Source organism: Thalassolituus sp. UBA675 (assembly GCF_002297765.1).
Lineage (GTDB): Bacteria > Pseudomonadota > Gammaproteobacteria > Pseudomonadales > Oceanobacteraceae > Thalassolituus.
On sequence record NZ_DBNJ01000017.1, the window covers coordinates 1 to 57,317 of the forward strand.

Annotated in this window: 60 protein-coding genes (1 of these 60 running past the window's edge); 15 read left to right on the plus strand and 45 right to left on the minus strand. The window is 51.5% G+C overall.

The annotated features are described in order from the left end of the window. The first annotated feature begins 400 nt into the window (after nucleotides 1-400). Together queC and queE are read left to right on the plus strand one after the other, a co-directional pair. Complete coding sequence (queC, locus tag B3007_RS07330; protein ID WP_301378928.1) at nucleotides 401-1,063, plus strand: 7-cyano-7-deazaguanine synthase QueC; 663 nt, start codon at nucleotides 401-403, stop codon at nucleotides 1,061-1,063. After that, the gene (queE, locus tag B3007_RS07335; RefSeq protein WP_297532906.1) at nucleotides 1,063-1,767 is read left to right on the plus strand and encodes a 7-carboxy-7-deazaguanine synthase; all 705 of its coding nucleotides are present in this window, start codon (nucleotides 1,063-1,065) and stop codon (nucleotides 1,765-1,767) included. Before queC ends, queE begins: the two co-directional genes overlap by 1 nt. Nucleotides 1,768-1,779: 12 nt before the next feature. Here the strand turns inward: queE and B3007_RS07340 are convergent, their stop codons facing one another. Further along, a complete protein-coding gene (locus B3007_RS07340) occupies nucleotides 1,780-2,754 on the minus strand; it encodes an alcohol dehydrogenase catalytic domain-containing protein (protein WP_301378925.1) in 975 nt (324 codons plus the stop codon). Next, on the minus strand, nucleotides 2,747-3,598 hold the full coding sequence (gene hdfR, locus B3007_RS07345; RefSeq protein WP_301378924.1) for an HTH-type transcriptional regulator HdfR: 852 nt from the start codon (nucleotides 3,596-3,598) through the stop codon (nucleotides 2,747-2,749). The genes B3007_RS07340 and hdfR overlap by 8 nt, the downstream gene beginning before the upstream one ends. A gap of 132 nt (nucleotides 3,599-3,730) precedes the next feature. Here hdfR and maoP point away from each other — a divergent pair, with 132 nt between their 5' ends. The 5 genes from maoP to argF all read left to right on the plus strand — a co-directional run bounded on the left by maoP (nucleotide 3,731) and on the right by argF (nucleotide 7,653). Next, the gene (maoP, locus tag B3007_RS07350; RefSeq protein WP_076514898.1) at nucleotides 3,731-4,075 is read left to right on the plus strand and encodes a DUF413 domain-containing protein; all 345 of its coding nucleotides are present in this window, start codon (nucleotides 3,731-3,733) and stop codon (nucleotides 4,073-4,075) included. Continuing rightward, entirely contained in the window at nucleotides 4,050-4,475 is a 426-nt protein-coding gene (locus B3007_RS07355; RefSeq protein ID WP_068440268.1) for an ATP-dependent zinc protease, read from the plus strand. The genes maoP and B3007_RS07355 overlap by 26 nt, the downstream gene beginning before the upstream one ends. Before the next feature lie 59 nt (nucleotides 4,476-4,534). Next, entirely contained in the window at nucleotides 4,535-5,440 is a 906-nt protein-coding gene (rimK, locus tag B3007_RS07360; protein ID WP_068440265.1) for a 30S ribosomal protein S6--L-glutamate ligase, read from the plus strand. Nucleotides 5,441-5,555: 115 nt separating this feature from the next. Next, nucleotides 5,556-6,725 (plus strand): aspartate aminotransferase family protein, encoded by a 1,170-nt coding sequence (locus B3007_RS07365; protein ID WP_301378921.1) that lies wholly within the window; start codon nucleotides 5,556-5,558, stop codon nucleotides 6,723-6,725. Continuing rightward, nucleotides 6,709-7,653, plus strand: a complete 945-nt coding sequence (gene argF / locus B3007_RS07370; RefSeq protein ID WP_297532904.1) for an ornithine carbamoyltransferase — start codon at nucleotides 6,709-6,711, stop codon at nucleotides 7,651-7,653. The genes B3007_RS07365 and argF overlap by 17 nt, the downstream gene beginning before the upstream one ends. 18 nt (nucleotides 7,654-7,671) lie before the next feature. Here argF and B3007_RS07375 read toward each other — a convergent pair whose 3' ends face one another. Together B3007_RS07375 and glpK are read right to left on the minus strand one after the other, a co-directional pair. Continuing rightward, a complete protein-coding gene (locus B3007_RS07375) occupies nucleotides 7,672-8,760 on the minus strand; it encodes a GGDEF domain-containing protein (protein ID WP_297532903.1) in 1,089 nt (362 codons plus the stop codon). A 120-nt stretch (nucleotides 8,761-8,880) separates the two neighbouring features. Beyond that, nucleotides 8,881-10,359: a glycerol kinase GlpK gene (gene glpK, locus B3007_RS07380; RefSeq protein WP_297532902.1), complete on the minus strand. Its 1,479-nt coding sequence runs from the start codon at nucleotides 10,357-10,359 to the stop codon at nucleotides 8,881-8,883. A 142-nt stretch (nucleotides 10,360-10,501) separates the two neighbouring features. On the opposite strand from glpK, the gene B3007_RS07385 reads away from it, so the two are divergent. Continuing rightward, nucleotides 10,502-11,422 carry a LysR family transcriptional regulator gene (locus B3007_RS07385; RefSeq protein WP_301378918.1) on the plus strand — a complete coding sequence of 307 codons (921 nt, stop codon included), beginning with the start codon at nucleotides 10,502-10,504 and terminating at the stop codon, nucleotides 11,420-11,422. A gap of 240 nt (nucleotides 11,423-11,662) precedes the next feature. Here the strand turns inward: B3007_RS07385 and B3007_RS07390 are convergent, their stop codons facing one another. Then, entirely contained in the window at nucleotides 11,663-13,180 is a 1,518-nt protein-coding gene (locus B3007_RS07390; RefSeq protein ID WP_297532898.1) for an ATP-binding protein, read from the minus strand. A gap of 67 nt (nucleotides 13,181-13,247) precedes the next feature. Next, nucleotides 13,248-13,988, minus strand: coding sequence for a response regulator (locus B3007_RS07395; protein WP_068440255.1), 741 nt, complete (start codon nucleotides 13,986-13,988; stop codon nucleotides 13,248-13,250). Nucleotides 13,989-14,449: 461 nt separating this feature from the next. Between B3007_RS07395 and nrdA the strand changes: the two genes are divergently transcribed. From nrdA to bcp, 4 genes are all read left to right on the plus strand, one after another. Next, nucleotides 14,450-16,729, plus strand: coding sequence for a class 1a ribonucleoside-diphosphate reductase subunit alpha (gene nrdA / locus B3007_RS07400; RefSeq protein WP_301378916.1), 2,280 nt, complete (start codon nucleotides 14,450-14,452; stop codon nucleotides 16,727-16,729). 56 nt (nucleotides 16,730-16,785) lie between these two features. Then, nucleotides 16,786-17,916 (plus strand): class Ia ribonucleoside-diphosphate reductase subunit beta, encoded by a 1,131-nt coding sequence (nrdB, locus tag B3007_RS07405; protein ID WP_068440251.1) that lies wholly within the window; start codon nucleotides 16,786-16,788, stop codon nucleotides 17,914-17,916. Between the two features lie 11 nt (nucleotides 17,917-17,927). Further along, the gene (gene yfaE, locus B3007_RS07410; protein WP_297532895.1) at nucleotides 17,928-18,440 is read left to right on the plus strand and encodes a class I ribonucleotide reductase maintenance protein YfaE; all 513 of its coding nucleotides are present in this window, start codon (nucleotides 17,928-17,930) and stop codon (nucleotides 18,438-18,440) included. 76 nt (nucleotides 18,441-18,516) lie between these two features. After that, complete coding sequence (gene bcp, locus B3007_RS07415) at nucleotides 18,517-18,990, plus strand: thioredoxin-dependent thiol peroxidase (RefSeq protein ID WP_068440249.1); 474 nt, start codon at nucleotides 18,517-18,519, stop codon at nucleotides 18,988-18,990. A 14-nt stretch (nucleotides 18,991-19,004) separates the two neighbouring features. Here the strand turns inward: bcp and B3007_RS07420 are convergent, their stop codons facing one another. Continuing rightward, nucleotides 19,005-20,015: an AraC family transcriptional regulator gene (locus B3007_RS07420; protein WP_068440247.1), complete on the minus strand. Its 1,011-nt coding sequence runs from the start codon at nucleotides 20,013-20,015 to the stop codon at nucleotides 19,005-19,007. A 95-nt stretch (nucleotides 20,016-20,110) separates the two neighbouring features. Here B3007_RS07420 and B3007_RS07425 point away from each other — a divergent pair, with 95 nt between their 5' ends. From B3007_RS07425 to B3007_RS07435, 3 genes are all read left to right on the plus strand, one after another. Then, complete coding sequence (locus B3007_RS07425) at nucleotides 20,111-20,587, plus strand: DUF962 domain-containing protein (RefSeq protein ID WP_068438338.1); 477 nt, start codon at nucleotides 20,111-20,113, stop codon at nucleotides 20,585-20,587. Between the two features lie 116 nt (nucleotides 20,588-20,703). Continuing rightward, entirely contained in the window at nucleotides 20,704-21,054 is a 351-nt protein-coding gene (locus B3007_RS07430; protein ID WP_068438334.1) for a hypothetical protein, read from the plus strand. Nucleotides 21,055-21,118: 64 nt separating this feature from the next. Beyond that, nucleotides 21,119-21,493 (plus strand): MAPEG family protein, encoded by a 375-nt coding sequence (locus B3007_RS07435; protein WP_068438495.1) that lies wholly within the window; start codon nucleotides 21,119-21,121, stop codon nucleotides 21,491-21,493. 54 nt (nucleotides 21,494-21,547) lie between these two features. Here the strand turns inward: B3007_RS07435 and B3007_RS07440 are convergent, their stop codons facing one another. The 38 genes from B3007_RS07440 to fliG form a co-directional block, all read right to left on the minus strand. Further along, nucleotides 21,548-21,796: a hypothetical protein gene (locus B3007_RS07440; RefSeq protein ID WP_068438491.1), complete on the minus strand. Its 249-nt coding sequence runs from the start codon at nucleotides 21,794-21,796 to the stop codon at nucleotides 21,548-21,550. A gap of 166 nt (nucleotides 21,797-21,962) precedes the next feature. Beyond that, entirely contained in the window at nucleotides 21,963-22,340 is a 378-nt protein-coding gene (locus B3007_RS07445; protein ID WP_068440245.1) for a DUF2802 domain-containing protein, read from the minus strand. A 9-nt stretch (nucleotides 22,341-22,349) separates the two neighbouring features. Then, the gene (locus tag B3007_RS07450; protein ID WP_068440243.1) at nucleotides 22,350-22,829 is read right to left on the minus strand and encodes a chemotaxis protein CheW; all 480 of its coding nucleotides are present in this window, start codon (nucleotides 22,827-22,829) and stop codon (nucleotides 22,350-22,352) included. A gap of 175 nt (nucleotides 22,830-23,004) precedes the next feature. Beyond that, nucleotides 23,005-23,868, minus strand: a complete 864-nt coding sequence (locus B3007_RS07455; protein ID WP_301378913.1) for a chemotaxis protein CheW — start codon at nucleotides 23,866-23,868, stop codon at nucleotides 23,005-23,007. Further along, nucleotides 23,861-24,157 (minus strand): hypothetical protein, encoded by a 297-nt coding sequence (locus tag B3007_RS07460; protein ID WP_301392218.1) that lies wholly within the window; start codon nucleotides 24,155-24,157, stop codon nucleotides 23,861-23,863. Before B3007_RS07460 ends, B3007_RS07455 begins: the two co-directional genes overlap by 8 nt. 25 nt (nucleotides 24,158-24,182) lie before the next feature. Then, entirely contained in the window at nucleotides 24,183-24,956 is a 774-nt protein-coding gene (locus B3007_RS07465; protein ID WP_301378909.1) for a ParA family protein, read from the minus strand. A 232-nt stretch (nucleotides 24,957-25,188) separates the two neighbouring features. Next, nucleotides 25,189-26,241, minus strand: a complete 1,053-nt coding sequence (locus tag B3007_RS07470) for a protein-glutamate methylesterase/protein-glutamine glutaminase (RefSeq protein ID WP_301378908.1) — start codon at nucleotides 26,239-26,241, stop codon at nucleotides 25,189-25,191. A gap of 13 nt (nucleotides 26,242-26,254) precedes the next feature. Then, entirely contained in the window at nucleotides 26,255-28,582 is a 2,328-nt protein-coding gene (locus tag B3007_RS07475) for a chemotaxis protein CheA (RefSeq protein ID WP_301378906.1), read from the minus strand. Nucleotides 28,583-28,594: 12 nt separating this feature from the next. Further along, nucleotides 28,595-29,371, minus strand: a complete 777-nt coding sequence (locus tag B3007_RS07480; RefSeq protein WP_068440228.1) for a protein phosphatase CheZ — start codon at nucleotides 29,369-29,371, stop codon at nucleotides 28,595-28,597. A gap of 14 nt (nucleotides 29,372-29,385) precedes the next feature. Next, a complete protein-coding gene (gene cheY, locus B3007_RS07485; RefSeq protein ID WP_068440287.1) occupies nucleotides 29,386-29,772 on the minus strand; it encodes a chemotaxis response regulator CheY in 387 nt (128 codons plus the stop codon). Between the two features lie 157 nt (nucleotides 29,773-29,929). Beyond that, nucleotides 29,930-30,637: an RNA polymerase sigma factor FliA gene (locus B3007_RS07490; RefSeq protein WP_302473559.1), complete on the minus strand. Its 708-nt coding sequence runs from the start codon at nucleotides 30,635-30,637 to the stop codon at nucleotides 29,930-29,932. A gap of 21 nt (nucleotides 30,638-30,658) precedes the next feature. Next, nucleotides 30,659-31,477, minus strand: coding sequence for a MinD/ParA family protein (locus B3007_RS07495; RefSeq protein ID WP_076514917.1), 819 nt, complete (start codon nucleotides 31,475-31,477; stop codon nucleotides 30,659-30,661). A 6-nt stretch (nucleotides 31,478-31,483) separates the two neighbouring features. Beyond that, complete coding sequence (flhF, locus tag B3007_RS07500; RefSeq protein ID WP_301378903.1) at nucleotides 31,484-32,827, minus strand: flagellar biosynthesis protein FlhF; 1,344 nt, start codon at nucleotides 32,825-32,827, stop codon at nucleotides 31,484-31,486. 12 nt (nucleotides 32,828-32,839) lie between these two features. Continuing rightward, the gene (gene flhA / locus B3007_RS07505; RefSeq protein WP_414716218.1) at nucleotides 32,840-35,050 is read right to left on the minus strand and encodes a flagellar biosynthesis protein FlhA; all 2,211 of its coding nucleotides are present in this window, start codon (nucleotides 35,048-35,050) and stop codon (nucleotides 32,840-32,842) included. A gap of 94 nt (nucleotides 35,051-35,144) precedes the next feature. Continuing rightward, a complete protein-coding gene (gene flhB, locus B3007_RS07510; protein WP_297532876.1) occupies nucleotides 35,145-36,290 on the minus strand; it encodes a flagellar biosynthesis protein FlhB in 1,146 nt (381 codons plus the stop codon). 8 nt (nucleotides 36,291-36,298) lie between these two features. Next, entirely contained in the window at nucleotides 36,299-37,075 is a 777-nt protein-coding gene (gene fliR, locus B3007_RS07515; RefSeq protein ID WP_301378901.1) for a flagellar biosynthetic protein FliR, read from the minus strand. A gap of 3 nt (nucleotides 37,076-37,078) precedes the next feature. Continuing rightward, entirely contained in the window at nucleotides 37,079-37,348 is a 270-nt protein-coding gene (locus B3007_RS07520) for a flagellar biosynthetic protein FliQ (RefSeq protein ID WP_297532873.1), read from the minus strand. Between the two features lie 41 nt (nucleotides 37,349-37,389). Beyond that, nucleotides 37,390-38,157: a flagellar type III secretion system pore protein FliP gene (gene fliP / locus B3007_RS07525; protein ID WP_348655064.1), complete on the minus strand. Its 768-nt coding sequence runs from the start codon at nucleotides 38,155-38,157 to the stop codon at nucleotides 37,390-37,392. After that, nucleotides 38,154-38,561 carry a flagellar biosynthetic protein FliO gene (gene fliO, locus B3007_RS07530; protein WP_084188740.1) on the minus strand — a complete coding sequence of 136 codons (408 nt, stop codon included), beginning with the start codon at nucleotides 38,559-38,561 and terminating at the stop codon, nucleotides 38,154-38,156. The genes fliP and fliO overlap by 4 nt, the downstream gene beginning before the upstream one ends. Further along, the gene (gene fliN, locus B3007_RS07535) at nucleotides 38,536-39,072 is read right to left on the minus strand and encodes a flagellar motor switch protein FliN (RefSeq protein WP_068442312.1); all 537 of its coding nucleotides are present in this window, start codon (nucleotides 39,070-39,072) and stop codon (nucleotides 38,536-38,538) included. The genes fliO and fliN overlap by 26 nt, the downstream gene beginning before the upstream one ends. Before the next feature lie 12 nt (nucleotides 39,073-39,084). After that, complete coding sequence (gene fliM / locus B3007_RS07540) at nucleotides 39,085-40,053, minus strand: flagellar motor switch protein FliM (protein WP_301378899.1); 969 nt, start codon at nucleotides 40,051-40,053, stop codon at nucleotides 39,085-39,087. Nucleotides 40,054-40,062: 9 nt separating this feature from the next. Beyond that, nucleotides 40,063-40,593 carry a flagellar basal body-associated FliL family protein gene (locus B3007_RS07545; RefSeq protein WP_301378897.1) on the minus strand — a complete coding sequence of 177 codons (531 nt, stop codon included), beginning with the start codon at nucleotides 40,591-40,593 and terminating at the stop codon, nucleotides 40,063-40,065. 242 nt (nucleotides 40,594-40,835) lie between these two features. Next, entirely contained in the window at nucleotides 40,836-42,212 is a 1,377-nt protein-coding gene (locus tag B3007_RS07550; protein WP_301378895.1) for a flagellar hook-length control protein FliK, read from the minus strand. A 78-nt stretch (nucleotides 42,213-42,290) separates the two neighbouring features. Further along, nucleotides 42,291-42,617 (minus strand): Hpt domain-containing protein, encoded by a 327-nt coding sequence (locus B3007_RS07555; RefSeq protein WP_301378893.1) that lies wholly within the window; start codon nucleotides 42,615-42,617, stop codon nucleotides 42,291-42,293. Continuing rightward, complete coding sequence (locus B3007_RS07560) at nucleotides 42,614-44,320, minus strand: ATP-binding SpoIIE family protein phosphatase (RefSeq protein ID WP_301378891.1); 1,707 nt, start codon at nucleotides 44,318-44,320, stop codon at nucleotides 42,614-42,616. The genes B3007_RS07555 and B3007_RS07560 overlap by 4 nt, the downstream gene beginning before the upstream one ends. Nucleotides 44,321-44,329: 9 nt before the next feature. After that, nucleotides 44,330-44,632, minus strand: a complete 303-nt coding sequence (locus B3007_RS07565; protein WP_068438777.1) for an STAS domain-containing protein — start codon at nucleotides 44,630-44,632, stop codon at nucleotides 44,330-44,332. A gap of 59 nt (nucleotides 44,633-44,691) precedes the next feature. Next, complete coding sequence (locus B3007_RS07570; protein ID WP_297532859.1) at nucleotides 44,692-45,738, minus strand: protein-glutamate methylesterase/protein-glutamine glutaminase; 1,047 nt, start codon at nucleotides 45,736-45,738, stop codon at nucleotides 44,692-44,694. Nucleotides 45,739-45,749: 11 nt separating this feature from the next. Continuing rightward, nucleotides 45,750-46,394, minus strand: coding sequence for a chemoreceptor glutamine deamidase CheD (gene cheD, locus B3007_RS07575; protein ID WP_301378889.1), 645 nt, complete (start codon nucleotides 46,392-46,394; stop codon nucleotides 45,750-45,752). A gap of 11 nt (nucleotides 46,395-46,405) precedes the next feature. Further along, entirely contained in the window at nucleotides 46,406-47,242 is an 837-nt protein-coding gene (locus tag B3007_RS07580) for a CheR family methyltransferase (RefSeq protein WP_301390996.1), read from the minus strand. 18 nt (nucleotides 47,243-47,260) lie between these two features. Further along, complete coding sequence (locus tag B3007_RS07585; RefSeq protein WP_301378887.1) at nucleotides 47,261-50,008, minus strand: methyl-accepting chemotaxis protein; 2,748 nt, start codon at nucleotides 50,006-50,008, stop codon at nucleotides 47,261-47,263. A gap of 43 nt (nucleotides 50,009-50,051) precedes the next feature. After that, nucleotides 50,052-50,573: a chemotaxis protein CheW gene (locus B3007_RS07590; protein WP_273091282.1), complete on the minus strand. Its 522-nt coding sequence runs from the start codon at nucleotides 50,571-50,573 to the stop codon at nucleotides 50,052-50,054. A gap of 8 nt (nucleotides 50,574-50,581) precedes the next feature. Next, nucleotides 50,582-52,663 carry a chemotaxis protein CheA gene (locus tag B3007_RS07595; RefSeq protein WP_301378885.1) on the minus strand — a complete coding sequence of 694 codons (2,082 nt, stop codon included), beginning with the start codon at nucleotides 52,661-52,663 and terminating at the stop codon, nucleotides 50,582-50,584. A gap of 4 nt (nucleotides 52,664-52,667) precedes the next feature. Further along, nucleotides 52,668-53,030 carry a response regulator gene (locus tag B3007_RS07600; RefSeq protein WP_068436128.1) on the minus strand — a complete coding sequence of 121 codons (363 nt, stop codon included), beginning with the start codon at nucleotides 53,028-53,030 and terminating at the stop codon, nucleotides 52,668-52,670. A gap of 29 nt (nucleotides 53,031-53,059) precedes the next feature. Next, nucleotides 53,060-53,341: an STAS domain-containing protein gene (locus B3007_RS07605; RefSeq protein ID WP_301378883.1), complete on the minus strand. Its 282-nt coding sequence runs from the start codon at nucleotides 53,339-53,341 to the stop codon at nucleotides 53,060-53,062. A gap of 129 nt (nucleotides 53,342-53,470) precedes the next feature. Next, entirely contained in the window at nucleotides 53,471-53,911 is a 441-nt protein-coding gene (gene fliJ / locus B3007_RS07610; RefSeq protein ID WP_076514934.1) for a flagellar export protein FliJ, read from the minus strand. After that, on the minus strand, nucleotides 53,908-55,233 hold the full coding sequence (fliI, locus tag B3007_RS07615) for a flagellar protein export ATPase FliI (protein WP_076514935.1): 1,326 nt from the start codon (nucleotides 55,231-55,233) through the stop codon (nucleotides 53,908-53,910). Before fliI ends, fliJ begins: the two co-directional genes overlap by 4 nt. After that, nucleotides 55,208-56,359, minus strand: a complete 1,152-nt coding sequence (locus B3007_RS07620) for a FliH/SctL family protein (protein WP_297532841.1) — start codon at nucleotides 56,357-56,359, stop codon at nucleotides 55,208-55,210. The genes fliI and B3007_RS07620 overlap by 26 nt, the downstream gene beginning before the upstream one ends. Nucleotides 56,360-56,362: 3 nt before the next feature. After that, nucleotides 56,363-57,317: the 3' portion of a flagellar motor switch protein FliG gene (fliG, locus tag B3007_RS07625; protein WP_068436148.1), read on the minus strand. 62 nt of this gene lie beyond the right edge of the window; the window shows 955 of its 1,017 coding nt (coding positions 63-1,017); its start codon lies beyond the right edge, outside the window; its stop codon occupies nucleotides 56,363-56,365.

The window sequence follows — 57,317 nt, forward strand, 5'->3', positions numbered from 1 at the left end:
AACCTCTTAATTTTTGACATCCGACCCGAACAACTCAGCGTCCCGATCAGTGCGAAGCATTCTACCAGAGAACCCTTCGCTGTCAACCGTTAATTTTCAAAAAATCTTTTAAAATCAACAGGTTGCAAACCTTAAACCAGATCACTCCGAGGAGGTCTCCGTCGGATCAGGCGGCGCATTCTACAGTCTTTTCAGACTTGGTCAACACCTTTTTTTCGACCCGTTTTCCTGTTCGTTTCAGCGCTGTGCTGGGTAACGATCAAGAGCGGCGCATTATAGAGATGCGGCGATTTGGGTCAACTACTTTCTGTAATAAATTTTAAGTAGTTACGCATACGCGTATACTCCCGCCTGCTCGACCCAGAATGTGTTGTACCTATATATAGAAGAGAGTCTTGTGATGGCAGAGAAGGCAGTCGTAATTTATTCCGGTGGCATGGATTCGTTCACCATACTCAACCGCGCTAAGAATGAAGGCTTTGATCTGTATGCTCTTACCTTTGACTATGGGCAGCGCCACAGCAAAGAGATTCAGTTCGCCAAGCGGGTCTGCGATGAACTGGAGATCAGCCATAAGATCATCGACATTACTGCTATTAACCAGCTATTACAAAGTTCGTCTCTGACGTCAGACATTGAAATCCCTGAAGGGCACTACGAAGCCGCCAACATGAAGTCTACTGTGGTACCAAACCGCAATATGATCCTTCTCTCTCTCGCGATTGGTTATGCGGTAGATATAGGCGCCAACAAGGTCTTCTATGGCGCCCACTCGGGGGATCACGCCATCTACCCCGACTGCCGGCCAGACTTTGTCCATGCGATGAACCGGGTTGCCAAGCTGGCCAACTACGAGCCCGTCGATATCGTCACGCCTTATCTTAATAGTGACAAGACCGAAATTCTTGCCGACGGACTTAAGATGGGACTGGATTATGGCAAGACCTGGACCTGCTACAACGGTCGCGACAAAGCCTGTGGCAAATGCGGCTCATGCACTGAGCGTCTTGAAGCATTTGCTGCTAATAGCGCCACCGACCCTATTGCCTACGAGTCGGCGTGATGGCAAAGAATACCTACCGCGTTAAAGAGGTCTTCTACACATTACAAGGGGAAGGCGCTCAAGCCGGACGCCCTGCTGTTTTCTGCCGTTTCTCTAAATGCAATTTGTGGAATGGCCGCGAGGACAGCCGTACTGCCGCTGTCTGTAAGTTCTGTGATACCGACTTTATCGGTACCGACGGACACCTGGGTGGTGAGTATTCTGCAAGTGAACTGGTAACAATCATTGCATCGCAGTGGCCAGGAGAGACCTCAGGAAATTCAGTTCAGGGAAAGCCCTATGTCGTCTGTACCGGTGGCGAGCCAGCGCTCCAGCTTGATTCAGCGCTTGTCGATGAGCTGCATAAGGCAGGGTTTGAGGTTGCCATCGAAACCAACGGCACCCTGCCGTTACCGGACGGTATTGATTGGATATGCCTTAGCCCGAAAGGCGACTCTGAACTTGCCGTCATCAACTGCGACGAACTGAAACTGGTATACCCACAAGCAGATGCTCCACCAGAACGCTTTGATTACATCGTCGCTGAGCATTGCTACCTGCAACCAATGGCAGACTTCGAGCCTGTAGTGATCGCCAGCGACAAGCTTGAAGGGGCAAAAGAAGGTCTATCTGTTTCCAACACCCGAAAAGCCGTGGATTACTGCATGAAGCACCCAAAATGGAAGCTCAGCTTGCAGACCCACAAACTGCTCGGAATAGAATAAGGCCACTCAGCGTCACAGGGTAAAAGCGACCTTCGTTTTCAGCTCACCGGCTTCGTAGCGCCGGTGAACGTCTGCAACCGCACTCGCCGATTGCACCTCCGTTTCAGGCACCGAGATGCGCCCAGCATCGACTTCTTTCGCTAACCAGCTGAGAAAGCGGCCATGAGTCGCTCTGCCCTTACCACTCAGTAAAGGTAACAACATAAACACCGCATGAATGCTCAAGGCTTTAGCATGCGCTTGAGTCAGGTCGTAAGTATTACGAGCATTGATGGTTGCAACCTGACCGCCCGGAGCACAGGCATGTAGCGCTGTCTGAAAGCTCTCACCACCGAAGGTATCGAGCACCTTATCGAACTTGCCTGCATGTTCAGCCGCCTCTCCGTGCGACATTGCAGTCACATTAAACGAGGCGATCTGATCGCGGCGGATGTCATCCCCGGCAGTGGCCGTAACAGCAACACCACGAAGCTTAGCGAGTTGCAGAGCCATCTGGCCGACGCCACCAGATCCTCCCATAATCAGACAGGATTCATCTTCCTGTAAGTGCAGGCGTTCAATCGCTTCAAAGGCCGTGATCGACACCAAGGGAAGAACCGCTGCCTGCTCAGCTTTAACAGAGTGAGGAGCCAATGCCATCAGGTCAGCATCGACCACGATGTAACGACACAGCGTCCCGCTACTGCCTTTCACTCCACCCGCACAGCCATAAACGATATCGCCTTCAGAGAAGCCGGTAACCTGCTCACCAACAGCAATGACCTCACCGGCGAGGTCACAACCGACCACATGATTATCCGAGGCAATTGGCGCCAGTCCGGCGCGGATTTTAGTGTCGATCGGGTTAAACCCCGAAGCTATGACCCTGACCAGTAGTCCGCCAGGAGAAACCTGCGGCATATCAAGTGAGGTTTGCTCCAGAACTGTGGGGGCGCCTGTTTCAGCGAAATGCCAGCCGCTGTTACTCTGCTGTGCGGTATTACTCATGGTGGCCGCTCCCCAATAGCTGGCTGATGATGTCGCCTATGAGCTCATCATCTTTACGGGTACTCAGGTAACTCGCGAATACCTGACGCGTCATTTCAGGAACATCGGATACTTCATGCAGCTCACCACTTTCAAGGTAAGGTGCAACCATAGTCGCAGGTAAGTAACCGGCACCACCGTGCATCAGGATGCTGTCGAGGGCAATACGGCCAGTATTGGTTTTGAGCACCGGCGCCGCCATACCTTTAAACTCCTGAGCGTGCTGAATACGGAATGACGTTCCCCAATCGACCATCACGTAACCGAGCTCGGCGGCCTGGTTCCATTCAGAGCACTTTTCAGAAGCGACCATGACCAGAGGAACAGACATAACTTCACGGGTCACCAGTTCATCGGCTTTCGGGGCGTCAAACACTAACGCCAGATCTAACGACCGTTCAAGGATCTGTCTTACCAGCGCGCTACTGCTGTGCGCCATTGCGCTGACCGCCATACCAGGCCTTCGCAACAAAGCCGGGAGCTTCTGTTGCAGCACCGCGTCCCATAAGTTTGGGGTAGCGCCAAGCGCGAACTGATAATGACGGTCATCTGCAATTGCTACTTCGTGGCGAATGCGCTGCTCGAGAAGCACACTACTTTCAGCCAGAGGGATGAGTTTCTCGCCTGCAGGCGTCAACTGGATGTTGTTTCGCTGTCGGGAAAACAACTCAACACCCAAAAGGCCTTCGAGCTGGCGAATGCGGAAACTCACCGCAGACTGGGTCAGATAGAGGTTTTCAGCCGCACGACCAAAGTGCCGGGTGCGTGAGACTTCCATAAATGTTTTAAGTAGATCCGTATCCATTTCAACCAGAAAACTTTCACGTAACGAGAAGATTTTTTCGTTTTACCACAGACACGCCCCTGACCATACTCCGCCCAACACAAAAGACCGATTTCTTTTGTGATCGACAACTTTGATGATGGCAGGTGCTTTATGAGTCAAATTCAAGCGAAAAGCTTTGAAACTTCAAAGAAATTCTTTGACGATGCTAACTTTCCACGTGGTTTTCAGCGCTCAGGTGACTTTACGCGCCAGCAGGCTGACATCCTCGAGAATATGGGCGATGCTCTGAAGTCGCTGCACGAAGGAACACGCGAAGCGGCGACCGATGAAGAAGTCCGCTTTGTTGACTTCTGCCAGCAGAAACTTGAGCCTATTAACGCGGTTGAACGCGCATGGGCCGCCTATTGCAAAGCGCTTGCTCGCAAGCAGATTTATTTTACAGCCTCCTCCTCAGCATCGGAGGCAGACTATGAGAACACGGAAACAGATGACTGATCATGTACTCGGCTTCATCGAAGCTGTAGAACTCCCGGACCTTGGCATCGGCTGCGACGCCAAGGTGGATACCGGCGCTGCTACCAGTAGCCTTCATGCTGACCATATTGAAGAGTTCAGACGCGATGGCGAACTCTGGGTGCGGTTTCACGTAAAGTTTAATAAACAGTCAGCCCGGATTGATCAAACGTGCGAAGCGCCGGTCGTCGAGCAGCGTGTGATCACCAGTTCGAACGGGCATAGCTCACAGCGTTATATTATCGGTACAGAAATGAACGTAGGTGGCCTGAGCTTTAAAACTGAAATCAGCCTCAGTCACCGCGGCAGTATGAAGTACCCTATGTTGATAGGCCGAAAGGCTATCAAAGGCCGCTTTCTTGTGGATGTCAGTCGCGGCTGAGCGAAGCATCTTATCTATTAATTTTTTCAGTCGTTGCTATGACCCATCAGGAACCCGTTATGAAAATTGCCATACTGTCACGCAGTGCCAGCCTCTACTCAACCCGACGTCTGATTGAGGCAGCCGAGGCCCGCGGACATGAAGTGCATGTACTGGATACGCTGCATTGCTATATGAACATCAACAGCGTTGACCCCAAAATGCACTATAAAGGTGAGCAATTAGAGGGCTTTGATGCTGTCATCCCTCGTATTGGCGCATCAATCACGTTCTACGGTACGGCGGTACTGCGTCAATTTGAAATGATGGGTGTGTATCCACTGAATGAATCCGTAGCCATCAGCCGCTCACGGGATAAGCTGCGTTCCATGCAGCTGATGTCGCGCAAAGGTATCGGCATGCCAGTGACCGGCTTTGCCCACAGCCCGGATGATATTCCTGACCTGATCCAGATGGTCGGTGGCGCTCCTCTTGTGATCAAGCTTCTGGAGGGAACTCAGGGTATTGGTGTGGTACTGGCTGAGACGAAGAAAGCAGCGGAAAGTGTGATCGAAGCCTTCCTGGGCCTCAAAGCCAACATTATGGTTCAGGAATACATTAAAGAAGCGTCTGGTGCTGACATTCGATGCCTCGTCGTCGGCGACAAAGTTGTTGCTTCTATGAAACGTCAGGCTGCCGAAGGTGAATTCCGCTCGAATCTGCACCGAGGTGGTACGGCAACGGTTGTACGAATCACCCCTGAAGAACGGGCCACCGCAGTGCGTGCCGCCAAAACCATGGGGCTTAACGTCGCGGGTGTCGATATCCTGCGTTCAAACCATGGGCCGGTTGTGATGGAAGTGAACTCATCACCGGGCATTGAAGGCATTGAGTCTTCTACCGGTATTGATGTCGCCACTAAAATCGTGATGCATATTGAGAAACATGCGCGCGCGCACAACACCAAAACAAAGGGCAAGGGGTAAGCGTTTACAAACAGCATCCCCTCTCGTATAGTTCGAATGCGCCTAATTAAAACCGGGCGCGGTATTTATCTGGGCAGCCATGGCTGCCCTTTTGCGTTCTGAGGAAGAAACACATATGCACGCCATTATGAATACCTATGGCCGTTTACCCGTCACCTTTACCCACGGTAAAGGCTGCTGGTTGTACGACACAGAAGGCCGTAAGTATCTGGACGCCCTGACCGGTATCGCTGTTTGTGGTCTGGGTCATGCGCACCCGGCCGTAACCGCCGCGATTCAGGAGCAGGCGGGCCAGCTCGTTCATACATCAAATCTGTACGGCATCGGCCGACAGCAGGAACTGGCTGAAAACCTGACCCGTATTTCGGGAATGGATAATGTGTTCTTCTCTAATTCAGGCGCAGAAGCCAACGAAGCCGCCATCAAAATTGCGAGAAAATACGGCCATCAGAAAGGCATTTCAGAGCCTGTCATCGTGGTGATGACCAAAGCTTTCCACGGTCGTACCATGGCAACACTGACGGCTACCGGCAACGCGAAAGCGCAGGAAGGTTTCGGTCCTCTGCTGAATGGTTTCGTACGTGTCCCATATATGGATGCCGATGCCATCCGTGCAGTCGTTCGCGCAAACCCGAATATCGTCGCGGTTATGCTGGAACCTGTTCAGGGTGAAGGTGGCCTGGCAACGGCCGGCGAAGATTACATTAAAGCTGTGCGTGATATCTGCGACCAGAATGACCTGCTGATGCTGGTTGATGAAATTCAGACCGGCAACGGACGTACTGGCAGCTACTTCTGCTACCAACAATTCGGCATCACTCCGGATGTTGTTACCACAGCCAAAGGGCTCGGCAATGGCGTACCTATTGGTGCCTGTCTCGCCCGGGGCAAAGCAGCCGAAGTACTGCAACCCGGAAGCCATGGGTCCACCTACGGTGGAAACCCACTGGCATGCGCCGCCGCAAATGCGGTAGTAACGACCATAGAAAATGAAAAGTTGGCTGAGAACGCAGCTCATATGGGTAACTACCTCGCCAGTGCTTTCAACGTGCGTTTACAGGACAACCCTCTGTTTTCCGAAATCCGGGGACGTGGCTTAATGATGGGTATTGCCCTGACAAAAGACTGCACCGAATTAATGGCAAAGGGCACCCAAAAAGGCCTTCTGCTGAACGTTACCTCAGGCAATGTTATTCGTCTTCTACCACCACTGACACTGACAGAAGAAGAAGCAGACCTGATCGTAGAGGGAGTTATGGAGCTGATCCATGAACTCAATGAATGACCCAATGGAAAAGACAGTGAGACACTTTCTGACGCTCTCGGACACCTCTCCGGATGAGCTCAACTGGATAATTGAACGGGCTATCGAGCTCAAAAAGAAGCAGCGAGCAGGAGAAATCTACGAGCCGCTGAAGAACAGAGTACTGGGGATGATCTTCGAGAAATCATCCACCCGTACCCGAGTATCTTTTGAAGCTGGCATGAGCCAGCTCGGTGGCAGCGCGATCTTCCTGTCGCCACGCGATACCCAGTTAGGTCGTGGCGAGCCCGTCGAAGACTCTGCACGTGTACTCTCGCGTATGGTTGATGTTGTCATGATCCGTACTTTTGATCATGACATTATCGAACGCTTCGCTGCCTACTCTTCTGTACCCGTCATCAACGCCCTGACAGACGATTTTCACCCCTGTCAGCTGCTCGCCGACATGCAGACCTATGTTGAGCATCGCGGTTCTATCGCGGGCAAAACAGTGGCCTGGATTGGCGATGGTAATAATATGTGCCACTCCTACATCAAGGCGGCGGTACAATTCGGATTCAATCTGCGTATTGCCACGCCAGAAGGCTTCGAACCTGATGCCCGCATCGTCAGCGAAGGCGGTGACCGTATTCAGCTGTTCAAAACCCCTGAAGAAGCTGTCGCAGGCGCGAACCTCGTCGTGACTGACGTGTGGGCGTCAATGGGTCAGGAAGAAGAGCAGGAAGAACGCATTCGCAAATTCCAGGCATTTCAGGTTTCTCCTGCTTTGCTGGACAAAGCAGCGAGCGACGTGATTTTCATGCATTGTTTGCCCGCGCACCGCGGTGAAGAAGTGACTGATGAAGTCATGGAAGATCCGCGTGCAGTGGTCTGGGATGAAGCTGAGAATCGCCTTCACGCCCAGAAAGCACTGCTGGAGTTCCTACTCTGCCAGGAAGAAGAGGACTGAGGCTGTCCTCTGTGGCGCTCAGTGCAGTGACAACTGCTGAGCGCCTTCCAGATAGACCTGATTACGGCCAAGGCGCTTCGCCTCATAGAGCATCCGGTCAGCCCGGTTAAGGACATCCTCAGAAGCCTCATCCGGATGATACTCGGCACCGCCGATCGATACCCGCTGTTCCAGATCCACCTCAGAAAATCTGTGATTCTCGACCGAAACACGTATCCGCTCCAGAACGCCGGAAGCAGCTTCAAGATTCAGCCCTGACAGCAGCAGAACAAACTCTTCTCCGCCGTAGCGAGCAGCGAGATCAATTTCCCGGACAGATACACGAAGCAGATGGGCGAGTTCAGCAAGTACCTGATCTCCGATCCTGTGACCGTATTCATCATTGACGCGTTTGAAATAATCAATATCGATGAAGGCCACAACAAACGGGATCTCTTGGCGGATAGACAGAGCCCTCTGCTTTTCGAGAGTCTTGAGCAGATAACGCCGGTTATTCAGCCCCGTCAGTTCATCTGTGACCGCCAGTTCTTCGATACGGGCCAGCGCGCGCCGTAGCTCGGAATTTTTCTCGCCGTAGGCTTTCCTCAGAATAAAGAACTCGCGACCGATAAATGCATATACAAGCAGGCTCGTCATCAAAGCGACGCCGATAACCACTTCAAATTCTGGAACAAGCAGTTCACTGGCGCTGTAGTGGGTAGAAAAAATGACTAACGAATAACTAACAACAGTGAACAGAGAAATACCAACGAATCCCCGTCCCGAAAGGCGGAATACACCAAAAGGCATTATGTTGAGATAACCCAGAATCATGATTCCGCGCAGTTCAGGGGCCAGAATCATTAGCCCAGACATGTAAAGAATCACGAGCGCCATCACTGGCATTGTCATACTGGGATCGGAAGTCTCCATTGCTCTGCCCGAGTAAATGTACCAGGCAGTAATTCCATGGACGACAAGATAGAAAAATACCATGGTGCCGAACCAAGCGTTCGGCGACGCGCCGTACTGAATACCAAAGCCGACGTAGTAAAGAATGCTGAATAGAAGAACACCCGCTGCAGCCAGGCTGTGCCGGCGTAAAATGTCCTTTCTTAGCTGCCCCATAAAGGCTTCCCAAAGTATCTTGTCTGTCAGAATAATGGGTGACGGCGCCCCCCGCCAGAGCCTTTTACATAAGGACAACAATTCCGGTCCGATTCCATCCTGATTTCCGTTATAACCACGTCATGCTGGGCGGCACAAGCGTCCTACAGCATCTTTCCAGCCATCGTACAGTTTGTCCCTTTTCACTTTAGAGATTTTTGGCACAAAGACCCGCTCCGTCTGCCACAAACCTGCGACTTCATCCAGGCTCTGGTAGACCCCGGACTGAATCCCCGCGAGATACGCGACACCCAATGCAGTTGTCTCGGTAATCTGGGGCCTTGTGACCCGTACCCCGAGCACATCGCACAAAAACTGAACCAACCAATCATTCTTCACCATACCGCCATCTACTCTGAGTTCAGCGGCTCTGGCACCATCGCCTTCCATCGCAGAAAGCAGATCACGGGTCTGGTAACAGACCGCCTGCAACCCAGCAGTAACCAACTCTTTGATTCCACTATCCCGACTGAGACCGAAAATGGCGCCCCGCGCATCCGGATCCCAGTATGGCGCTCCCAGGCCTGCGAATGCAGGAACCATATAGACTGGATTTTCGTAACCCGTTTTCTCTGCCAGAGACTGACTCTCCCTGGCGTCCTTAATCAGCTGCAAGCCATCCCGGATCCACTGAATCGTCGCACCTGCCATAAAGATCGACCCCTCGAGAGCATAGGTCGTTTCGCCGTTGATCCTATAGGCGATTGTCGTCAGCAGGCGATGCTTGGATGTCACCGCCTCACGCCCAGTATTCAGCACCATAAAGCAGCCAGTCCCGTAGGTGCTCTTGATCATCCCCTCAGAAAAGCAACCCTGACCGATCAAAGCAGCCTGCTGATCACCGGCCACGCCGCCAATCTGAACCGCTCCACCTAACCAGCCGCTCAGAGTTTTGCCAAAGTCTGATGCGCTGTCCTGAACCTCAGGAAGCAGTGGCGCTGGGATATCAAACAAGGACAGCAGATCGGCATCCCAGCACTCTTCATGGATGTTATAGAGCATGGTGCGACAGGCATTGGTTGCGTCCGTTAAGTGAGAGCGCCCGCCTGTCAGCTGCCAGATCAACCAGGTATCGACCGTGCCAAACGCCAGCTCACCCGCTTCAGCGCGCGCTCTGGCCCCCTCAACGTTGTCCAGTATCCAGCGGATTTTGGTGGCCGAAAAATAAGGATCCAGCAAAAGTCCGGTGCGCGCTGATATCTCATTTTTCTGGCCTTCCCACTGACGACAAAGATCCGCGGTTCGTCTGTCTTGCCAGACAATAGCAGGATACACAGGTTCGCCAGTCTGCCTGTCCCAGATCAGCGTTGTCTCCCGTTGATTAGTAATACCAATCGAAACAATATCAGAGGCTTTAGCACCCACTTGCTTAAGAACATCGCGCGCGCACTTCAGAGAGGTTTGCCAAAGATCTGAAGGCGCATGCTCGACCCAACCTGGGTTCGGAAAATGCTGTTCAAATTCTTCCTGTGACTGCGCAATCACTTCACCCGACAGCCCAAATAATATGGCGCGACTACTGGTTGTGCCCTGATCAAAGCTAAGCAGATACTTCGACATACAGTGAGATCCAATCTGACTAAAACTCCAGACTAACTGCTCCACGAAATCGCTTCCAGATATGTCAGTAAAAATGCGGCATATATGAATAAATTAATAGATAGCGCTAAACTGTCATGAAATATTCTCAAGAATGATCTCTATGCTTGATATACGCCATCTGAAAACGCTCATTGCTCTGAGAGACAGCGGGAGTCTCGTCGATGCTGCCCGGCGCCTGCATCTCACTCAGTCGGCCCTGTCGCATCAACTCAAAGATCTTGAGTCGCGTCTTAATACCCGTTTGTTCGAACGGAAATCACGCCCAATCCGTTTCACACGGGCGGGCCTTGAGGTACTGCAACTCGCTGATAACGTCTTACCTATGATTCAACGCACAGAACAAACGCTGAAGAAGATTGAAGCGGGGCATGATGGACGACTCCACATGGCGATCGAATGTCACAGTTGTTTTGAGTGGTTAATGCCAGCCATCAATCAGTTCCGCGATCACTGGCCCGACGTCGAGATTGATCTCACAACCAGTTTCCATTTTCAGCCACTTGAAGCACTCAGGCGAGGCGACATTGATCTGGTGATTACGTCAGACCCCGCAGACGATCCCGTGGTCACGCACATCCCGCTGTTCAGATACCAGTCGGTTCTTGCAATCGCTAACCAACACCCCCTGGCCCAATACGAGTGGATCAGTCCGGAGCACCTGAGCGAGGAAACCCTGATCCACTATCCCGTTGACCGCCGGCGCCTGGATATTTTTGAACGTTTTCTTGAACCCCATGGCATTGAGCCTTCAGCAACGCGGGAAACCGAATTAACGCTGATGATGATTCAGCTCGTCGCCAGCGGCCGTGGCGTCGCCTGCCTGCCGAACTGGGCGCTTCAGACCTACCTTGATGCAGGTTTGATATCCGTACGGCCGTTAGGTAAAGCTGGAGTCTGGCCTGTGCTATATGCAGCCATCCGAAAAGAGCAATCCGGAACTCAGTATCTCAAGGACTTCATCGAGACCGCTGCAGAAAGCTCATTTGCGACATTGAAAGGAATAGTTCAACCGGAAAGCTGATGTAACAAAACCGGCCCAAAAAAAAGGGCCTCGACAAAGGAGGCCCAACAAAGCGACACAGTGTGTCGCAACATTCTCACCACGTCTCCAAAGGATACGTGCGCTTATAGTGACCTGTATGAAGCAAGTAATCTATAGCTGGAAGGTGACTATTTGTAACGTTATGTTACAAGTGTCTGGAAACGTACCGACTCACGGCTCTATTTTGTCCTGCATTGCAAGTCGTGGCCAATAACATTGTCAGTCTGTGTGAACGCGCGGCCAGATTAAACTGAAACGCGCACCACCAAGCTCATCACTGCGCCCCACCATCGCGCGCCCGCCATGCCAGTACATAATCCGGCGCACAATCGATAATCCTAGGCCATAACCGCCAGAAGCGCGGGTCCGGCTGTCATCCAGGCGAGCGAACGCGCTGAAAACACGATCCCAGTCCTCCTCCGGAATTCCAGGGCCATCATCTTCGACATCTACACGACAGATATCGTCCGCTACGCTGCATCGCACTTTGACGCGCCCTTTAGCATAACGCCCTGCATTACCGACCAGGTTCTGAATAGCCCGGTGCACGTACCTCGGTTCAACCTCAGAGAACGGGAAACCCTCTGGACCACTGCCCTCAAACGAAACAGCAACATGCTCGGGTGGCCGGGCTTCGCCGACCACCTGCTTAGCGACCTCGGCAACGTTGATCTTCTGAAAATCAAGAATCGGGCCGCCCTCTTCAAGACGTGCATAGGTCAGAATTTCATCAATCAGCTCATCCAGCTCCTGAATATCGGCATCCATACCAGCGAGCTGCTTTGATACAAAAGGGTCATCCATTACCGAATCTTCGATAATCTGAGCCCCGAAACGAATACGGGCAACAGGTGTGCGAAGTTCATGCGACACAGCGCGTACCATTTCACGCTGAATTGAGATCAGACGCTGAATATGTTCAGCCATCTTATTGAAGGAATGACCAAGGCGACCAACAGCATCTTCACCAGAAGTGCTCACTCGCGCATTCAGGTGTCCCTGAGACAGACGACTGGTCGCCTGTTCAAGTTTTCGCAGACGCGTTTCAAAGGTGTTAACCACCCAATAAACGCCAAGGCCAATCAGTAAAACACCGATAGTGCCAATAACGAAAACAGCTCTGAAAGAATATGGATTGAATTTTTCAACCGGACCGAGACGGACCACCTGCTCAGCCCCAGGGATTTGTATGTAAGCATCCGCACCGGCACCATCGACGGCAAGCTGCACCAATACATCACCATACTGCATACGTGCAAGATCGGTTGCCGATATTTCCAGATCGGCGATATTCACCACGGACAGAGGGTAACCGAAGTGGCTCTGCACATCCGCCAGGAAGCTATCGATTGCCTCTCCGCTGCGTTGCCATAGTTCGACTAACAGGCGAGCGGTGGCCCTGACCTGAAGCTCAGAAAGCTTATTAAAGTCGACATACAACCACTGTCCATCAGGCATCATGCTGCGCATAGAGGCTGTTTTGCCATCCGGCGAAACAGTAACGATGACCTGGCCACGCAGTAAGCGCGAGCGCTCATACTCATCCTCTGGCCCATCATCTTCAGGACGAATCGCAATAGACGCATCAAACGCCGCTTCAAGACGCGGCAACGCCCCCTCATCCGATGCGAGGCGCTCACCGATCAGATACAGACTGCCGCGGGAGACTTCTTCGTAGAACTGTGCAGAACGCACTAGGTTAACGAGCTGCAAGGCGGCTGAGCACAGTACTGCCACCGCCAGAAGAGCACCAAGGAGCCCGAAATATACCCGAATAAAAATAGCCGTTTACTCCTGTAACGGGTCAGAGCTCTTTGACGAACAGATAGCCTTTGCTACGTACCGTCTTAATACGCTTAGGGTTCATTGGATCATCACCCACCTTCGGACGAATCCGCGAGACACGCACATCGATGGAACGATCCTGGCCGTCATATTCAATGCCACGTAACTGGTTAAAAATTTCTTCACGGGTCAGAACCCGTCCGGCGTTACTACTGAGCAGCCACAACAGATCAAATTCGGCACTGGTCAGGTCGATACTCTCACCTTCCAGCCAGGCTTCACGCATCGAACTGTCGACAACCAGGTTACCGAACGTCAGACGCGATGATGAGCTGCCTTCTTCTTCCACTTCCTCTACGCCGTCGCCAACGCGGCGCAACAGCGCGCGAATACGGGCCAGAAGAACACGTGGGCGGACAGGCTTAGCGACGTAATCGTCAGCACCCATTTCAAGACCCAGAACCTGGTCAAGGTCTTCAGTCCGTGCCGTTAACATCAGAATCGGCCCTTTATAATGCGGGCGAACAATACGACACACTGCCAGGCCGTCTTCGCCTGGCAACATCAGATCCAGCACGACCAGATCAGGCTGCTCCGACTTGATACGGTCAATAGCACGGCTACCATCGCCCTCTACTGTCACAATCAGGCCATTGCTTTCCAGGTAATCCTTGGTCAGGGCAGCGAGTCGCTCATCGTCCTCAACGATCAGGATTCGCCAGTTTTCCTCGGGGCTCTGTGTATTTTCGTGCTTTAACATGAAGACCTACCATTCCTAACAATCGAATGTTCCACTCTGGGAACCTGTGCTCAGCTGAAACAGCCACAGCAACGCCACTATCTTAACTATAGATAACTTTAGACGCTGTTACGCTTTGTTGCACAGTAACAGTCGACATTTATATCAGAACGGCCGTTTTAGCACTCAGAAAAGTCGCCCATCAGGCGGTGACTGGGCTGGCGTCGCTTACCCCCTTCATGTCCACCACATACGCACAACTTATCCACAATACGAGCTGTCCAATAGTGCCGAAACAACACAAGATATGGGGTTGAATTCACCCACTGGGCGCATTATCTTGTGGCGAAGTAAAAAACCTACATGACGTCAGAGACTTAGCGCGCTTCCGCAGTTAAAACAACCGGAATGTCAAGCATTAAGACACCGGCGCCGTCAGGGAAAGATGGAGTAGATTCCCCTTGAATACAGGCACAGAAAACATGAACGCTACCCTCAGAGTCACCAAACGCGACGGCAGTCAGGAACCGATTGATCTCGATAAGATCCACAAAGTTGTCACCTGGGCTGCAGAAGGGCTGGAGAAGGTATCTGTGTCAGAAGTTGAGCTGCGTGCTCATCTTCAGTTTTTCGATGGCATCCAGACCTCAGAAATTCATGAAACCCTGATCAAAGCCGCGGCCGACCTGATTTCAGAAGAAGCCCCTGATTACCAGTATCTGGCCGCTCGCCTGAACATTTTCCACCTGCGTAAGAAATCCTACGGCCGCTTTGAGCCACCAGCGCTCCTTGATCATGTGAAAGCGATGGTTGAAGGCGAGCGTTACGACAAGCATTTGCTTGAGGACTACACCGAAGAAGAATTCGCGGCGATGGACGCATTCATCGATCATTCACGCGACATGAACTTCAGCTACGCCGCAGTAAAGCAGCTTGAAGGGAAATACCTTGTCCAGAACCGTGTAACGGGCAAAGTCTACGAAAGTGCTCAGTTCCTGTATGTCCTGATCGCTGCATGTCTGTTCTCGTCGTACGATAAAGAGCGCCGTCTCGACTACATCAAGCGTTTTTACGATGCCGTCTCTACGTTCAAGCTTTCTTTGCCGACACCTATCATGGCCGGTGTGCGCACCCCGACCCGTCAGTTCAGCTCGTGTGTACTGATCGAAGCCGGCGACAGTCTGGATTCCATCAACGCAACAGCCGGTGCCATCGTTAAGTACGTTTCACAACGTGCGGGTATTGGCATCAATGGCGGGCGCATCCGTGCACTTGGCAGCCCGATCCGTGGCGGCGAAGCATTTCACACCGGTTGTATTCCGTTCTACAAGCACTTCCAGACGGCAGTTAAGTCTTGTTCTCAAGGTGGTGTGCGTGGCGGAGCAGCGACTCTGTTCTACCCGATCTGGCATTACGAGGTTGAGAACCTGCTGGTTCTGAAGAATAACCGCGGCGTTGAAGAAAACCGCGTGCGTCACCTCGATTACGGCGTTCAACTGAACAAGCTGATGTACGAACGCATGATCAAGAATGGCAACATCACCCTGTTTTCACCGAGTGATGTTCCTGGGCTTTACGACGCCTTCTTTGAGGACCAGGAACTGTTTGAGCAGCTCTACACCAAGTACGAAGCTGATGACAGCATCCGCAAAAAGACCATCAAGGCGGTCGACCTTTTCTCAATGATGATGCAGGAACGTGCAAGTACCGGCCGTATCTACATTCAGAATGTGGACCACTGTAATACCCACAGCCCGTTCAATCCGAAGAAAGCGCCAGTGCGTCAGTCAAATCTCTGTCTCGAGATTGCACTGCCAACCAAGCCGCTGAACGACATTAACGACGAGAGTGGCGAAATCGCCCTGTGTACTCTCGCCGCGTTTAACCTGGGCAAGATCGACGACCTGAACGAACTTGAAGATCTTTCTGATCTTATCGTGCGTGCGCTCGACAGCCTGCTCAGCTATCAGGACTATCCAGTACCTGCAGCTCAGCGCGCCAGCCTTGCACGCCGCACTCTGGGTGTTGGCGTGATTAACTTCGCCTACTTCTTAGCGAAGAATGGTGTTAAGTACTCAGACGGTTCAGCCAACGGCCTGACTCATCGCGCCTTTGAAGCGATTCAATACTGGTTGCTGCGCGCATCGAACCAGCTGGCGAAAGAGCAAGGCGCGTGTGAAGCGTTCAGCGACACGACTTATGCTCAGGGGATTCTCCCAATCGACTCTTACAAGAAAGATGTCGACAAGTTCTGTGAAGAACCTCTTCAGTACGACTGGGAAACACTGCGCAAAGACATCGTCGATACCGGCCTGCGTAACTCAACACTGACAGCCCTGATGCCATCCGAAACATCATCGCAGATCAGTAACGCGACCAACGGTATTGAGCCGCCACGTGGTTACATCAGCGTTAAGCAGAGCAAAGACGGTATCCTCAAGCAGGTTGTGCCTGATTATGAGAACCTGAAGAAAAACTACGAACTCCTGTGGCAGATCCCGGACAACCAGGGTTATCTGCAGCTGGTCGGTATCATGCAGAAGTTTGTCGACCAGGCGATCTCGGCGAATACAAACTATGACCCGTCCCGCTTCCCAGGCAACAAAGTACCGATGCAGCAACTGCTGAAAGACCTGCTGACCGCATACCGTAACGGTGTGAAAACACTGTACTACCACAACACCCGTGACGGTATGGAAGACCCGCAGAAAGAAGCTGTACAGGAAGACGGCGATTGCGCCGGTGGTGCGTGTAAAATCTGATTTATTAAGGGGCGCGGCTATGGGGCTGCGCCCATAGCACGAGACTAAAACAGCGAATGGCTTACACAACTTTTAACCGTAACGAGTTTGATACTTTTGAGCAGCCGATGTTTTTCGGCGAGCCCGTCAACGTTGCACGTTACGACCAGCAGAAGCATAAGATCTTTGAAAACCTGATCGAAAAGCAGCTGTCCTTTTTCTGGCGCCCGGAAGAAGTCGACCTGACCAACGATCGCAAAGATTTTATGGATCTTCCGGAGCACGAGAAGCATATCTTCGTCTCTAATCTGAAGTATCAGACACTGCTGGATTCCGTTCAGGGCCGTTCTCCAAACGTCGCTTTACTGCCTGTGGTCTCTCTGCCAGAACTCGAAACCTGGATTGAAACCTGGTCTTTCAGTGAGACTATCCACAGCCGATCTTACACGCACATCGTGCGGAATATTGTCCCGAATCCGGCTGTTGTCTTCGATGACATCACCAAAAACGAATACATCGTCCGCCGTGCAATTTCGGTAACCAAGTACTACGACGACTTTATCGAACTGAGTAACTACTATCAGCAGCTCGGCGAAGGCAAGCACACAGTGAATGGTGAAACCATTGATGTGAACCTGCACGAGCTGAAGCGCCGTTTGTACCTGACAATGGTTTCGGTGAACGTACTCGAAGCGATTCGTTTCTATGTCAGCTTTGCCTGCTCATTCGCGTTTGCCGAACGTGCGAAAATGGAAGGCAACGCGAAAATCATTAAATTGATCGCACGTGATGAGGCCCTGCACCTGACCGGTACTCAGCACATGCTGCAAATCATGGCGCGCGGTAAAGACGATGCCGAGTTCGCACAAATCGCTGAAGAGTGCCGCGATGACGTCATTGGCATCTTCCACGAAGCAGCCGAGCAGGAAAAGGAATGGGCCGACTACCTGTTTAAAGACGGTTCAATGATCGGTCTGAACAAAGACATCCTGAGCCAGTACGTTGAATACATTACCAACCAGCGTATCGGCGCTCTCGGCTTCGACCCGATCTTTGAAGTGCGTAACAACCCACTCCCGTGGATCAACGCCTGGCTGAACAGTGATAACGTTCAGGTGGCACCACAGGAAGCTGAAATCAGCTCTTACCTGGTAGGTGCGATTGACAGTGAAGTTGATACTGCAGACTTCGGTGACTTTGACCTGTAATCCCTGATTCCATGACCAACGCACGCAGGGCGGCCCGTATCGGCCGCCGTCGCTGGGCCAGTTCGAGAACATTTTATTCTGACGCCCAGACCGAAATGGAACTGACCGGTGGCAGCACCACTCAGCTGGAAATGGATCTGGGCGAACTGCCCCTTCCCGCCACTACCAGATCGCTCCCCAAAGAAGATACCGTACTCGAGCAGGGTGACCTGTTTGATCTGCTCGCAGAATCTCCTGAGCCAACGCCGCAGACCATCTTTGAAGGCATGGAAAAACCTATCTTTGAAGTGGCATTCGCGGACGGTCGTAACGCACGTTTCCAGCACGCAAACACCTTGCTGGAATCTCTCGAAGCTCAGGATATTCATATCGAATATCAATGCCGCGAAGGCTACTGTGGCAGTTGCCGGGTGCGCTTAGTTGAAGGCGATGTTCACTATATTGAAGAGCCTATGGCATGGATTGATGATGATGAAATTCTGCCCTGCTGCTGTATACCGAAGTCGGCCCTGAAACTTCAATAGTTCAGAGTCTTGCATTCAATCGCCGCCTTCCGGTAGCCTTTATAAATTCTTATACACTTTTTATACAGAGGACACTATGGCACTCGACTTCCCAGAACTGGGTCAACCAGCTCCAGACTTCACCACCCTGAATCAACGCGAAGAAGAGGTTGCCCTCAGCGACCTTAAAGGTAAAAAAGTCGTACTCTATTTTTACCCGAAAGCTATGACACCAGGCTGTACCGTTCAGGCTTGTGGTCTGCGCGATACCCAGAAAGAGCTGGACGACCGTAATGTGGTTGTTCTGGGTCTTAGCCCGGACGCTCCGAAGCGCCTGCAGAAGTTCATTGATCGCGATGAGCTGAATTTCGACCTGCTTTCAGATGAAGATCACGCCATCGCTGAGAAGTACGGCGTGTGGGCCATGAAAAAGTTTATGGGGCGCGAGTTTATGGGCGTTCATCGTATTACCTTCATCATTGATGAAGACGGCAAGCTCGTCCACATCATGGAAAAAGTCAAAACTAAAACCCATCACGACGACCTGATCGCAGCGTTGGATGCTCTGTAATTTCAAAACAGAAGTCAGTCACTACGACGATACTGCAGGGGAGTCATCCCCTGCCAGCGTTTAAACGCTTTGCTGAAGGCGCTGCCGTCGGCAAAGCCCAGCAGAGCACTGATGTCGGCAATCGGTACGTCTGTTCCCCTAAGCAACTGCGTCGCCCGACGCTCACGTTCGGCATCCAGTAACTGTTGAAAATTGGTTCCGGCTTCAACGAGGCGACGCTGTAGCGTACTGACGCTCATATATAAGCGTGAGGCAACTTCCTCACGGTCAGTGGCAAGATGCACAGCCTCCTGTAGGCAACGCTCCACTCGGATTCTCACTTCAGGTTGCTGAATTCGCTTTAACTGGGCATCCAGCAATTGCTGATGCATACCGGCGAGTGCTGGTTCACCACCAGGCAGTGGCTTCTGAAACCATGCAACGTCGTAGACCAGGGCATGTTTATCTGCTCCGAATTCCGGAATACAACCGTAAGCACGTTCGTATTCTTCAACCTCCGCCTCGTCGACGGTAAAACCCAGCAGCACTTTGACCGGCGGTACCGGGCGGCAGTAAAGCCACTCGCCGAACTTCTTGAGTAACAGGAGTACGGTGTCTATCTGATCACGACTGAACGACCTGTCGCCCGGCAGATAGATCACATGCATCTGGCCGTTATCCTGATTGAGAGAAAAACGTCCGCCTTCACTGATGACCGACGAATAACGCTCTGCCATGCCTAATGCCTCCAGCAAACTCCGGCTATGCATCAGGTTCATCGCCAATAGAGGAAAATGCAGTGGCGTAAGGTACTCGCCTAACCGCAGGCCTAACGGCTGATCTGTCGCTGCTGCGGCGGCTTTCCAGAACAACAGAGTGCGCTCCAGATCAATACGCGCGTCAGGCTCTGACAATTCGCCCGGCATAATACGCGCTTCCTGCAATACGCTATCCGCAGAAATGCCCAGAGAGCGAAAGCCCTGAAGTAGAACGGTCAGCCAGTGCGCCGACACACGTAACTGCGATGATTTCCTTTCTGTCGTCATAATGATTGCTTAGAACAAACCTCTGACCTGCAATGACAAGATAAAACCCGAGGGCTGACGTAGACTGAGCATAATAACAACAAACGGAGACTGCGATGAGCCGTAAAACTGTTGACCAATGGTTCGCTGAGTATGGTGAAAGCCATCAGAACCCACTGAACAAACTGATCCACTGGTTCTGTGTACCCCTGATCTATCTGGTGATTTTTGCCCTGTTATGGGAAATTCCGCAGCCTGACTGGCTGGCAGCTATACCACTGGTTAACTGGGCAGTCCTGGGCGCAGTGGTCACTATGACTTTCTATGTAAGACTGTCTAAACCACTGGCAAAAGGACTTGGAGTATTTACCCTGCTTTGCCTTCTGTTTCCGGTCGTCTATGAACAAATGACAGACACACCGCTCTGGCTGACCAGTGTTATTGCCTTTGTGATTCTCTGGATTATGCAGTTCGTCGGGCACCACATAGAGGGTAAAAAACCGTCGTTTTTCAAAGACATTCAGTTCTTACTGATTGGCCCCGCCTGGGTGGTCGGTTTTCTCTATGATCGCCTGGGTATCAGCTATCGCTAAACTGACTAATGCGACATGCGGGCGCTCCGGCCTGCATGTGCCATTGGCCACCTGAGAGAGATCCGTTAAGGTCGGTGAACTGGAATCATAACCACTTCACATCAGGGACAGCCATCGTGCACTTTTCACTCCGTGCCTCTGCAGGCTTTTCAACCTTGCAGACCACTGCCGGTATTATAATCAGCGGTGTACTCACAGGTACTGCTCTTCACTATTTCCCCGACATCCTTGATCAGGCTGATAGAGAAGTCACCCGCTATGCTGCGTCTGCTGAATCTGTTCATCAGGAAATCTGGACAGCCTACGAGGAGATACAGGGCATAAACGCCAAACCTCGACGGGAATCGGTGCGACACGGCTTCTCTGCCGCAAATGACCTTGTCGCTTCTCCACTCGGTGGCTACTGTTTTGACCCGGAAGCGCCTGAAGACAGTCTTCAGGATTGCCCTGTCGCGGCTTCAGACTAAGGCTTGCTAATACATAGAGAGCACGCCCGTTGAGAGCCAATTTTTATCAGAACAAGGAAATACTATGACTCTCGCCTACTGGTGCGTGCTGGCAGCCGCACTGATGCCATTCCTTTTTACAGGTATCGCTAAATTCAGCGGTGGACGTTACAACAACTACTCGCCGCGCGAGTTTCTTGAAAAACAGGAAGGTTTCCGCAAACGTGCCCACTGGGCTCAGCTGAATAGCTTCGAAGCGTTCCCGATGTTCGCTGCTGCCGTGATCATTGCTCACCTGACCGGTGCAGAACAAGATTACATCAATACTCTGGCGATTGCGTTTATTGGTATCCGTATCGTGTACGGTGCAATGTATCTGGCAAATCTGGCTGCATTACGCACACTCGTGTGGGCCGCTGGTCTGGCCTGCGTGATCGCTCTGTTCGCAGCGGGCGCATAAGAGCAAGGGGGCAGTACCTGACTGTTCAGAGACTGATAAGCAAGCAGTCGACAGTTATGCAGTCAGGTGGTGACCCCGGAGTTTGTAGCAATACGATGGGTTGCAGTAGATGACGATCTGACGGCCCTTGTCAGGCGTCTCAATCATATACAGGTCATTGAATCCCGGAGTGTGCTCAGAAAACATCGTGTTCTTCAGGACCTGTGCGTGCCATTGAACCGATCTGTCATACTCGTGTACAGCAGGTTGATCCGTCACAGCTACAAGTGCCACAGCCATGATCGTCGATAGCAGGTATTTCATCGATACCCCTCCTCGCTGACGCTAACACCTTTCTGTTCATCAAAAAGGCAGTATCAGTAAGTATAGAAGAGCTTTCTGAGGCGGCGTGGCCTTTCACGTTGAGATTCGTAACCGGTTCACATATTAAATGTGAAAATCCGCTGAAGTGTTAGCGAGGTCTCAACCATCAGGCGCTTGCACTCTGCCGCATAGATACAAGCAATTCGGCTTCTGCTCTCGCCACTCCGAGGGAGTCGATAAGATCATCCGCTGACGCGCCCATACCGGCAAGACGGGAGGCCTGTTCAAAACGTGCATCTGGGGCTGCTGCGGGACGCTTGTCTGCCGCTGCCGCTTTCGCCTCCACCTGCTTCATCCGACGGCCGAGACCAATTGCACTTTTGCTGATGGCCTCCTGCCCCTGCTGCAGCTGGAGGATTTTGTCCTCCAGCTGCTGTGTCTCCCTGCTTTGCTGTTTACGCAGCGCGACGATAAATCCTGCCGCTGCCAGCAAAACAGTGAAATTTCCGATGAGTAACCAATGAACCAGCGTCAGTGTTAGCATGACAGACCCCTATAGACCGTGAAGTTCTGTCCACTCCTCATCTGTCATCAGTTTTTCAAGATCCACCAGAATAAGAAGTTCATCGTTCTTATGGCAGACACCCTGAATAAACTTGGCGCTTTCTTCATTGCCGACATTCGGAGTGGTTTCGATTTCTGACTGACGTAGATAAACCACCTCAGCCACCGCATCCACGAGAATGCCCACGACCTGATTCTCTGCCTCGATAATGACGATACGAGTCTGGTCTGTGGTGTCCGATGTCGGCAAGCCAAAACGCTGTCGGGTGTCGATCACAGTGACGACATTACCCCGCAGGTTAATGATGCCCAGTACATAAGGTGGCGCCCCGGGTACTGGTGCTATTTCGGTATAACGCAGTACTTCCTGAACCTGCATCACGTTAATACCGTAACTCTCGTTTTCAAGCCGGAAGGTTACCCATTGGAGTACCGGATCTTCCGCACTTTTAGCGGCAATTGCTGACATAAAACATCCTCGCTAAGAAAGGCCGATGCCTGACAGTGTCAAAAACACTACAAACCTTTCTTAACTATAGATCAGAGCACAAAGTGTACCAGCCGAAATGAAGGAAAATTTGTAACTTAAAAAAAGAGAGCCCAAAGCCGGGTAAAGCGCTGGTTTACAGCGGCTTTTCAGGGGTTCAGCCTTGCCTCGACTTCAAGTGAGACTCAAGAAGATCGACCAGGCTGGGTACATCCAGCAAAGCACACATCTCTGAAATGACAGTGCCCGCCAGCCAAGGGCGTTTGCTTGCGTCTCCGCGCCATTTAATTGACTCAGAAACCAGTGTAATAGTGTCGCAAATACCTTCGCAAGCGAGCGCCCAAGGCGTACGATCCAGCTGAATGAGGTATTCGTATCCAGATTCACGTAAAGATATGCCGCGCTCTGGCATAATCAATCTGGCGCTGTCGACGATCGTCAATTTGTCGGTATCGCTCTGCCATACCCCCAGAGACCAGTCGGATTGACCAAACAGTGGCGTTACTTTCATGTTTTCAGCTGGGTACACGCCCCCCAACTGGGAAAGAGGAATCGCGAGCTTTAAACCAGCAACACTGAACAACAGACACTCGACACCCTGACTCGAATCCCACAGCAACTTCTTTTTATCTTTCGTAACGGTGGCGATCTCGTCTTCTACGGTGACGCTGGTCTGTAGCTCCTGCGAAACAATATTTGCCTCTGGGGATGCCTCTTCAACCTTAACTTCTGGATCAAGGGCGTATGGGTCCCAGTCCTGAATTTCATCTGTGACTACCTCCGGCTGAAGCGAAAGTGACGCTTCTTCCATCAGCGTCCCGGTAATCTCCGATGTATCGACATCGTTCACCACCACAGGCTCTGTTGCAGCTGCTGTTTCAGTCACCACAGATACTTCTGTAGCGACAATCAGAAGTTGGTCGAGATAGTTCTGGAGAACACCATCAACCTGATTTTCTTTAGTAAGAGTACTGGCTTCCTGCGCAGTGACTTTGTCGTCCGTCAGCTGGCTTTCAGACATCGAGGACACCTGCGCAACACGACAGGACGTGAAGTTTCAGCCGGCTGGGGGGAATCGTCTGAACGACATGCAGCAACCGCAAAGCGGTAATGCGGTTGATCGCTACTGCATTAATTTTCAGCGGTGGCTTTAATGCAATAACCCGCATTCCCAAAGCAATGGTATCGGTCGCGACCGGTTTGTACTCTTCCTCAGGCGCCTGTGCCGCAGCGCCAGCGAGCAGGTCGCTGACGATGGCTTTTCTCGGGTCCTCATCGACTGTCGTCAACAGACTGTCAAAGTACCCCATCAAGACATCCGTATTCCCCGACATTTCAGCGTTTCTCTCCACTTAATTGGGCAAGCAGATGGCGATACGCCCGGACGCCACGAGTATTCGGATCTAACTGGTGGGGGAATATTCCCTCATGACTGGCATCACGCAACCGGGTATCCACTGGAATTGCTTCATCCCATAACGCTCCCTGATAGGTACGTCGCATTTCTTTAAGGCTGGTTAATGAAGCGGATGTACGCCGATCGAACAGCGTCGGAACGATTGTATATGGCAGCTCACGGTTTTGTGACTTCATGACCATTTTAAGGGTATGCACCATTCGCTCCAGACCTTTGAGCGCCAGGTGTTCAGTCTGTGTTGGGATAACCAGCTGCTGACAGGCAGCAAGAGCGTTGACTAACAGGACTCCCAGAATAGGCGGAGTATCCAGCAAGGCATAGTCATAATCATCCCAGAGCTGCGCCAGGCTCCTCGCGAGTACCAGCCCCATACCGTCCTGACCACTTACCTGCCGCTCAAGAGTGGCAAGGGAGGTTGTCGCAGGAAGCATAGAAACATTCGGCAAGCTGGTTGCCTTCAATGTATCGCGGATGTAATCCACATTGCGCCAGCGTTGCTCAAAGAATAAGTGATACAGACTTCTTTCAAGACCGTCCGGGTCCTGGCCAAAGTAACTGGTCAGAGAACCATGGGGGTCGAGGTCTACCAGAAGCACACGGTGCCCCTGGTCAGCCAACAGCCCACCCAGAGAAACTACCGATGTCGTTTTACCCACCCCACCTTTCTGATTGGATATCGACCAGATTTTCACAATAGTATTCCTCTCCGCTCAAAGCAGAATGTCTGCTTATCGCATGAATCTCAATGCCCTACCAGAAACTAAGCAAATATCATGTCAGTTTTAAAATAAACTGGTATTTACGGTCAGAAGTTCACCTGCAACGGTGGTTGTCAGGCAATGAGCTAATGAGCACAACCCAGATTATGCATAGCACAGAAAGAAGCGGCAAAAGCCTGCCGTGTGAGTGGAGTTCCAGACAGAGTCAGAGCTGACTCATGAACTTACTAACATCATTAAGCGGAAGGACACGATCAGCTAACCCTGCATTGATCACAGCCATCGGCATTCCATATATAACACAGCTCTGTTCATCCTGGGCCCACAAGTGCCCACCCGACTGCTTGAGTAACCGGGCTCCTTCACGTCCATCTGCTCCCATCCCCGTCAAGACGATGCCTAACGCCTTACTACCGTAATGTTTTGCTGCAGAAGCAAGAGCAATATCGACACTCGGCCGATAGCTTACCCGCTCGTCACTTTCCAGAATATGAATCGATCCACCGTGGCGTTTATCAACGATCAGCTGCTTGCCCCCAGGTGCAACATAAACGTGACCCGGTTTTAAAATATCACCCTCTTCTGCCTCTTTGACACTTAACGCACTGAGATTATTCAGCCGCTCAGCAAACGCTGCGGTGAACGAAGCAGGCATGTGCTGCACGATAATAATGGGCTTGTTAAATCCTGCGGGCAAACTCTTGAAAATATTCTGCAGAGCAGCAGGGCCACCGGTGGACGTACCAATGACCACCAGTTCAAGATGACGCGGCACCGGCTCGTTCGCCCCTGCCGCAGTGGGCGTCTTTTTTTGTGAAGGTTGAGATGGGGAGGTTGAAACCTGCGCGGTACCCTTCAGCTGCCCCCTCGCTACGGCAATAATTTTTTCGGCAAGTAACTTACGGATAGAGGCTGCGTTGCGGGCAATAGCATCGAAATTCTTCGGCAAAAAATCGACGGCCCCAGCGTCCAGGGCATCCAGCGTTACCCGGGCACCTTCAAAGGTCAATGATGAAAACATCAGAACTGGCACCGGGGTCGATGCCATTATTTTTCGTACTGCAGTGATGCCATCCATGACAGGCATCTCGTAATCCATGGTGATTACGTCAGGTTTCAGTTTGTCATTCAGCTCAATGGCCTGAAGCCCGTTTTCAGCTACGCCAATCACCTCAAGACGAGGATCGGCATTGATAATATCTGTCACCCGGCGGCGGAAAAAACCTGAATCATCCACCACCAGAACTTTTAAAGCCATAATACTTCCTGTGTCAGGCCGCGCTCGATTGTCGCGTTGCATAACGCGTCAGCATGCTTGGAATATCAAGGATCAAAGCAATGCGGCCATCACCCGTAATGGTTGCTCCAGCCATCCCAGCGGTACCGTGGAGCATTTTTCCGAGTGGCTTAATAACAACTTCTTCCTGACCAATTAACTGATCTACGACAAAACCAACTTTGTTTGTACCTACCGAGACCACTACCACATGAGCGGACTCGTCTGCTTTCGCAAACTGCTCGCCTTTCACCAACCAACGCTTGAGATGAAACAGTGGAATTGCACGCTCACGCACAACCACAACTTCCTGCCCATCGACGACATTGGTTTGAGTAAGATCCAGGTGGAAAATCTCATTTACGTTCACAAGCGGAAAGGCAAAGGCCTGATCTTTCAGCATCACCATCAGCGTCGGCATAATCGCGAGCGTTAAAGGCACTTTAATACTGATCGTTGTACCTTCACCTTTGAACGAATCAATCGATATCGTACCGTTAAGCTGTGTGATTTTTGTCTTAACAACATCCATTCCCACGCCACGGCCAGAAACATCGGATATCTGTTCTTTAGTGGAAAAGCCCGGCGCGAAAATAAGATTAAAACATTCATTGTCTGTCAGGCGGTCTGCGGCATCCTGATCCATAACACCTTTTTCTACCGCCTTGCGTCTCAGGACATCAGCGTCCATACCGGCACCGTCATCCTGAATCCGTAGCAGAATATGATCGCCTTCCTGCTCTGCTGAGAGAATGACCGTACCCACGCGACTTTTGCCACTGGCTTCGCGCACATCTGGTTGCTCAACGCCGTGGTCTACCGAGTTACGTACAAGGTGAACCAGTGGATCTGCGAGTGCTTCCACCAGGTTTTTATCCAGATCCGTTTCTTCACCACGCAATTCGAGGTTAATTTCTTTCTTAAGCTGTCGCGCAAGATCCCGAACAACACGGGGAAAACGCCCAAAGACTTTCTTGATCGGTTGCATCCGCGTCTTCATCACGGACGACTGAAGATCACCTGTGACCACATCCAGATTGGCGACCGCTTTCGCCATCGACTCATCGCTGCTCTTGAGTCCCAGACGAACCAGGCGGTTACGCACCAGTACGAGCTCACCCACCATGTTCATAATGTCATCGAGACGCTTAGTATCAACACGGACAGTCGCCTCGGCCATGGCCTCTTTTTCGTTCTTGCGAGCGTCCGGCTTCGCTTTGGGTGCAGAGGACGCAGCAGGAGCGGCAGATTTAGCCGCAGGTTTTGCTGCCTCAGGCTTAGCGGCCGGTGTATCTGCTGGCTTCGGCGTTGCTGCTTCAGGCTTTTTAGCGCCGGTTTCTTCTGGCGCTTTCGCAGCAGGAGGGTTAGCTACTGCCGCAGATGAGCCCTGTGATGCCGTTATGTCTGTTGCACCGGGCTTACCTTTTCCGTGTAAGCGGTCAAGCAATTCTTCAAATTCAGAATCAGTAATCAGATCGCTGTCACCGCCCCCCGCCGATGGCACTGACGCAGCAGGCGACTCTGGAGTAGCTGTTTTTTCTGGTTCATCAGGTGCCGGAGCTTCTGGCTTATTCGATGCCGACGAATCGCCGGGCTTACCTTTTCCATGAATCTGATCCAGCAGAGCTTCAAATTCATCTTCTGTGATTTCATCGTCAGACGCTGATGCAACAGGTCCACTGTCGGTGTCGAACAGATCATCCCCACCAAAAAGGTTGTCATCATCACCAGTATTCTGTGCGGCAGCAGGGGCCTCCGTAGCAGCAGATGCAGCATCAGATTTTTCATCTAACGCATCAAGCAATTGCTCAAATTCATCATCGGTGATGTCGCCGTTGTCCGCATCCGCTGAAGTGCCTTCTGCAGAAGGCGCTTCAGCTTCTTCGACTACTGATTCTTCCACTGCAGCAGCTTCAACTGCTGGGGCTTCGTCCTCAGGCAATGCCAGATGATGCAAATTATCCAGCAAGCTCTGCTCTGCGGGCTCTGGCATTTCACCAGAACGCACACAGTCAAACATTTCATTAACGGTATCCAGAGCACTGAGAACCACATCCATCAGGTCTGCATTCACCGATCGTTTGCCATTACGAAGCGTATCGAACACGTTCTCGGCCGCATGGCAGCAATCCACCAGAGGGTTCAACTGCAAAAAGCCAGCACCGCCTTTTACCGTATGGAATCCACGGAAGATTGCGTTCAGGAGATCCTTATCGTCTGGACTGTTCTCCAGATCCACCAGCTGCTCTGACAGCAGTTCCAGGATTTCTCCCGCCTCTACGAGAAAGTCCTGGAGAATCTCTTCATCAGCATCGAAACTCATTCAACCGCTCCTCTAGAACCCTAAGCTCGACAACAGATCATCGACATCATCCTGGCTACTCACTACACCATCGGCTTTGCTATCGGTCTGTGGACCTTCAGGGTTAATATCCGGGCCTTTATCAGGCGCCGGCGTGCTTTGTTCAAACTCATGGTTGATGCCAGTGATCTGATCAACCTGCCCTGCCATCGAGACCAGTGTGACCAGGCGTCCTTCCACATCGCGAATCAGATTGATCACTTTATGAATGACCTGCCCGGTCAAATCCTGAAAGTCCTGAGCCAGGACAATTTCAGAAAACTGTTTCTTTATTTCCGACGAATCTTTAACGCTGCTGGAAAGATATTCATCAATATCACGACTGAGTTCGCGAAATTCGGAGGTATTCATTTCGCGTTTCATAAATCGTTTCCAGCGAGCAGAAAGTTCCGCTGCCCGATCGCCCATAGCGCCCGCCAAAGGGCCGCCGGCATCGGCGATATCCATCGTGCGATTGGCTGACTTATCCGTCATTTCAAGAACGTACGTCAGCTTATCGGTTGTCTCGGTAATATCAGAAGCGGCGCCAACCGTATCGACATTCAGATTCTTGATCGACTCATGCAAGGCACGGGTCAGTCGTCCGATCTCGTTATACAGTGTGCGATCACGCAACTGATTGAGGTCGTTTACCAGAGCAACTGCTTTACCGAGATCTCCCTGCTCGAGCTGTTCGAGCATATTCTCCGCAAGCGAGCGTATCTCCGAGCCGACCTGGTTGTCCTTATTGTCCAGGTTTACATCCACCATGGCGCTACCTTTAATCAGCCTTCGACGCGTTCAAAAATCTTATCGATTTTTTCTTTAAGTACTGCCGCGGTGAAGGGCTTAACGACGTATCCGTTCACGCCTGCCTGTGCCGCTGCAACGATCTGATCGCGCTTGGCTTCCGCAGTCACCATCAGAACTGGCAGAGTTTTAAGGCGCTCGTCTTCCCGCACATGCTTGAGAAGATCCAGGCCTGTCATCCCTGGCATGTTCCAGTCGGTGACCAGAAAATCGAAGTCGCCATTCTGCAGCATCGGCAACGCTGTTGTGCCATCGTCTGCCTCCTGAGTGTTGGTGAAACCAAGATCACGCAGCAGGTTTTTGACGATACGTCTCATTGTTGAAAAATCATCCACAATGAGAATTTTCATGTTCTTGTCCAAAACGACCTCCAATATACGACTTTTACAAACCAAGCCGGTCCTGAATTAAGTTTAGACCCAGTTAGCGGTTTATCCAGAAAGAGAGAGAAAGAATAGAAAAGAATAATGACGGCGTCTGATATGGTCTGAAAGCGCTGGATGCGCCGGTAGGGAAAAATCAGGCCCAATCACTCAGACGCGCGCGTAAACGGTGTGTGGCTTGAGAGTGCAGCTGACTCACGCGAGACTCGCTGACGCCTAATACAGCGCCAATTTCTTTGAGGTTCAGCTCTTCGTCATAGTAAAGAGCAAGAACGAGCTGCTCGCGCTCTGGCAGGCCTGAAATGGCTTCCGCCAACTGGCGACGAAATGCATCCCTCTCCATGCCTTTTCCGGGCCCGGGGGTGGAGTCATCCATCAGATCGGGAGAACTGTCGTTTTCCAGCAACTCTTCATAGCTGAACAGACGACAACCCGCACTATCCTTCAGTATCTGGTGGTACTCGTCCTGGCTTATACCAAGGACAGCCGCAACCTCACTGTCGTCGGCATCACGACCTTTGACTGCTTCAACCTGTTTAATCGCATCCTGGATACGGCGGGCATTGCGATGCACTGAACGGGGTGCCCAGTCACCTTTGCGTATTTCGTCGAGCATGGCCCCACGAATCCGGATACCGGCGTAGGTTTCGAAGCTCGCGCCTTTGCCGCCATCGTATTTACGCGCAGCTTCAAGCAAACCGATCATGCCCGACTGGATCAGGTCATCTACCTGCACACTGTCCGGTAAGCGTCCCATCAGATGATGAGCAATCCGCTTCACCAGACCCGCGTGTTCCCGGACCAGATCGTCGAAATTAGTATTCTGAACGTCGGAGTACACCAGACAACTTCCCGTCGACACCCGTCATGCTCCTACCTGATCAACCAGCCGGTCCACGAAGAACTCAAGATGTCCGCGTGGCGTGGATGGCAGCGGCCAGCTGTCTACTTTCTTGGCTAACGCCCGGAAAGACGTCGCTGCTTTTGACCGTGGATAGGCTTCAATTACCGCCTTCTGACGCTGTACCGCTCGCTTAACCGCATCGTCAGAAGGAACTGCGCCAACGTATTGCATAGCAACATCAAGAAAACGATCAGTGACTTTGGTCAGCTTGGCAAACAAGGCCATACCGTCCTGCGGTGACTTCACCATATTGGCAACGACACGGAAACGGAACAGACCGTAATCGCGGTTCAGAAGTTTAATCTGAGCATACGCATCCGTGATCGAAGTCGGCTCGTCAGTCACGACTACCAGTACTTCCTGTGACGCCCGGACAAAACTCAGGACAGTATCTGAAATCCCCGCTGCCGTATCGATGATCAGTACATCAATATCGTCGCCGATATCGCTGAACGCCTGAATCAGCCCGGCATGTTCCATTGGATTCAACTGCGACAGTTTCTGGGTCCCCGAAGAGGCAGGCACAATTCTGATACCACCGGGGCCTTTGACCAGAACTTCTCTCAGGTCACACTCGCCCTGCAGCACATTTTCAATTGTCTTGTTCGAGCTGATACCGAGAAGAATATCGATATTTGCCAGTCCGAGGTCGGCATCAAGGATGACGACACGTCGGCCCATTTCAGACAGGGCAATACCAAGGTTTACGGAGACATTGCTTTTGCCAACACCGCCTTTACCGCCGGTGACTGCTATGACCTGTACAGGATGACTCGCCATCTTCAATTAAACTCCGTGTTGAAAGCTTTTCTGTTGTGTTGCCATGTTCATTGCTTCTGCCGCCTGCCAGCGCGTTCTTGCCATCCGCGCCATTTGCTCAGCAAGGTTGACCAGTCTTGATGCATCCGGGTAATGCAGATCATCCGGAATGTGAGGACCGTCGGTAATCAGGGTCAGTGGCAAGCGGGTCAGAGCGGCAACACTGAGGCCAGCCCCCAGGCTGAAACACTCATCCAGTTTGGTGAAAATACAACCATCCAGCCCCGCTGGCTTGAAGTGCTCGTAGTTCTCCTGAAGGCAACGCGCCTGACTTGTCAGAGGCAGCACCAGAAACTTACGAACATCACGACCAGTCTGTTTAAGCATAGACAACTGTGACGAAAAATGTGGGTCCTGACTGGCAAGTCCGGCACTATCGATCAATACCAGTTTCTTCTTGCGCAGCGTGCTGAGCGTTTTCACCAGATCACCATTCTGCAACACCACTTTCATCTCGACACCCAGAATCCGGGCGAACGCCTGCAACTGGTCATGCGCTGCCATGCGATAATTATCAAGCGTCACGAAGGCGACCGAGTCTGGCCCATGGCGCTGAACAAATCGCGCAGCAATTTTGCCCAAAGTAGTTGTCTTGCCTGCACCGGTCGGACCGACAAGGGCGATGGTTCCGCCCTTTTCGAGTACGCCCTGAGGCAGTAACGGCAAGTCGCTCTGGATGACACCCAAGGCGGATTTCCAGGCCTGTTCAAGGTCACCGCTCTGATCACTCATGCTGACCACCCTGTCCGCCCACGCTGGCTCAAGACCAATATCCTGACAACGCTGCCACAACTGCGACTGCTGCCAGGTCAGAGGGCGACGGGTATCCCACGCACTGCCCTGATGACTGACCAGCCAGTCTTTCAGCTCGCGCAGTTCACCCTGCATTTCCTGGAGGCGGGTCTGGTAGGTTTCTTCTGATTGTTTACGCGCTTCAACAGCCTGCTCCGCCAGTCGGGTAGCGGCTGCCACATCCGCTTCAGTGCGACTCACCTGAGCTGACGCTTGCTGAGAATCTCTTTGCTGAGGTGCATAACGCGTCGCAGTGTCAGCTGCATATTCCTGACGCTGAGCGGCACTCGCCCGTGCTGCCTGCTTCGCCGCTTCCAGCTCACGCTGAAGGCGCAGCTGACGATCCAGTTCGCTCTGTTTTGCCGAATCGATCTCTCCCAGCATCTCGCTACTGGCCACAACTTCCATGCCGTTATCCAGGCGTCGGCTAGATACAATAACCGCATCCGGGCCCAGCTCAGCCGACACCATTTTCAGTGCCAGCTGCATGTTGTCTGCGACGAAACGTTTTACCTTCATAATTCAGCCTCGTTACGACTTGCCACCAACGGCAGCAACAATCGTAATGCTCTTGTTGTCCGGCACTTCCTGGTAAGCCAGTACGTGCAGTTGCGGAATACTGTTCCTGACGAACTGCGACATCGCCGGACGTAATTGCGAAGTCACCAGAAGCACCGCTGGGCGGCCTGCCGCTTCTTGTGTCTGCACCGATTCATTCAGTGAGCGTTGCAAGGTATCTGCCATACCTGGTTCAAGAACCAGCCCCTGTTGGCTACCCTGCTGAGCACTCTGTTGTAAGCTTTTCAGCAATAATTGTTCCAGCCCCGGATCCAGCGTCATAACCGGTAATTCGTCGGTATTTCCGAAGATATTCTGAGTAATCATGCGGGCCAGAGCCAAACGAGCGGCAGAAACGAGAGCGGCAATATCTTGACTCTGAGCCGGAGAGTTCGCCAAAGACTCGGCGATAGAACGCAAATCCCGGATAGGCACCTGCTCACGCAGCAGGTTTTGCAGGACCGCGAGAAGCTGACTGATGCTGACTTTGTTGGGCACCAATTCTTCGGCCAGTTTCGGAGATGTCTTCGCCAGCATATCGACCAGATGCTGAGCATCCTCATGACCGATCAATTCATGAGCATGAGTCTGTAATTTCTGATTCATATGCGTCGCAACCACGGTGCTGGCATCGACGACGGTATAACCAAGCGTTTGCGCACGGTCTTTCAAATCTGTGGTGATCCAGTAGGCCTCCATACCGAAGGCTGGGTCGGTCGTCGCCATACCTTCGATTTTGCCGTATACCTGGCCTGGGTTAATCGCCAGCTCCCGCTCAGGATGAATTTCTGCTTCCGCCAGCGTGACACCCATCAGGGTGATTCGGTACTGATTGGGCAACAGATCAAGGTTGTCGCGAATATGTACCGACGGAATGAGAAAGCCAAGTTCCTGCGACAGTTTGCGACGAACGCCTTTAATGCGGCTGAGTAGTTGCCCGCCCTGGTTTTTATCCACCAGCGGAATCAGGCGATAACCCACTTCAAGCCCAACGCGATCTACGGGCTCCACGTCGTCCCAGCCCAATTCTTTAACTTCCAGCTGCTTCATTGCCTCGGCAGCTTTTTCCTGCGGCGCTGCTAAGGCATTACCTGCGCCAGCGCCAGCTCCTTCAAGCGCCGGTGTATCTTTCGGCTTTCCACCCAATCGTCGCACGACTGCATCGCCCAGCTCACCGCCTTCTTTATTCCAGCGAATAACATAGGCAGCCAGGCCAGCCACCAGAGCGGCGCTGATAAATACCGTGTGTGGCATTCCCGGAACAACCCCCATTAACAGAAGTAGACCGGCAGACACAGCCAGCGCGCGGGAAGAACCAAACATCTGGCCAAAGACCTGCTGTCCCATGTCTTCATCGCCACCATTACGAGTGACCATAATGGCGGTTGCAGTCGACAGCAGCAGTGATGGAATCTGGGCAACCAGACCATCACCAATCGCCAGCAGCGTATACGCAGATACTGCATCACCAAACGTCAGGTTGTGCTGAGCCATACCGATGGCAAAGCCACCCACCACGTTAATGATCAGAATCAGAATGCCAGCGATCGCATCACCTTTTACGAATTTACTGGCACCGTCCATAGCACCGTAGAAGTCCGCTTCTGCGGCAATATCTGAACGACGTTTTTTCGCCTCTTCGGCCTCAATCAGGCCAGCATTCAAGTCAGCGTCAATGGCCATCTGCTTACCGGGCATAGCATCCAATGTGAAGCGCGCGCTCACTTCTGAAACACGGCCAGCACCTTTGGTCACCACCACAAAATTGATGATCATCAGAATCATAAAGACCACCAGACCCACGGCATAGTTACCGCCGATCAGCACTTCACCAAACGCCTCAATCACCTTACCCGCGGCATCACCACCTTCATGGCCATACAGGAGCACAACACGGGTTGAGGCGACGTTGAGTGCCAGACGCAACAATGTCGCGATCAGGAGAATGGTCGGGAAAATGGCGAAATCTAATGGGCGTTTTGAATAAACACTGACCAGTAATACGACTATAGATAAAGCAATATTAAAGGTGAAAAAGGTATCCAGCAGAAACGGCGGCAGAGGCAACGTCATCATGCCCAGCAACACCAGCAGCATGACTGGAATGCCGAGGTTGCCCTGCATAAGGATTGAGGCTCCGCTCTTCAGTTGTCCGACTACATTGCTTCCGGAGGCCGCTGCCATTTAGATACCCGTCAAAAAAATGTTCTACCAACTGGGTATCGCAAGAAGTGTTCCCGTTTTAATTCAGACAGTCATTTTTATCGAACTTTTTAAGTTATGAAGGATCTGGGTCGACTCTCAGATCACGAGGAATTGGCATGTCAGGCTTACGTTCAGGCTTCGGCCCTTTCCCCTTAGCGAACTGATCCATCTGATAGATATACGCCAGTACCTGCGCCACGGCGACATACAGCCCCTCTGGTATTTCATCGCCGACTTTGGTGTGGGTGTACAGGGCACGAGCCAATGGCGGTGCCTGCATCTGAGGTACGTTATTTTCTTTGGCGATTTCACGGATTTTTAAAGCAACCCGATCTGAACCTTTCGCCAGCAACACAGGCGCAGCACTGGCGCCCGCGTCGTAGCGTAGCGCAACCGAGTAGTGAGTTGGGTTAGTAATTACAACGTCTGCCTCTGGCACATCGGCCATCATCCGGCGCTGCGCAACTTCACGCTGTAACTGACGAACTTTGCTCTTAACCTCGGGCTTACCCTCGGTTTCTTTATATTCGTCTTTAATTTCCTGCATCGACATACGCATCTTTTTCGTGAAGCTGTATATCTGCCAGGGCACATCAACAATCGCGATCAGTGCCGTCGAGGCACACAGTGCCAGTACACTCCAGATGATAATCGTAATAGCGTGATCAATCGCTGATTCGGTACTCTCGTATTGAATGCGCATCGCATCCTGAAAAAAGAACAGAAGCGTCAACCAGGCGACGGTACCGACGACCAGCACTTTCGCCCATGCCTTAAACAGTTCAACCAGAGAGTTGGCAGAGAACATCCGCTTCAGGCCACTGAGCGGATTTAAGCGGTCGAGTTTGGGCGTGATGGCTTTGCCCGAAAATAACCACCCTCCGACTAGAAGCGGGCCCGCGAACGCGGCGATCAATACCACTACCAGCCAAGGTGCGAGAGCAATCGCCGCTTCTAGTGCTGATGCATCGAGATACGACGTCATCATACCGGTATCAAACGCGGTATCACGATCGAAAGAAAAAGAATGTTTGGCCATCGCAGCGATACGCTCTGACATGAATGGGCCAAACATCAGTAAGCCAGCAGCCCCCATGACCAGTACCATGGTGGTGCCGAGTTCTTTAGATCGGGGAACCTGACCTTCATCCCGCGCTTTTTGAAGGCGCCGGGGGGTGGGTTCTTCTGTTTTTTCCTGACTACTATCCTGCTCTGCCATAACAACCTCTAGAGAGTGATCAGCTTCTTCAGGAACTCGAAGAGAACATCCATGTAGCCATGAAAGCTGGATGCCATCTCATCAATGTCCAGCCACATAATTAACAGCCCGACAATCATGGTTACAGGAAAACCGAGTGCAAAAATATTCAGCTGTGGGGCCGCCCGCGTCATGACACCAAACGCGAGGTTCACAATCAGCAAAGCAGTCATGGCAGGTAGAGAAATCACCACTGCGGCAGCAATCATCCAGCCACTCCAATTGACCAGTAGTCCGAACTGCTCAGCAGAAAAACTGGCCATACCAATCGGGATTGAGCGAAAACTGTCGACCAGTATTTCAATAAGCACCAGGTGCCCGTTCAATGACAGAAATACCAGACTGACCATAAACAGAAACCACTGCGAGATAACGACCACCGATGCGCCCTGACTGGGGTCTACCGTGGTGGCGATACCCAGGCCGGTCTGCATCGCGATCAATTGCCCTGCAATCACAAACACCTGCATCAGCAGCTCGGTTACAAATCCGAGCAAAACGCCAATAAGCAGTTGCTGCAAAATAATAATGACAGACGCAAGGGAGATAGCTTCGACCTTAGGAATCGGCGGTAACAGAGGCACGACAACCAAAGTGACAGCAACGGCAAGAAGCAGACGTACCCGCATTGATACCATGCGGGTACCGATCAGGGGCATCACCATCAAGAGACCGGATATCCGCGCAAAGGGATACACGTATCGGGTAATCCAATGGCTGATATCGAGTGCCTCAAACTCTATCACGGGTCAGCCGATCAGGAAGGGAATATTGAGATAAATTTCACGCGTAAAGTCGAGCACCGCGCTGACAGCCCAGGGGCCAAACATAATCATCGCCAGCAAGGTAACCACTAAACGCGGCAGGAAACTCAAAGTCTGCTCGTTAATCTGGGTGGCAGCCTGAAAAGTACTTACCATCAGACCAATGATCAGACTGGGAACAATAATGACAACAACAATGGCCAGCACGATGTAGAGTGCATTGGTAAAAATATCGCCGATAATCGCTTCAGACATTCTCGCCTCCTGTCGCTGGTGACGTTTTCATAAGACCCTGCCTATATCGTTCCGAAACTATTCGCCAAAGTACCCATGATCAATGCCCAGCCATCAATCAACACGAATAACATAATTTTAAATGGCAACGAAATAATGATGGGCGACAGCATCATCATACCCATGGCCATCAGAATACTGGCGACGACAAGGTCGATGATCAGAAACGGAATAAATATCAGAAAGCCAATCTGAAACGCCGTTTTCAGCTCACTGGTAATAAACGCCGGAATCAGGATATGAATTGGTGTTTCTGCCGGACCTGCAATATCAGTACGACCACTGATACGTACGAACAAATCAAGATCTGTCTCACGTGTTTGCGCCAGCATAAACTCATGCATCGGGACTGCGGCTCGCTCTAACGCTTCAAGCGGTGCAATTTCCTCGGCAAGATATGGCTGAATCGCGTCCGCATTTACGATGCGGAACACCGGCATCATGATAAACAGCGTCAGAAATAACGAGAGGCCAAGAAGTACCTGATTCGACGGTGTCTGCTGCAGGCCAATGGCCTGTCGGAGAATCGCTAATACAACAATAATTCGGGTAAATGACGTCATCATAATGAGCAGCGACGGTAATACCGTCAGTAGCGTCATTAATACAAGGATCTGGATAGTAACTGAGTACTGACCACCGTTGTCATTAGCGGTATAAACAACGGCAGGAATACCGCCAGGGCCAGTTACCGGGGCCGCAGGGTCCGCGCCGAAGGCGAACGCCGGCATCATAAGAAACAGAGGCAGCCAACGCATCAGAGTCTTCATTTGCGTACAGCCTTCTTCAGAATATCGGCAAAATCAGCGGGCTTATTTTCTGCAACATCAATCGGTTGGTCCAGCGTTGCCAGCGTGTTAATGCCGTGCGGTGTAATACCAATCACAAGCTGTTGTTCACCGGCCTGAATAATGGCCACTTTTTCGCGCTGCCCTAAGGGTAGTACCGCAAGTGTTTTCAGGTGTTGAGCACCGCCTGTCCACTGACCAACGCGGGTTTTATTCACCAGCCAGGCCAGACCCACAATAAGGCCAAGTATGAGGATCAGGAAAAGCACGACCTTTCCAGCACTGGCCATCGGTGTCGCTTGCAGCATAGGCGTCACCTGTTCTTCAGCGAACGCCATGCCGGGCAGCAAGAGTAAAAATTTAGCGCAGGCGGTGTATACGTTCACTCTGACTCACCACATCCGTCAGGCGGATACCAAATTTATCGTTAACCATGACAACTTCACCGTGCGCAATCAGGGTTCCGTTCACCAGTACATCCAATGGCTCACCAGCAAGGCGATCAAGCTCTACAACAGAGCCCTGATTTAACTGCAGCAGATTCCGGATAGGTATTTTGGTCGCACCTACTTCCATTGAAATACGAACCGGGATGTCGAGGATGACCTCCAGCTCCGGATTATCACCATTGCCACCAGGGCGACCTTCATCCTGCAGTTCATCAAGCTCAATCTGCTTTACAGGGTCAGGCTCTGGTTCAGGTTCTTCTTCATCTGTTTCTCCCGCTTCTTCCATGGCAGCGGCCCACTCATCGGCCAGCGCCTGATCATCTTCTTCACCTTCCGCTGCACTTTCCTCGCCGCTGGCCTCTTCAATACCACCCGCTACTTCATCAGCAAGTTTCTGAGGATCTAATTCTTCTTCGGGTGACTGATCCTGATCTTTTTCGTCACTCATAACCTGCTCCTGTCAGCGTTTTCTGTGAGAAATCTGTTCTTTAATTTTGACAGCCAGATTCTCATTGGATATGCCCATTTTCCCGGTGAAGATAGGAACGCCATTCGCTTCCAATACAAAGTCTTCGGGGATTTCAATCGGTATGACATCGCCGGTTTTTAATGCGGCAACTTCTCGTAATGTAATATCGCGCTGCGCCAGCGTTCCGTGTATATCGACGGGAGCCTCAAGGATGTCCTCACGGAGCGACTGTTGCCAACGCTCATCAACGTCGTCCACGTCACTCTGGAATCCAGCGTCAAGAACCTCACGCATCGGTTCAATCATCGAATAAGGGATAGTCAGGTGGAGGTCACCACCACCGCCATCAAGCTCAATATGGAAGGTACTGACAACTACGACTTCGCTTGGACTGACGATATTCGCCATGGCTGGATTTACTTCCGACCCCACGTATTCAAACTCAACAGGAATCACCGGCGACCAGGCTTCCATCATGTCGTTGAATACCTGCGTCAGAATCAACTGAACAACCCGAACCTCTGTCGGCGTAAATTCACGCCCTTCAATCTTTGCGTGACGCCCATCTCCGCCAAAAAAGTTATCCACCAGTTTAAAAACGAGTTTGGCGTCCAAAATAAATAATGCGGTGCCGCGCAATGGGCGCATTTTCACAAGATTCAGACTGGTTGGTACATACAAGGTGTGTATGTACTCACCAAATTTCATAATCTGTACACCGCCAGAAGCGACATCAGCGCTGCGACGCAGAAAATTAAACATGCTGATGCGGGTGTAACGTGCAAATCGCTCATTGATCATTTCCAGCGTTGGCATACGTCCGCGGACGATACGGTCGTTGCTGGTAAGATCGTAGGATTTGATTCCGGCCGCATCGACCTCTTCTTCGGGGCCAATGTCGCCGTCGTCTACACCATGCAATAAGGCATCAATTTCATCTTGCGACAGTAAATCCTGCACACTTAATTCCTACTGCATTACAAAGTTGGTAAACAGCACAGCTTCGACACCGTCAGAGCCTGCTTCCCGTTCCATCATTTCCGTGATCGCGCTTTTCAACGCATTTTGCAGAGCAACCCGTCCTTCGGCTGTTCGTAATTTCGCAAACTCCTGGCGGCTGACAATATTGATCACCTCGTTTCTCACCATGGGCTCGTGCAACTCAAGAGCATCTACGATGGACTGCTGACGCGTCATAATTTCGATGCTTGCCTGTACGTATCTCTGACGCGTACCGACCTGAAAGCTGATGACGAATTCTGGTTTCAACTTGACGTACACCGCAACAAGTTCAGGCTCTTCAACGACCTCTTCGACCACTTCTTCGTCAGTGACCTCTTCCTCTTCGCCACCGAGTAAGAAGAAGGCTGCTGCACCGCCCCCCGCCAGTAAAACGATCAGGACGATGGCGATGATGATAATGAGCTTTTTCTTACCACCACCCGACTGCTCTTCTTCGCCTTCCTGACCTTCCAGCTTAAGGTCCTGTTCTTTTGCCATTCGGAAATCTCCTGTATGAAGTCAAATCTGCAAAGCTTGTGCCACGTTTTTTCGCCAAAAAAATGACATCAAACCCCACGATAAGTCTGACTTCAGTGTAGAAGTAAATTGCTGTGGCGGCCGATGGAATTGGCCAATCAAACAGAGGACGCGAAGAGGCCGATGGGCCGGAGTCTCAGTTAGCTATAGAGAGAATGGGAATGTCAGGCCTGACGCAAACACTGCAGGCCTGACCAATCTGGTTAAGCGAATGTATCCAGTAAAGAATCAGGGGCCGGTGTATGCGCCTGATTTATACCGACTACCTCCTCCCCTTCAGCGCCAGATCCGCCAGCAAAACCCGCATTTGAGCCGTCAGAGTTATCAGAAGCACCGTCCCTACCTTGACCACCACTGTCGGCAGAAACACTGAATTCACTCAACTCAATACCCTCAGCAGCAAGTGCATCCCGCAGCCGCTGGGCACTGTTGTCGAGTACATCTTTCACCTGGTGACTCTGTGCAGACACCTGAACACTGGCTTGATCATTCTGTACCTGCATACGAATTTCGAGACTGCCCAACTCAGGAGGGTCAAGCTGAATACGCGCCTGCTGAACATCGTTCGCGACCATAGTCACCAAACGAGCACCTAACGCTGGCGTCCACTCCCTACGGTCCTGCCCAAATTCCAGTCGCTCCCGGAACTGACGCTGGAGCTTCTGCTCAAAGCCTTCTTCAAAAGTGTAATCCTCTGAAGCGACTTCTTCGCCAGTGCTTTCAGCGTTAACCAGGTCTGCATTAGCGGCCGCGGCTGTCGTTGCTGCGGCTGGCTGCCCCTGAGTCGATACTGGCGCTGCAGTGGTTTGTACTGTTGGTGAGCTTCCCTGATTATTCAGCAGGCTCTCTCTGAAACCGGACGTTTCCGGGCGTGTGTCATCAGCGGTCACGGGTTTAAACACATCACTGACCAGTTCACCCTCAGCGTCTTCTGAAACTGATTCAGTGGGATTAGCAGCCGCGGCTGTTAGTTGGGATTTGCCTGTGGCTCTCTGATCACTCTGCTGGCGCATCTCGCCAGAGTTCTGGCTACGTATCGCATTCGCCATCGGCGAGACAGTCGCGGCCGCAAGCGGTGAAGCAGTATCTGTCACACGATCCGAAGGCGTGGCTAGTGTAACATTAGCCGATGCATCAAGATCAGCACCGTCAAAGTCTTCAGCTATATGACCGCCTGACGCCACTTCTGTATCGGCGTAACGCACTGAAATGTCTTTTCCTTTCTGAATCTGAGCCATCAGGGTGTCGCCCATCAGCTCCTGGCCTGATGTATCAACAGGCTCACCAGTAGAGAGAAGCGAGAGGCTTTCCCCCGACAATGCGGTGTCCTTGTCGCCTGATAAACCGAGCGGCAAGTCCAGCGGCAGATTTTGCCCCTCTGAGATTGCCGCCAGGGCCGAAGGTATGCCGCCAGTTTTTTCTGTATCCAGCGGTTGAAGCTGCATCTGATCAAGCAGACTTGAGAAGTCACTTAAGCCAGAGGCCCCGTCACCACTGAGTTTCAGGTCTTTAAAGTCGATATTTCCGCCAAGCGACATCAGAAGTGATGCCATCGGACTGTTTGGAAGAGAAGGGTTCATCCCGGTCTCCTGTTATCTGGGTTACCAGGGATATCGCAAAAGGTGGGCCAGTTTTATGATCGACGTGACTTCGGGAAGTTAAACAAGAGTGTTCAATTGTTGACGCACCTGCTGGTAAGACTGCTCCAGCGCATCTATCGCACCAGGGAGTTGGTCCAGAGCACCATCGATCGCCATTTTTTCTACAGTATATGCCTGCTCTGCTAAATCAACCGCGCAGACATTGCTGCTCGCGCCCTTGAGACTATGCACCGTCATCCGGACGCTTTCACAATCCCCCTCACTAAGTGCCATGCGCATCTCCGGGAAACGTCTGTCGCTATCGCGGATATACAATTCAATAAGAGGTTGAAACTCCTCTTCCATGATGTCCTTAAGCATGTTCAGCGACTCAATATCAATCATGTCGCCTGTTCCAGTGGCCAGTGAATGACTACAGATACTTCGTTACCTTTGCCGCGATATTCAATCGAATCACAGATGCTTTCAATAAGGGGAATGCCTCTGCCCGAGTAATTGTTGCCGCTGCCTTCCTCTCTATCATGGCGCTTGTAATCAAAACCATCACCGCTGTCTTCGAGGGTCAGCGTCAGAGTGCCACTCTCACCGACTCCGGTATGGTGCATATTAATGCGGACAAAACCTTCCTCAAGCTCAGCGACACGCTTCTCTCTCTGACGGTAATATTCTATGAATCCATCCGGAGACTGCTTCATTGAAGATTGTAGACCTAACACACCATGTTCAAAGGCGTTTGAAAATAACTCTGCAACAACAGTGTACAACTGCCCGCCAATCGCCCGTAACCCCGGAACCTCCATCATTATATGATTCATCAGCGGCACTGGGTTGAACGACTTCAAGGTCGAAGCTTCAAGGCGATATTCCATACTCCAGTCGCGTGGCCCCTGGGATATACCGGCTTTTGTGACCCCGCTTTCATTATCTTCGCGAAGCGCATCATCCATGACCACTTCGATCAGTGTCGTGTCGTCATCCTGCTCTGAACCGTCGACAAACTCATCTACTGCGCGCTGAATATCATCATAGACATCGCTGGCATGAGCCGAATCGCGTACAACATTTATCAGCCTTTCCTGCCCAAACATTTCGCCATCGGAATTACGCGCTTCGATAATGCCGTCCGACCAGAGAAATAAACGATCACCGTTCGCCATTGGAAATTCAGTCATCTGATCATTGAACTTGTCGGCAGACATCACACCGAGAGGTAGATGGCGAGAAGACAATGTCTCGATCCTCTCTCCATCGTTACGTAGCAGATAGCAGTCAGGTACGCCCCCCATCCAGACACTGGCTGCCTGCCTATCGGGAGCCAGGTCAACGGCAGCAGCGCAGCAGAAGAAGCCTACGGGCAGAATACTTTTCAATTTCTGGTTAATTTCACGAAGTACTTCACGCAGACCAAAGCCTTTTGCGGTCATACCGTAAAAGATATCCGCCATAGGCATAGCACCAATCGCAGCCGGAAGGCCGTGCCCGGTAAAGTCCCCGAGCAGTACATGCATACCACCACCCGGCTTACGCGCGGCCAACAGAACATCGCCATTGAAAACAGCCAGCGGAGAAAGTTCGTACCTAATATTGGGGGACGTCAGGCAGCCTGCATGAGCGACGTTATCGTATACCGCCTTTGCCACTCGCTGCTCCTGCAACATGTGGCGGTTGACCCGGGCGATTTCATCACGCTGATTCAACAGCGTTCGATGCATCTCCGACATGCGATGATAGGAATCTATTTTTGCCTGAAGGACAACATGATTATACGGCTTGGTCAGAAAGTCGTCGCCACCTGATTCGAGACAGTCGGCAAGACTCTGGGCATCCGACAGCGACGTCAGGAAAATCACCGGAACGAAATCTTCTTCGGCTATGGATTTGATCTGGCGGGTGGCCTCTTTTCCGTTGAGGCCGGGCATCATTACGTCCATCAAAACAATATCAGGGCGATGCTCCGTGAAGATATCTACCGCTTCAAATCCATTTGTTGCTTCTATTACTTCGTTTCCCTGGTTGCGGACTACTCGCGATAACACCTTGCGGTCAACGCTGTTATCGTCCGCGATCAGGACCTTATAAGCGGTCATGATTACCTGTTACTGAATAGTGAAAAGTTGCTCGAAGTTAGAAATCGCTAATATCTTACGAACATCGTCGTTGCAGTTCGTAATTGAAATTTCAGAGTGATCGCCTCCCGCATGATCGCGCAGCAGAAGCAGCATACCCAAAGCTGAGCTGTCGAGGTAAGTAGCACCGCCCAGGTCGACAATATATTTCCGCACCTGCGAAGCACTTTCATACGCATCACGGAATTCCTGATGAGCACTGAAATCAAACCGTCCGTCTACCTGAATAACCAGTTCCTGGCCGTTACCTGCCAATGATGCACGTACTGACATGCGACTATCTCCTGAAAAAAATCCCGTACATTAGGTTTAGCACAAGCCACAGAAAGTGGTCATAACAAACGCGCTTTTTTAATCATTTCTGACGCAATTCCTGTCAAAGGAATCAGTTCATCCACGGCGCCCAGCTCGTAAGCAGCTCTGGGCATTCCCCAGACAACAGAAGATGCCTCATCCTGCGCCATGGTCAGGGCACCAGCGTCATGAAGCCGCTTCATGGCAACTGCGCCATCAGCCCCCATACCCGTCAGCATCACAGCCACCAGGCGCTTACCACCCGCAACCTGTAGCAATGAATCAAACATTGCCTCAACCGAAGGTTTATGGAGATTCTGTTTCGGGCCATCGTCCACGATGGTAAACAGCTGATCGCCCTTCCGCCTGAAGCGCAGATGACGCCCGCCCTGAGCAATAATCACCCGGCCAGGAATCACTTCAAGATCATTTCTCGCTTCAAGCACTTCCATCGGATAGAGGTTATCCAGGCGTTTCGCCAGCGAGGCACTGAACACCTCAGGAATATGCTGACTGACAACAATAGGAGGGCAGTTCACCGGTAGCGACGAAAGAACCTCTGAAATCGCCTCAGTCCCACCTGTAGAGGACCCAACGGCGACGATTCGCCGATAGTTATCATTCGTTTCACGTGTCACAACTCGTGTCGTTTTCTGGCTTCTTGTCGTTTCAACGGCAACGACACGCGCCTGCGAAGCAATCCGGACTTTATCACATAGTGCTTCTGCAAATTCGTAAAACTCGTCTGGGCTTTGTGCTTTGGGCTTACAGATGTAATCAACCGCGCCCATTTCCAGGGCTTCAAGCGTCTCTGGCGCCCCTTTTTCGGTAAGAGTCGATACCATCACTACCGGCATGGGTCGAAGGCGCATCAGGTTGCTGAGAAACTGCAACCCATCCATTCTCGGCATTTCTACGTCAAGCGTGATGACATCCGGATTCAACTGCTTAATTTTATCCCGGGCTATTAATGGATCACTGGCCACACCGACGACATCTATATCGTCGGTACTATCAAACACTTCACGCAGCATTTTTCGAATAAGAGCGGAATCATCAATGATCAGGACTTTAATTTTACTCATACACGTTCCCCTCAAAAAAGATCAATACCGCTGTCTCCCTGCTCCATATCTTCCATCTTAACTTTGCGGCTGTATTCGGTTTCACGTTTCATCAATGTATCGTTCTTAACGTTAGAGATACGGCGCATTTTCACCGACCCTGTGTCAGGGAAGTACAGAACCTTACGTGCGTAGACATCGCCAACGTCTGCACTGGCGATCTCAAGCCCTTCATTTCGCAGGTAGTTGTACACAAACAGAATATTCCGCTGACCAATATCACTCATAGACGCAATCATCTGGCCGCCACCGAATAGCTTCACTTCAAGGTTCTGTCGTCGCCCACCGCGCTTGAGTATTTCGTTGATCAGAAATTCCATCGCCCAGGTACCGTAACGTGAGTTCTGAGTCACCGGGTTGGACCCCCAGACATCACTGGAGTGCTCACTCTGCTCCGGAAGCATAAAGTGGTTCATTCCGCCGATTCCCAGCTTACGATCACGAATACACGCTGAGACACAAGACCCTAAAACGGTCGCAATCATCTCTCCTTGTGTCGAAACGTATAGTTCACCGGGAAGAATTTTGGCGGCCCAGGTGTTGTGAACCCCGTCCCAGTATCGCGCGACATGCTCAAAACCACTGAGAGGTTTCGGTTCGGGTGGGCGCTGATGCATAGGCAGATCCCTTAGTAAATTTTCTGGTATATGGTATTACCCAGCGACTTGAAGCGGTCTGTAAGACCGTTCAGTGATTCTGAGTGACCTATGATCAGATAGCCCCCTACCGGTAGATAATCAGCATAGCGATTGAACAGGGTTTTCTGAGTTTCTCGATTGAAATAAATCACGACATTACGGCAAAAAATAACGTCGAATTTGCCTTTCATTGGCCAACCTTCCAGGAGGTTCAGACGTTTAAAATGCACGAGATCACGTATGCTCTTTCTCACGCGGACCTGGTTACCAGTCCGGTTCTTTTCAAAGAATTTTTCGACAGCATCATCTGGCACAGACATCAGACTGTCTGCAGAGTAGACTCCCTCAGCGCCCGTACTGACGACGTTAGAATCCAGATCAGTCGCCAGGATTTTCACGTCAAACGCTGAAGCCATATGCGCTTCAGCCAGAGTGAAGGCGATGGTGTACGCCTCTTGTCCGATGGAACAACCAGAAGACCAGATTCTCACCTTCTTATCTGATTTTTTCTTCAATTCCGGAATGACCGTATCTCTTAAGAAATCAAAGTGATGCGACTCCCGGTAAAAAGACGTCAGATTGGTTGTAATTAAGTTGATGAAATTAGTCGATTCATCCCGAAAGTTGTCTTTCAGGTACTCCAGATAATCAGCAAAGTTCCGGTACCCCGTCTGACGCAGCCTGCGAGCGATACGTCCATACACCATATTTGCTTTATGACGGCCCAGAACAATCCCTGTATGCTTAAGAGCAAGAGCGGCGATTTCGTCAAAATCGCGCTCTGTCATTAAAAACTCTTTGTCGGCTAACAGTGGCTTATCAGACACATGTGCGTTCATACCTGATCAAAACTCTTCCCAGTCGTCGTCAAAGTTACTCACCGACAATCCCCCCTGGTCGGCAGCTGACGCAGATGGAGCAGGTGCCACCTTTGGAGCAGCAGCTGGAGCAGGTGCTGCCGCAACGGGTGCATCCATCGACATAGACCCGGAGGCGAAAGATGCATCAACTGTGAAGAATTCCATTAACTGGGTCATTCCCTGAGCCTGACCGGCCATGGCCTCACCCGCCGCCGTTGCCTGCTCAACCAGAGCAGCGTTCTGCTGCGTCATTTCATCCATCTGGGCAACCGCGCTGTTCACCTGATCAATACCCGCAGACTGCTCAGCAGCCGCAGTACTGATTTCCTGGATCATAGCTGATACACGATCAACTGCGCCGATAATTTCATTCAGGGTTTTACCCGATGCATTCACCAGAGACGTCCCTGCTTCAACCTTATCCACACTGTCGCGGATCAGATCCTTGATCTCTTTCGCAGCACCAGCTGAGCGCTGAGCCAGATTCCGGACTTCACCTGCCACAACCGCAAATCCACGGCCCTGCTCACCTGCACGCGCCGCCTCTACAGCAGCATTCAATGCCAGCAGATTCGTCTGGAAGGCGATTTCATCAATCACACCGATAATGTCTGAGATCTTCTTACTGGCCTGATTAATTTCATCCATCGCAGTGACGGCTTTCTCGACAACCTCACCACCTTCTTCGGCTTTGTTCTTCGCAGAACTTGCCAGCTCATTGGCATGTACCGAGTTTTCACTGGTCTGCTTCACTGCACTAGTCATTTCTTCCATACTGGAAGCCGTTTCTTCCAGGCTGGATGCCTGCGACTCAGTACGCTTACTCAGATCCGCATTGCCCTGAGCGATTTCACTGGCACCGGTAGCAACGGTCGATGCAGACTCACGGATACGGGTCATTATTTCAGTCAGGCGCTCAACCGTTGAGTTGGCGTCCTGCTTGAGCTTGCCAAATGACCCCATGTAATCAGTTTCGATTTTGCGGGTCAGATTGCCATGCGCCAGTGCATCAAAGATACGCACGGTGTCATTAACCACGTCATCGGCAATACCAAGAAGGCGGTTAAGCCCTTCTGCCAGACCAAGGAAGAAACCTTGTTTACCGATCGTATCGATACGACGGGACAGATCACCGCCTGCGGCTGCCTCAACAATGGCATCGATTTCACGCTCAGCGCGGACTTCGATAGTTCGGTCAGTCCACTCAACCACCGTCCCCAAACGCTCATTACTGTCGTTAATAATTGGGTTAGCGATCAACGCATAGTGACGGCCGCCGACTTCAATCTGAGTTTTATAGGTCTGTGTTAAGGCGGCCAGCATAGAGCGCTGATGCGCAGGGTTCTTATGGAATGTATCGATATTCGCGCCCATTAAGGCCGAGGCATTAAATGAAGGCAGATCTTTACGCAGATCCGCTTCAGAATTCTTCATCATATTTTCAACGGCTTCGTTCATATAGATGATGTTGCCGTCAGTGTCCGCAATCATGGCATTCGTGCTGACAGAGTCGAGAGCCTGGCGTACCCGAAGGTTCTCGTCTGAAATACGCTTTTCTTCTTCCCGAGCCTTGAGAATATCGGTCATATCAACCCACTCAACCACGGTGCCGATGCGATTACCATCTGCGTCGTACCATGGCGATGCGGTCAGATCGAACTTAACATCATCGAATGAAAGCTGGGTTTCAATGGGCTTATCAAGAGCCTTAAGAATGCCACGCTGATGCGACGGCTTTTTATGAAAGCTATCGACGTTAGTGCCGATTAACTCCGACACTTTGAAGTTACTGAGATGCTTCTGGATATCTGCTTCGCGATTCTGAAGCATTTTAACCATCTCATCGTTCATATAAACGATATTGAGATCATTATCTGCCATCATCACGGTTGCCTGGCACAACTTCAGTGCGCTGGCAATCTGTGCATTTTTCTCGTTCAGCGCAGCCCTGGCTTTCTGCTCGGTGATGTCTGAGGCAAATTTCACGACTTTAACAACATCCCCATCATCATTAAGGATGGGGTTATAAGTCGCCTGAATCCAGACAGAGGTGCCATCTTTCGCAACACGCTCAAATTCATCGGCACTGAACTCACCTTGGCCAAGCTTCTTCCAGAATTCTGCGTATTCAGGGCTGTTTGCATACTCTGGTTTTACGAACATGCGATGATGCTTCCCCTGAATCTCACTAAGCTGATAACCCAAGGTATTCAGGAAATTATCGTTCGCGGTCAGGATCTCACCCTCTGGCGTAAACTCAATCATGGCCTGGGCACGACTGATGGCTTCTACTTTGCCCGCGTAATCAATATTCCGACGTTTCTGCTCTGTAATGTCGGTTGCGTACTTAATAACCTTCACCACTTTGCCGGTTTCATCAAAGATTGGGTTATACGTCGCCTGAATCCAGATACTCTCGCCTGCTTTGTTAAAGCGCTCAAACTCCGCCGTCTGAAAATCTCCGCGTGCCAGAGAATTCCAGAAGGCCGCGTATTCTGGCGTTTTAGCGTACTTAGCCGACACAAAAATACTGTGGTGCTGGCCTTGTATTTCTTCCAGACGGTAGCCCATCGCATCCAGAAAATTCTGATTTGCTGTGACAATCGTTCCGTCCGGCTTAAATTCGATAGAAGCCTGACTTTTCTCAATCGCAGCCAGCTTCCCTTCCATTTCACGGATTTTATTAGGGTCGATGGCTGCGCCACCGGAAATGATATTGCGGAAAAAGCTCATAGTTACCTTCCTGTACCTTCTTCAGGCAAATACCTTACGGCAGTTAATCTTCATCAATAGAATAAGGAGTTGCAGCCATACCCATGCGTAGCATCAGTAGCTCTTCTACATCGAGCAGAATGACCATCTTCTCGTTTACGTTCACCAGACCTTTAATAAAATCTGAATTATCGTCCTCGGTCAGCTCCGGAGGACGACGGGTATCATCGTCAGCAATGGTATAAACATCAGATACGGCATCAACGACGATCCCCATCACCCGCTCCCCATTACCGCTATCAAACTTTAAGATAATGACAACAGTCGTCGCGGTATAACCGGCCTCTTCAAGGCCAAATCTCAGGCGTAAATCCATGATGGGCACGATGGTGCCGCGAAGATTGATCACACCGCGAATGTAGGATGGTGCGTTAGGAATAAGAGTGGGTTCTTCCCAGCCCCGAATCTCCTGTACTGCCAGAATATCTACACCGTACTCTTCACCTGACATGATGAACGTCAGGTATTGCTGCTCGTCACCGATGTCACCTTCAGGCAAAACTATCTCTTTCTTAAGCTCTTCCATCCCGGACCTCATGCAGCTCGTTCAGAGCGGTTCTGGTTTCGTTTAACAGGAACAATATTTTTACCGATACTGGAAATGTCGATAATTAAAGCAACGGTTCCATCACCCAGAATTGTGGCGCCCGAAATACCGGACACTTTCTGATAATTCTGTTCAAGACTCTTAATAACAACCTGCTGCTGGCCCAGAAGATCATCGACCACGATGCCGATTTTTTCGTTATCGCCTTCAACAACCACCAGCATCATTTCATCGACAACATCTTTGTCATCACGCAGACCAAAGATCTGGTCGAGTCTTACAATCGGAATATATTCATCACGCAACTGCATGACGTACTGGCTGCCAGTGACATGATTCAGTGAAGACCTGTGAATCTGGATGGATTCAACAATCGATACCAGCGGGAAGATATACGTTTCTTCACAGACCTTAACGAGTTGTCCATCGAGAATGGCGAGTGTCAGTGGTAAGCGAATAATGAAGGTAGAACCCACGTTACGCTGAGACTTGACTTCAATACTGCCATTCAGCGCCTGGATATTCCTACGTACCACATCCATACCAACACCACGGCCAGAAATATCGCTCACCGCTTCTGCTGTTGAGAACCCTGGCAGGAAAATAAGGTTGTGTATTTCCTCTGGAGTAAGGCTGTTATTCTCTGGTACCAGACCTTTTTCGATCGCTTTTTTCAGAATCCGGTCTTCGTTCAGGCCAGCGCCGTCATCCGCGACTTCAATAACGATATTTCCGCCCTGGTGGTACGCATTCAGGGTGATGGTACCCTCTTCAGATTTACCGGCAGCGATACGCTTTTCTGTTGTCTCAAGTCCGTGATCCATTGAGTTACGAACGAGGTGTACGAGAGGATCGTTGATTTTTTCCATCACCGTTTTGTCTAGTTCAGTCTGCTCGCCGATGGTTTCGAGAATCACTTTCTTACCGAGCTGACCACCCAGATCCCGCACCAGGCGCGGGAAGCGACTGAAGGCAAAACTGATCGGCATCATGCGTATTTTCATGACGCTTTCCTGCAGTTCGCGCGTATTCTGTTCCAGCTGAGACAAGCCTTCCTGCAGTTTTGCAAGGCGGCTCAGATCAAAGTCCTGTCCAAGCTGACCCAGCATCGACTGGGTAATCACCAACTCACCGACCATATTGATCAGGCTGTCTACTTTATCGATAGACACACGGATCGATGAGCTTTCGGCGGCCTTCTTCGGAGCTTTTGCCGGCTTCGCGGATTTCTGAGCCTCAGCCACAACCGCAGTTTTTTCAGGTGACGCAACTGCGGCTGCCTCAGGTAATTGTCCAGCAGCAGGTGTTCCGGTAGCATCTACAGCACTACTCTCTGCTTCTACTTCGGAAGTACCCACCAACGGCGAGTACGTCAGATCACACTCGTCTTCTACCCATTCAAAAATCGCTTTAATATCATCGAGTGGAACTGAAGTAGTGACTTTAATCTGCCAGTTCATGACACACTCTTCCGGTGCCAGACTGCTCAGTTCAGGGACGCTGTCTATATCGGCAGTGACTTCAAAATTGTCTTCCCCGACCAGTTCGCGTAATTCACGGAACATACGGAAGGGTTCGTTACCCGTCATCAGAAGGTCGGTATGCGGTTGAACGTCAATCAACCAGCCGCCATCTTTTTCATCAGGCTCTGAAGCAGCCTCTTCTGGAGCGCTTTCCTGCTCCATGCCGAGAATAACTTCAAATTCTTTACGGAGTTCTGCCGGTCGCTCTGTCTCTGGATCGTTACCTTCCTGCATATCGGATAACATGCCGCGCAGGCAATCGACCGACTGCAAAAACAGGTCGACATAGCGAGGCTCCATAGAGCGCTTTCCGGAGCGTATTTCATCCAGTAAGGTTTCGAGAACGTGAGTGAACTCGGACACCGGCATAAAACCGAATGTGCCGGCACCACCTTTAATGGAATGAGCGGCACGGAAGATATTGTTAACGGTTTCGTCATCAACATCTGCCGGGTCCATATCCAGCAGCTCACTTTCCATTATGTCGAGGCCTTCGAAACTTTCTTCGAAAAACACCTGATGGAATTGCGACAGATCGACACTCATGTGCTTACCCCAGAACGCGCTTGATCGTACTCAGCAATTGATCCGGATTAAACGGCTTCACAATCCAGCCGGTAGCACCAGCCTGTTTACCCTGCATTTTCATGTCACCTGCGGATTCGGTGGTGAGCATTAACATTGGAGTAAACTTGTAGTTATCGAGTTGACGAAGGTTCTTAACCAACTCAATGCCATTCATATTTGGCATATTTACGTCAGTCAGCACCAGGTCAAAGCTCTCAGTTTTAGCGATTTCTAGCGCCTCCACACCGTCAGTCGCTTCGCGTACGTCAAAGCCCGCACCTTTCAGTGTGAAGCTCACCATCTGACGCATGGATGCCGAATCATCGACCGCTAAAATACTCGTCATAGGAGTACTCCCTCTTAGTAAACGAATAATTAATCTGGCAGGTTTATCGCCTGCTTGAGGCCAAGGTAGCCCGTTATCTCCCGGATATTGTCAGAGACCGCATGCCATTGAATGCTGTTTCCCGTAGTTTCCAGTGTTTTTCGGAGGCTGATCAGAAGCTGGTAACCCGCTGTATCCGAGTACTGCACTTCACTGCCATCAAGAACAACATCCCCTCCCGCCTGAACAGCAGTTTCAAGCTTCTCCAGGAGCGCTTCAGCCTGATCAATGCTCAGACGACTACCGCAGTTAACTGGGCTGGTGTCGGTCATGGTTTCATTCCGGTCATGGACATGACCTTAAGATTAGTAGGCAATCTGTGAGCTGCCACACGATGTGTCGTTTTTTTTGTAGATCAATGAATGAAGGTATGAAAGTCAAGAAATATAGGATTTGGATAATCAGCGACGACGGTTTGCCCACTCGTCCGCTTCACGCTGCTCAGCACGACTGATAGACAGCTTATGTTCTTCTTCGAGCTTATCGATCATACTTTCCATCGCATCGGCTTTATGATGAACCTCTAAATAGGCGTCCCGTGCACGCTGACTGAGTGCCTCAAGTTCCTTGAGTTGGTTGTCCTGCTGCGCCAGAGCAGTTTCTATCTGACCAATAAATTCGAGAGAGTTGTGTATTTGTCCGGCAGCAACACTCTGGTCAGCTGGGCTGGTAATCTGGCGTCGATATTCCTGAGCGTACGTGTCCAGCTGCGTTCGTTTGTCTTTTTCGGCGGTCAGACGCTGCTCAATATCGCCCCAGCGCTGCAGCGCTTCTTTTTCTTCTCTTCGCTTAAGGTTAAGAACAACGGCCAATCGTTTGGAGCGAGGGTGCTGGTAGGTCACTTATCGGTACCCGGAAACAGATCATTGAGGGCCTTCCGGCTGTTCGCAATATCCGCACCTTCGGTCAGCCCTTGCCTGAGCATCGCTTTAATCTGAGGCATACGATCAATTGCAACATCCAACACCTGGTCGGTGCCAGCCTGATACGCCCCAACAGCGACGAGATCCTGGTTCTGACGGTAATGCGCCATAAGGCGTCGGCACAGCTGCGCTTGCTGTAGCCAGCCTTCGTCGACAACCTGAGGCATCACACGGCTGACGGAAGCCTCGACATCAATCGCTGGGTAATGCCCCTCTTCTGCCAACTTTCTGGACAGGACGATATGACCATCAAGAATTGCCCGGCTGGCGTCGGCGATCGGGTCCTGCATATCGTCGCCTTCACTCAATACCGTATAGAACGCCGTAATAGACCCGCCACCTTGCTGGCCGTTCCCCGTGCGTTCAACCAATTTAGGTAATTTATTAAATACCGAAGGTGGGTAGCCTTTCGTGGCTGGAGGTTCACCCACGGCAAGAGCGATCTCTCGCTGCGCTTGTGCATAACGCGTCAGTGAATCCATGAGCATAAGAACGTTCAGTCCCTGATCCCGAAAGAACTCAGCAACCGAGGTCGTATACATGGCGGCTCTCAGGCGCATTAACGGCGAGTCATCGGCTGGTGACGCAATCACAACGGCACGTTTGAGCCCTTCTGGCCCGAGAATTTCGTCAATGAACTCTTTAACCTCACGGCCACGCTCACCGATCAGTCCGACGACAACGACATCAGCGTTGGTAAAGCGAGTCATCATACCGAGAAGCACACTTTTACCGACCCCGGAACCCGCGAACAAACCGATACGCTGACCACGCCCGACCGTCAGCATGGAATTAATGGCGCGGATACCGACATCCAGCGTTTCTCGAATGGGCGCGCGGTGCAGTGGGTTGATATAGCGCCCCTGTAAATTGCCTGATTCAGTATTTAACAAAGGGCCGTCGAGATCCAGTGGCCGACCAGCACCGTCAACCACCCGCCCCAGAAGAGAGAACCCAACCGGCACATCCGCACTGCCTTGCAACGGCCAGACGCGCGCGCCTGGACGCAGACCATCGACCTGCTCAATCGGCATCAGGAAAATACGCTGGCCATCAAAACCGACAACTTCTGCCTCAACATCACCGCCGCCCGGACGTTCTACACGGCAGCGATCGCCTGTGCGAACATCGATACCGATAGCCTCGAGCGTAAGGCCGACCATGCGCACAAGACGACCGGATGTGCGCGGTTGATATACCGCCTCGGGTGCTATATCACGCCAACGGCTGCTCAGAGTCATCGTCTGATTCCTCCGTCGTTGAATCCGGAGTTGTGTCTGTTTGTGTGTTTTGCTCTGTGCTCTGTTCTGAGCCTGAGCCGTTTTCAGTTTCAGGGGGCTCAGCTTCGACAGGCTGCTCAGCTTCGGACTGCTGAGTTTCGGACTGCTGAGTTTCGGGCTGCTGAGTTTCAGACTTCAGAGCTTCTGATGTTGATGCCTCCGGCTGCTGAACGTCGTCCTGAATGGGCTCTTCAGTGTCATCGTAGTCATCCGGTACATCTTCTGAGCTGGTATCCTCTGGCACATCAATCAGCGCAGACTCACCGGAAGCGTCATCCGGATAGCCGTCAGACGCCGTCAGTAACTTACTCGCCAGTGCGACGATTGTTTGCTGAAGACTTTCACTGACTGAATACTCAACCAGAGTATTTTCACTTTCAACACGGCACTCACCCGCATTCAGCGTCTTATCGACGAGCAGTTTATTCGCTACAGAATGCGATGCCAGTAATTCAGAGTCGGCTTCGGAAACGTAAACCTTCGCCAGAGTCTCACCCGATGGCAACGCCGCAATGGCCTTGTCGACAAACTGCGCGATGCTGTCGGCCCCAGAATTCAATTCGTGCTCAAGCACCTGTTCGGCGAGCCGGGTAAGAAGCATCAGCATGACTTCTGGCAATTCGGCGTCACGCTCTTTTAATGCTGCGGTCAGCGTTGCATTAATCTGACGCAGACGCTGCGCCTCGTCAGTGACTTCCTGACTGCCCAGTGCTTTGCCTTCCTGAAAGCCCGCAGTCGAACCTTCTTTTTTACCAGCATCAAAGCCTTTAGCCTGACCATCCGCCTGTCCTTCGGCGAAACCAGCATCGTAGCCGTCTTTATGGCCCTGCTGACGCCCTTCAACCAGGCCCTGCTCTAAACCCGCGTTGTAGGCTTCCCGGCGAATCGCTTCCAGTTCTTCGGCGGTCGGGAAATTAGGTGGGGAGTTGTCGTCGGCGGATTCTGCATCCACCTTCTCTGCGTCCGGATCGGGCTCTCGCTCAACAGTGTGAACCGGTGGTTCAGTCCAGAAAGGGAGTCGCCACGGGCGCGCCTCTTCCGCACTTTCAGCGGGAATTGGCGCGTCGCGTTTCTTCAGGTCGGTCATGGGTTACACCATGGCCTCACCACCACCACCCAGCATAATTTCACCGGCATCCGCCAGACGACGGGCAATGGTAAGAATCTCTTTCTGAGCGCCTTCAACGTCACTGAGTTTAACCGGCCCTTTCGCATCCAGGTCATCACGCAACAGCTCGGCAGCACGCTTGGACATGTTCTTGAAAATCTTTTCCTGAACGCCCGGATCGGCCCCTTTCAATGCCAGCACCAGCAGGTCGGTCGACACTTCGCGTAGCAGCGTCTGAATACCCCGGTCATCAACGTCAACGAGGTTATCGAAGACAAACATAAGGTCTTCGATCTGAGTACCCAGGTCTTCGTCGACTTCTTTGATCTGCTCAAGCAGTTCAGAAGCAATCGTGCTGTCCACGAAGTTAACAATGCTGGCAGCACATTTGATACCACCCATAGTCGTGGTCTGCGTGCCTGCTTTGCCAGAAAACTGGCGTTCGAGAATATCGTTGAGTTCCTGCAATGCGGCTGGCTGAACAGCCTCAAGCGAAGCAACACGCATGATGATGTCGAGGACAACTTTCTCATCAAACAGAGACAACACTTCCGCCGACTGGTCAGCGTCCAGATACGACACAACAATGGCCTGAATCTGAGGGTGCTCGTGGCGGATCAGGTCGGCTACCTGACGCGGTTCCATCCACTTCAATGAATCCAGACCTGTGGTGTTACCGCCAAGGAGAATCCGGTCAATAAGCGCGCCCGCTTTATCCTGACCCAGAGCCTGAGTCAGCATATTACGAATGTAATCATCAGCGCCGAGCCCCATACCGGTCTGACCACTGACAGCATCAAGGAACTCTGATACCACACCTTCAACCTGTGTCTGATTCACACTGGTCAGAGTGGCCATGGCCGAACCCACACGCTGCACTTCTTTCGGGCCCATGTGTTTCAGGATTTCTGCGGCGTCTTTTTCACCAAGAGACATC

Excerpts from the sequence above, each read along its gene's own strand:
- fliN (WP_068442312.1), bottom strand. The coding sequence starts at position 39,072 with ATGAGTGACGAAAAAGATCAGGATCAGTCACCCGAAGAAGAATTAGAT.
- B3007_RS07375 (WP_297532903.1), bottom strand. The coding sequence starts at position 8,760 with ATGGGGCAGCTAAGAAAGGACATTTTACGCCGGCACAGCCTGGCTGCA.
- B3007_RS07555 (WP_301378893.1), bottom strand. The coding sequence starts at position 42,617 with ATGATTGATATTGAGTCGCTGAACATGCTTAAGGACATCATGGAAGAG.
- B3007_RS07475 (WP_301378906.1), bottom strand. The coding sequence starts at position 28,582 with ATGAGTTTCGATGCTGATGAAGAGATTCTCCAGGACTTTCTCGTAGAG.
- B3007_RS07440 (WP_068438491.1), bottom strand. The coding sequence starts at position 21,796 with ATGAAATACCTGCTATCGACGATCATGGCTGTGGCACTTGTAGCTGTG.
- B3007_RS07470 (WP_301378908.1), bottom strand. The coding sequence starts at position 26,241 with ATGGCTTTAAAAGTTCTGGTGGTGGATGATTCAGGTTTTTTCCGCCGC.
- B3007_RS07395 (WP_068440255.1), bottom strand. The coding sequence starts at position 13,988 with ATGTTAAAGCACGAAAATACACAGAGCCCCGAGGAAAACTGGCGAATC.
- argF (WP_297532904.1), top strand. The coding sequence starts at position 6,709 with ATGAACTCAATGAATGACCCAATGGAAAAGACAGTGAGACACTTTCTG.
- hdfR (WP_301378924.1), bottom strand. The coding sequence starts at position 3,598 with ATGGATACGGATCTACTTAAAACATTTATGGAAGTCTCACGCACCCGG.
- B3007_RS07560 (WP_301378891.1), bottom strand. The coding sequence starts at position 44,320 with ATGACCGCTTATAAGGTCCTGATCGCGGACGATAACAGCGTTGACCGC.
- B3007_RS07425 (WP_068438338.1), top strand. The coding sequence starts at position 20,111 with ATGAGCCGTAAAACTGTTGACCAATGGTTCGCTGAGTATGGTGAAAGC.
- flhA (WP_414716218.1), bottom strand. The coding sequence starts at position 35,050 with ATGGCAGCGGCCTCCGGAAGCAATGTAGTCGGACAACTGAAGAGCGGA.
- bcp (WP_068440249.1), top strand. The coding sequence starts at position 18,517 with ATGGCACTCGACTTCCCAGAACTGGGTCAACCAGCTCCAGACTTCACC.
- B3007_RS07445 (WP_068440245.1), bottom strand. The coding sequence starts at position 22,340 with ATGCTAACACTGACGCTGGTTCATTGGTTACTCATCGGAAATTTCACT.
- B3007_RS07620 (WP_297532841.1), bottom strand. The coding sequence starts at position 56,359 with ATGACCGACCTGAAGAAACGCGACGCGCCAATTCCCGCTGAAAGTGCG.
- nrdB (WP_068440251.1), top strand. The coding sequence starts at position 16,786 with ATGGCTTACACAACTTTTAACCGTAACGAGTTTGATACTTTTGAGCAG.
- glpK (WP_297532902.1), bottom strand. The coding sequence starts at position 10,359 with ATGTCGAAGTATCTGCTTAGCTTTGATCAGGGCACAACCAGTAGTCGC.
- yfaE (WP_297532895.1), top strand. The coding sequence starts at position 17,928 with ATGACCAACGCACGCAGGGCGGCCCGTATCGGCCGCCGTCGCTGGGCC.
- B3007_RS07550 (WP_301378895.1), bottom strand. The coding sequence starts at position 42,212 with ATGAACCCTTCTCTTCCAAACAGTCCGATGGCATCACTTCTGATGTCG.
- B3007_RS07455 (WP_301378913.1), bottom strand. The coding sequence starts at position 23,868 with ATGTCTGAAAGCCAGCTGACGGACGACAAAGTCACTGCGCAGGAAGCC.
- B3007_RS07495 (WP_076514917.1), bottom strand. The coding sequence starts at position 31,477 with ATGGCGAGTCATCCTGTACAGGTCATAGCAGTCACCGGCGGTAAAGGC.
- B3007_RS07460 (WP_301392218.1), bottom strand. The coding sequence starts at position 24,157 with ATGGGGTACTTTGACAGTCTGTTGACGACAGTCGATGAGGACCCGAGA.
- B3007_RS07595 (WP_301378885.1), bottom strand. The coding sequence starts at position 52,663 with ATGAGTGTCGATCTGTCGCAATTCCATCAGGTGTTTTTCGAAGAAAGT.
- nrdA (WP_301378916.1), top strand. The coding sequence starts at position 14,450 with ATGAACGCTACCCTCAGAGTCACCAAACGCGACGGCAGTCAGGAACCG.
- B3007_RS07450 (WP_068440243.1), bottom strand. The coding sequence starts at position 22,829 with ATGTCAGCAATTGCCGCTAAAAGTGCGGAAGATCCGGTACTCCAATGG.
- flhB (WP_297532876.1), bottom strand. The coding sequence starts at position 36,290 with ATGGCAGAGCAGGATAGTAGTCAGGAAAAAACAGAAGAACCCACCCCC.
- cheD (WP_301378889.1), bottom strand. The coding sequence starts at position 46,394 with ATGCATCAGCGCCCACCCGAACCGAAACCTCTCAGTGGTTTTGAGCAT.
- queE (WP_297532906.1), top strand. The coding sequence starts at position 1,063 with ATGGCAAAGAATACCTACCGCGTTAAAGAGGTCTTCTACACATTACAA.
- fliP (WP_348655064.1), bottom strand. The coding sequence starts at position 38,157 with ATGAAGACTCTGATGCGTTGGCTGCCTCTGTTTCTTATGATGCCGGCG.
- flhF (WP_301378903.1), bottom strand. The coding sequence starts at position 32,827 with ATGAAGGTAAAACGTTTCGTCGCAGACAACATGCAGCTGGCACTGAAA.
- queC (WP_301378928.1), top strand. The coding sequence starts at position 401 with ATGGCAGAGAAGGCAGTCGTAATTTATTCCGGTGGCATGGATTCGTTC.
- rimK (WP_068440265.1), top strand. The coding sequence starts at position 4,535 with ATGAAAATTGCCATACTGTCACGCAGTGCCAGCCTCTACTCAACCCGA.
- maoP (WP_076514898.1), top strand. The coding sequence starts at position 3,731 with ATGAGTCAAATTCAAGCGAAAAGCTTTGAAACTTCAAAGAAATTCTTT.
- B3007_RS07520 (WP_297532873.1), bottom strand. The coding sequence starts at position 37,348 with ATGTCTGAAGCGATTATCGGCGATATTTTTACCAATGCACTCTACATC.
- B3007_RS07605 (WP_301378883.1), bottom strand. The coding sequence starts at position 53,341 with ATGACCGACACCAGCCCAGTTAACTGCGGTAGTCGTCTGAGCATTGAT.
- B3007_RS07565 (WP_068438777.1), bottom strand. The coding sequence starts at position 44,632 with ATGTCAGTACGTGCATCATTGGCAGGTAACGGCCAGGAACTGGTTATT.
- B3007_RS07355 (WP_068440268.1), top strand. The coding sequence starts at position 4,050 with ATGAGAACACGGAAACAGATGACTGATCATGTACTCGGCTTCATCGAA.
- B3007_RS07340 (WP_301378925.1), bottom strand. The coding sequence starts at position 2,754 with ATGAGTAATACCGCACAGCAGAGTAACAGCGGCTGGCATTTCGCTGAA.
- B3007_RS07545 (WP_301378897.1), bottom strand. The coding sequence starts at position 40,593 with ATGGCAAAAGAACAGGACCTTAAGCTGGAAGGTCAGGAAGGCGAAGAA.
- fliI (WP_076514935.1), bottom strand. The coding sequence starts at position 55,233 with ATGACTCTGAGCAGCCGTTGGCGTGATATAGCACCCGAGGCGGTATAT.
- B3007_RS07480 (WP_068440228.1), bottom strand. The coding sequence starts at position 29,371 with ATGGTGGATGTAAACCTGGACAATAAGGACAACCAGGTCGGCTCGGAG.
- B3007_RS07600 (WP_068436128.1), bottom strand. The coding sequence starts at position 53,030 with ATGACGAGTATTTTAGCGGTCGATGATTCGGCATCCATGCGTCAGATG.
- B3007_RS07590 (WP_273091282.1), bottom strand. The coding sequence starts at position 50,573 with ATGGAAGAGCTTAAGAAAGAGATAGTTTTGCCTGAAGGTGACATCGGT.
- B3007_RS07420 (WP_068440247.1), bottom strand. The coding sequence starts at position 20,015 with ATGACGACAGAAAGGAAATCATCGCAGTTACGTGTGTCGGCGCACTGG.
- B3007_RS07435 (WP_068438495.1), top strand. The coding sequence starts at position 21,119 with ATGACTCTCGCCTACTGGTGCGTGCTGGCAGCCGCACTGATGCCATTC.
- B3007_RS07585 (WP_301378887.1), bottom strand. The coding sequence starts at position 50,008 with ATGAGCTTTTTCCGCAATATCATTTCCGGTGGCGCAGCCATCGACCCT.
- B3007_RS07365 (WP_301378921.1), top strand. The coding sequence starts at position 5,556 with ATGCACGCCATTATGAATACCTATGGCCGTTTACCCGTCACCTTTACC.
- B3007_RS07385 (WP_301378918.1), top strand. The coding sequence starts at position 10,502 with ATGCTTGATATACGCCATCTGAAAACGCTCATTGCTCTGAGAGACAGC.
- B3007_RS07570 (WP_297532859.1), bottom strand. The coding sequence starts at position 45,738 with ATGAGTAAAATTAAAGTCCTGATCATTGATGATTCCGCTCTTATTCGA.